35 protein-coding genes and 2 pseudogenes are annotated in these 40502 nt (G+C 66.9%); 14 read left to right on the top strand and 23 right to left on the bottom strand.

What is annotated here, in order from left to right:
- Positions 1-194: pseudogene (locus G3N97_RS12645) on the top strand (phosphoribosyltransferase); the annotation flags it as partial.
- Between the two features lie 63 nt (positions 195-257).
- Here G3N97_RS12645 and G3N97_RS12640 read toward each other — a convergent pair.
- Complete coding sequence (locus G3N97_RS12640; RefSeq protein WP_205993514.1) at positions 258-560, bottom strand: YciI-like protein; 303 nt, start codon at positions 558-560, stop codon at positions 258-260.
- Positions 561-814: 254 nt separating this feature from the next.
- Between G3N97_RS12640 and G3N97_RS12635 the strand changes: the two genes are divergently transcribed.
- From G3N97_RS12635 to G3N97_RS12625, 3 genes are all read left to right on the top strand, one after another.
- Positions 815-1126 (top strand): PsiF family protein, encoded by a 312-nt coding sequence (locus G3N97_RS12635; RefSeq protein ID WP_205993513.1) that lies wholly within the window; start codon positions 815-817, stop codon positions 1124-1126.
- 294 nt (positions 1127-1420) lie between these two features.
- The gene (locus G3N97_RS12630) at positions 1421-1870 is read left to right on the top strand and encodes a hypothetical protein (RefSeq protein ID WP_205993515.1); all 450 of its coding nucleotides are present in this window, start codon (positions 1421-1423) and stop codon (positions 1868-1870) included.
- Positions 1871-2021: 151 nt separating this feature from the next.
- Entirely contained in the window at positions 2022-2609 is a 588-nt protein-coding gene (locus G3N97_RS12625; protein ID WP_205993512.1) for a YSC84-related protein, read from the top strand.
- Positions 2610-2693: 84 nt separating this feature from the next.
- On the opposite strand, the gene G3N97_RS12620 is transcribed toward G3N97_RS12625, so the two are convergent.
- From G3N97_RS12620 to mltG, 10 genes are all read right to left on the bottom strand, one after another.
- Positions 2694-3761 (bottom strand): glycosyltransferase family 4 protein, encoded by a 1068-nt coding sequence (locus tag G3N97_RS12620; RefSeq protein WP_205993511.1) that lies wholly within the window; start codon positions 3759-3761, stop codon positions 2694-2696.
- 367 nt (positions 3762-4128) lie between these two features.
- Complete coding sequence (locus G3N97_RS12615; protein ID WP_205993510.1) at positions 4129-5313, bottom strand: AAA family ATPase; 1185 nt, start codon at positions 5311-5313, stop codon at positions 4129-4131.
- Between the two features lie 96 nt (positions 5314-5409).
- Positions 5410-6849, bottom strand: coding sequence for an alpha,alpha-trehalose-phosphate synthase (UDP-forming) (gene otsA, locus G3N97_RS12610; RefSeq protein ID WP_205993509.1), 1440 nt, complete (start codon positions 6847-6849; stop codon positions 5410-5412).
- A gap of 175 nt (positions 6850-7024) precedes the next feature.
- Positions 7025-8254 (bottom strand): mechanosensitive ion channel domain-containing protein, encoded by a 1230-nt coding sequence (locus tag G3N97_RS12605; RefSeq protein ID WP_205993508.1) that lies wholly within the window; start codon positions 8252-8254, stop codon positions 7025-7027.
- Positions 8255-8678: 424 nt separating this feature from the next.
- Complete coding sequence (locus G3N97_RS12600; RefSeq protein ID WP_065065521.1) at positions 8679-9035, bottom strand: Rap1a/Tai family immunity protein; 357 nt, start codon at positions 9033-9035, stop codon at positions 8679-8681.
- 229 nt (positions 9036-9264) lie between these two features.
- Entirely contained in the window at positions 9265-9978 is a 714-nt protein-coding gene (locus tag G3N97_RS12595) for an ankyrin repeat domain-containing protein (RefSeq protein WP_205993507.1), read from the bottom strand.
- Positions 9979-10054: 76 nt separating this feature from the next.
- A complete protein-coding gene (locus tag G3N97_RS12590) occupies positions 10055-10840 on the bottom strand; it encodes a TatD family hydrolase (protein WP_205993506.1) in 786 nt (261 codons plus the stop codon).
- A 90-nt stretch (positions 10841-10930) separates the two neighbouring features.
- Entirely contained in the window at positions 10931-11974 is a 1044-nt protein-coding gene (locus G3N97_RS12585) for a DNA polymerase III subunit delta' (protein WP_205993505.1), read from the bottom strand.
- 86 nt (positions 11975-12060) lie between these two features.
- Positions 12061-12681: a dTMP kinase gene (tmk, locus tag G3N97_RS12580; RefSeq protein ID WP_205993504.1), complete on the bottom strand. Its 621-nt coding sequence runs from the start codon at positions 12679-12681 to the stop codon at positions 12061-12063.
- The gene (gene mltG, locus G3N97_RS12575) at positions 12682-13692 is read right to left on the bottom strand and encodes an endolytic transglycosylase MltG (RefSeq protein WP_205993503.1); all 1011 of its coding nucleotides are present in this window, start codon (positions 13690-13692) and stop codon (positions 12682-12684) included.
- Between the two features lie 77 nt (positions 13693-13769).
- On the opposite strand from mltG, the gene G3N97_RS12570 reads away from it, so the two are divergent.
- Both G3N97_RS12570 and G3N97_RS12565 read left to right on the top strand, forming a co-directional pair.
- Positions 13770-14816, top strand: a complete 1047-nt coding sequence (locus tag G3N97_RS12570; RefSeq protein ID WP_205993502.1) for a folate-binding protein YgfZ — start codon at positions 13770-13772, stop codon at positions 14814-14816.
- A gap of 90 nt (positions 14817-14906) precedes the next feature.
- A complete protein-coding gene (locus tag G3N97_RS12565; RefSeq protein WP_205993501.1) occupies positions 14907-15776 on the top strand; it encodes an NRDE family protein in 870 nt (289 codons plus the stop codon).
- An 8-nt stretch (positions 15777-15784) separates the two neighbouring features.
- On the opposite strand, the gene G3N97_RS12560 is transcribed toward G3N97_RS12565, so the two are convergent.
- The 6 genes from G3N97_RS12560 to G3N97_RS12535 form a co-directional block, all read right to left on the bottom strand.
- Positions 15785-16774 (bottom strand): alpha/beta hydrolase, encoded by a 990-nt coding sequence (locus G3N97_RS12560; protein WP_205993500.1) that lies wholly within the window; start codon positions 16772-16774, stop codon positions 15785-15787.
- A 73-nt stretch (positions 16775-16847) separates the two neighbouring features.
- Positions 16848-17744, bottom strand: coding sequence for an SDR family oxidoreductase (locus G3N97_RS12555; RefSeq protein ID WP_205993499.1), 897 nt, complete (start codon positions 17742-17744; stop codon positions 16848-16850).
- Between the two features lie 61 nt (positions 17745-17805).
- Positions 17806-18804 (bottom strand): NADP-dependent oxidoreductase, encoded by a 999-nt coding sequence (locus tag G3N97_RS12550; RefSeq protein ID WP_205993498.1) that lies wholly within the window; start codon positions 18802-18804, stop codon positions 17806-17808.
- 135 nt (positions 18805-18939) lie between these two features.
- Positions 18940-19389: a PaaI family thioesterase gene (locus tag G3N97_RS12545; RefSeq protein WP_065065532.1), complete on the bottom strand. Its 450-nt coding sequence runs from the start codon at positions 19387-19389 to the stop codon at positions 18940-18942.
- A gap of 137 nt (positions 19390-19526) precedes the next feature.
- A complete protein-coding gene (locus G3N97_RS12540; protein WP_346778062.1) occupies positions 19527-19829 on the bottom strand; it encodes a Dabb family protein in 303 nt (100 codons plus the stop codon).
- A gap of 105 nt (positions 19830-19934) precedes the next feature.
- The gene (locus tag G3N97_RS12535; protein WP_205993496.1) at positions 19935-21425 is read right to left on the bottom strand and encodes a PLP-dependent aminotransferase family protein; all 1491 of its coding nucleotides are present in this window, start codon (positions 21423-21425) and stop codon (positions 19935-19937) included.
- Between the two features lie 183 nt (positions 21426-21608).
- Here G3N97_RS12535 and G3N97_RS12530 point away from each other — a divergent pair, with 183 nt between their 5' ends.
- Positions 21609-22034 (top strand): hypothetical protein, encoded by a 426-nt coding sequence (locus tag G3N97_RS12530; RefSeq protein WP_205993495.1) that lies wholly within the window; start codon positions 21609-21611, stop codon positions 22032-22034.
- Here G3N97_RS12530 and G3N97_RS12525 read toward each other — a convergent pair.
- The 4 genes from G3N97_RS12525 to G3N97_RS12510 form a co-directional block, all read right to left on the bottom strand.
- On the bottom strand, positions 21979-23157 hold the full coding sequence (locus G3N97_RS12525; RefSeq protein WP_205993494.1) for an acetyl-CoA C-acyltransferase: 1179 nt from the start codon (positions 23155-23157) through the stop codon (positions 21979-21981). The two genes, G3N97_RS12530 and G3N97_RS12525, sit on opposite strands and share 56 nt — an antisense overlap.
- A gap of 121 nt (positions 23158-23278) precedes the next feature.
- The gene (gene pncA, locus G3N97_RS12520; RefSeq protein ID WP_074984163.1) at positions 23279-23914 is read right to left on the bottom strand and encodes a bifunctional nicotinamidase/pyrazinamidase; all 636 of its coding nucleotides are present in this window, start codon (positions 23912-23914) and stop codon (positions 23279-23281) included.
- 58 nt (positions 23915-23972) lie between these two features.
- Positions 23973-26069 carry a 3-hydroxyacyl-CoA dehydrogenase NAD-binding domain-containing protein gene (locus G3N97_RS12515; RefSeq protein ID WP_205993493.1) on the bottom strand — a complete coding sequence of 699 codons (2097 nt, stop codon included), beginning with the start codon at positions 26067-26069 and terminating at the stop codon, positions 23973-23975.
- A 252-nt stretch (positions 26070-26321) separates the two neighbouring features.
- Complete coding sequence (locus tag G3N97_RS12510; RefSeq protein ID WP_205993492.1) at positions 26322-28052, bottom strand: 3-(methylthio)propionyl-CoA ligase; 1731 nt, start codon at positions 28050-28052, stop codon at positions 26322-26324.
- Between the two features lie 181 nt (positions 28053-28233).
- Here G3N97_RS12510 and G3N97_RS12505 point away from each other — a divergent pair, with 181 nt between their 5' ends.
- From G3N97_RS12505 to G3N97_RS12485, 5 genes are all read left to right on the top strand, one after another.
- Complete coding sequence (locus tag G3N97_RS12505) at positions 28234-29832, top strand: protein adenylyltransferase SelO (protein ID WP_241030550.1); 1599 nt, start codon at positions 28234-28236, stop codon at positions 29830-29832.
- A 53-nt stretch (positions 29833-29885) separates the two neighbouring features.
- Complete coding sequence (gene msrB / locus G3N97_RS12500) at positions 29886-30305, top strand: peptide-methionine (R)-S-oxide reductase MsrB (protein ID WP_065065539.1); 420 nt, start codon at positions 29886-29888, stop codon at positions 30303-30305.
- A 105-nt stretch (positions 30306-30410) separates the two neighbouring features.
- A complete protein-coding gene (locus G3N97_RS12495; RefSeq protein ID WP_065065540.1) occupies positions 30411-30944 on the top strand; it encodes a septation protein A in 534 nt (177 codons plus the stop codon).
- Positions 30941-31252, top strand: coding sequence for a BolA family protein (locus G3N97_RS12490; protein ID WP_205993490.1), 312 nt, complete (start codon positions 30941-30943; stop codon positions 31250-31252). Before G3N97_RS12495 ends, G3N97_RS12490 begins: the two co-directional genes overlap by 4 nt.
- Positions 31253-31303: 51 nt before the next feature.
- Positions 31304-32083, top strand: a complete 780-nt coding sequence (locus G3N97_RS12485) for a peptidylprolyl isomerase (RefSeq protein WP_065065542.1) — start codon at positions 31304-31306, stop codon at positions 32081-32083.
- Between the two features lie 61 nt (positions 32084-32144).
- Here the strand turns inward: G3N97_RS12485 and G3N97_RS12480 are convergent, their stop codons facing one another.
- A complete protein-coding gene (locus G3N97_RS12480; RefSeq protein WP_205993489.1) occupies positions 32145-33266 on the bottom strand; it encodes a Fic family protein in 1122 nt (373 codons plus the stop codon).
- A 188-nt stretch (positions 33267-33454) separates the two neighbouring features.
- Positions 33455-37540 (bottom strand): phosphoribosylformylglycinamidine synthase, encoded by a 4086-nt coding sequence (purL, locus tag G3N97_RS12475; protein ID WP_205993488.1) that lies wholly within the window; start codon positions 37538-37540, stop codon positions 33455-33457.
- A 559-nt stretch (positions 37541-38099) separates the two neighbouring features.
- On the opposite strand from purL, the gene G3N97_RS12470 reads away from it, so the two are divergent.
- Both G3N97_RS12470 and G3N97_RS12465 read left to right on the top strand, forming a co-directional pair.
- Entirely contained in the window at positions 38100-39395 is a 1296-nt protein-coding gene (locus G3N97_RS12470; protein ID WP_110329015.1) for an FAD-dependent oxidoreductase, read from the top strand.
- Positions 39396-39594: 199 nt separating this feature from the next.
- Positions 39595-40502, top strand: a pseudogene (locus G3N97_RS12465) (NAD(P)H-hydrate epimerase); the annotation flags it as partial.

Genomic DNA, 40502 nt, shown 5'->3' with positions numbered 1-40502 from the left:
CGCGCATCGTCGCCGCGCTGCCGGTGGCGCCGGCAGGCGCGCGCACCCGGCTCGCGGGCGCCATCGACGATCTGGTTTGCGTGCAGATGCCGACGTCGTTCATGAGCGTCGGCCAGTTCTATTTCGATTTCGATCAGGTCGACGACGAGACCGTGCGCGACCTGCTCGACCGCGCGGCGAACGCGGGCTCCTGACGCTGCTGGCCAATCCGCACACGTTGCCCGCGCAGCGTTTCCATCCCGATCACGCCGAACTTATCACGCCGGATGCACAGGCTTCGACGCCTGCTCGCCCACCACCGTTTGCCACGGCCGCACGCGCCACGACTTCACGAGCCCCGCGCGCACGTAGGGATCGGCTTGCGCGAAGGCCTCGGCGGCCGCCGGGCTGTCGCCCTGGAACAGCAGCAGCGCCGCATCGGTCGGCTCGGCGACCGCGCCCGCGAGCAGCAGTTCGCCGCGCTGCACCGCGTCCCATGCGAGACGCAGATGCTCGTCGCGATAGGCGCCGCGGCGTTCGAGGTAGTCGTCCACGAGGTCGTATTTCAGGAGGTAATGCATCGTCGCTCTCCGTTTGCGCCGGTCGTCAAAGGCGGAATGACGAACCGGCGGGATGGTGGATCAATCGTCAACAATGGTCAGGCGAAGGCGGTTTCGACGCCGTCTGCCGGTGATTGTGCCGCACGCGCGTCAACCGAAGGCATCATCAGCTCGTTTTCAGGTTGGCTTTGCCATAATGGTCGCGGCGATGGGCAATGACGATCCGGCCTGCTCGCACCACGAACCACAACGTCCAAATCCCATGGGAGTGAACGATGAAGATGCAATCCGTCATTGCTGCAATCGTGCTGGGCGGCGTGTTCGCCGCGCCGGCGTTCGCACAGACCGCCGCGCCCGCTGCGCCGAACAGCCAGCAGTCGAAAATGAAGACCTGCAACATGCAGGCCGGCGACAAGAAAGGCGACGACCGCAAGGCCTTCATGAAGGACTGTCTCTCGGCAGGCGGCGGCGCGCCGGTGAAGATGACGCAGCAAGAGCGCATGAAGGCGTGTAACCAGCAAGCCGGCGACAAGAAAGGCGACGATCGCAAGGCCTTCATGAAGCAGTGCCTCTCGAACAAGGGCTGATCGCACGCCCGATCGCGCAGGGGTCCTGAACGACTCGCTTTGCATCTGCGCTGCTCGTACTTTTCGTTCCCGCGACGCGCCGTAGCTCATGCTGCGGCGCGTCGTTTTTCATGGTGCGCCGCACAGTACGATGCACAGCGCGACACGCCCGCCCTCGCCCCTGCGCCGACGCCGCGTTTTTCTCCTATGATGGCTCCAGCGGCCGCCCTTCCGTTACACGAAAACGCACGCCCTCGGGCCGCCGCCTGGACGCGAAAGTCTGGATGATGCGCACGGCATCGCATGGAGGCGCGGATGGTCTGGAGATACAAGAATCGTTGGTTTCGCCGCTGGCTGGTGGTGATCGTCTTCTGGCTCGTGCCGGTGATGATCGTCGCGGTGCGCGAGATCCAGGACGAGATGGCCTATAACCGCGCCGATCTCCAGCGCGCACTCACCAGTTGGACGTTCACCGACGCCGAACGCGCTGGCGGCGCGCCACTGCATTGTCGCGGCACGCCGGAGGCCGCCCGCGCGCAGGGCTGCCCGGCCGACGTGCTGGCCGAAAATGCCGCGCGTCACGCCGACGCGCTCAGCGAATACGCCGTGCGCCGCGCCACGCTCGTGACCTACCTCTGGCATGCGTTCGTCGGCTACTGGGTCGTGCCTGCGGCCATTCTGCTCGCGATCGGCGTCGTGCTCGGCGGCGTCAAGCGCGCACTGCGCCGCCCGCCGGCCGCCGCCAAACCCCTGTCGGAACGCTGATTTCTCCCCTGCGGCGCGGCCCTCGCCTGCCCGGAACGCCTGTCCGGGCTCAAACGGCCGCATTCGGACCCTGTGATATAAATGTAAGGCTGATTCCGTCATCGGCACGGCCATGGCGGTAAGGCGTCCGGAAAACAGAACGGAGAAGAATATGCAAGCACGTCGCTTCATCCTGAAGACTTCCATCGCGGTCGCACTCGCGGCCTCGGCGCTCGCAGGCTGCACCACCACCGGCAACCATCCGCCCACCGAACAATCCAACGACTCGCGCCGCCAGTCGATCGACGCCAGCGTCGACGGCACCATGTCGCGTCTGTATCAGACCGTGCCGGGCTCGCGCGAACTGGTCGGCAAGGCGCGCGGCGTGCTGGTGTTTCCCTCGGTGGTTCAGGCGGGCATCGTGGTGGGCGGCGAGCACGGCGACGGCGCGCTGCGCGTAGGCGGCAGCACGGTGGGCTATTACAGCACCACGGGCGCGTCGGTGGGCGCCACGCTGGGCGTGCAGTCGAAAGCCGTCGTCTATCTCTTCATGACGCAGGACGCGCTCGACAAATTCCGCAATTCGGATGGCTGGTCGGTGGGCGGCGACGCCTCGGTCGCGCTCGTGAAGGTCGGCGCGAACGGTTCGATCGACACCACCACGGCCACCAAGCCGGTCGAGGTTTTCGTGCTGACGAACAAAGGTCTGCTTGGCGACCTCTCGCTCGGCGGCACCAAGATCTCGCGTCTGAAACTCTAAGGCGCGGCAAGTCGCGCCCGGCGCGCGCGCAATGCAAAACCGGCGGCCTGGGCCGCCGGTTTTTTTATGCTCGCCACGCCATGCTCAGGTCGCGGACGTGTCGATCACCTTGAAGCGCGAGCGCTTGTTCGCGCGGATCACCGCCTGATACGCCTCCACGTATTCCTGCGCCATGCGGCGCGACGTGAAGCGTTCCTCGAAGCGTTTGCGCACGCCCGCGCGCGGCACGCGCGCCAGCCGGTTCACGGCGGCCACCGCGCCAATCTCGTCCTCGACGATGAAGCCCGACACGCCGTCGTCCACGACTTCCGGCACCGCGCCGCGATTGAACGCGATCACCGGCGTGCCGCAGGCCATCGCCTCGATCATCACGAGCCCGAACGGCTCCGGCCAGTCGATCGGAAACAGCAGCGCATGCGCGCCCGAGAGGAATTCGGCCTTCTGGCTATCGTTGATTTCGCCGATGAACTCGACGAACGGCAGCACGAGCAGCGGCTTGATCTCACGCTCGAAATACTCGCGATCGGCTTCGTCGACCTTGGCGGCGATACGGATCGGCAGTCCGCAGCGCTCGGCGATGCGAATCGCCGTATCCACGCGTTTTTCCGGCGAAATACGGCCGAGGAACGCGAGATAACGCTGCTCGACCGGCTGCGGCGTGTAGAGATGCTCGGGCAGTCCGTGATAAACCGTGCGCAGCCATTTGGCCTGTGGAATGGGCTGGCGCTGCGCGTTCGAGATCGAAATCACGGGCGCGGTGTTGAAGGTGTCGAAGACCGGCTGATGCTCGGGCAGATCGAGACGGCCGTGCAGCGTGGTCACGAACGGCGTTTCCTGGCGCTTGAACACCGAAAACGAGTAGTAGTCCATATGGAAGTGCAGCACATCGAACTGGTCGGCCTGGCGGCGCACGAGTTCCATCAGCAGCATATGCGGCGCGACCCGGTCGCGGATGCTCGGATCGAGCCGCAGCGCGCGCGGCCAGACGGCTTCGAGCTTCGCGCTCGTGACCGAATCGCCGCTGGCGAACAGCGTGACGTCGTGGCCGAGTTCGACGAGCGCCTCGGTGATGTACGACACGGCGCGTTCCGTGCCGCCATAAAGCTTGGGCGGGACCGATTCGGTCAGCGGGGCGATCTGCGCAATTCTCATCGGGTTCTCCAGCGAGTGTCTCCGGCAACGGCTGTCGCGAGGGCGTTGGCGATGCAACCTTCCAGCGCATCGACCGATTATGGGGCCGCACGGCTGGCCCACGAACGCCCCGGTTGCGCGCGCACCACATACGCCAATCCGTCCTTGCCACAGGGGCAAAACCGGCAGGGACAGAACCGCGAGTCCGTTGTCAGCCGATGCAGCCGATGCGCGCGCGCCATCTTCATTATTCGGGAAGCGGCCCGGTCGGGCCGCAACACTTTCAATTGTTATACAGACTTACACGCGGATACATCCTCGCTTTCTCGCATGGTCCGCGCGCCAGAGTGCGATTACGCGACCAAGCGACTATGCGCGGCAGGTGCACTCAGCGAGACGGCCACTTCCAGGCGGGCACGTCGAGCGCATCCTCGTCGGCGAGCGCGGTGGCGCCGAGGCGCCGTTCCAGCACGATCGACTGGCTGCCCGCCTCGCGTTCGAGCGCGGCGACCAGCCGCGGCGCATGCGAGACGACCAGCACCTGCGACTGCGTCGACGCCCGCGCGATCAGCCGCGCGAGCGAGGGCAGCAAGTCCGGATGCAGGCTCGTCTCGGGTTCGTCGAGCACCAGCAGCGCGGGCGGGCGCGGACTCAGCAGCGCCGCCGCGAGCAGCAGATAGCGCAGCGTGCCGTCGGACAGCTCCGCGCCGCGCAACGGCCGCAGGAGCCCTTCCTGGCGCAGCGCGACCTCGAAGCGCCCTTCGTGGTTCACGATCTCCGCGCGCGCGCCCGGAAACGCATCGCTGATCGCCGCATCGAGCGCCGCGCCGTCGCCGATCTCGCGAATCGTCTGCAAGGCGGCGGCGAGATTCGCGCCGTCGTCGGAAAGCACCGGCGAATGCGTGCCGATCTGCACCTGGCGCGCGGCGGCCTGCACGTCGGTGCGGAAATGATCGTAGAAGCGCCACGAGCGGATCTGCTCGCGCACCGCGATCATCTCGGGCGCGCTGCGCGGGTCAGCGAACTCCGTCATCATGCTGTCGAAGCTCGCCACCGGCTGGGCGAGCGTGGTCCAGTCGTCGCTTCCCCCGCGTCCGCCGCCCTCGCCGCGGATGCGGATCATCGGCCCCTGACGATCGACCAGCAACGCCGACGGCCGCAAGATCGGCCCGCTCCAGATGCATTCGCGCTTGATCACCGGATCGAGCGCGAACTGCGAGGTGGACGCCGGCGGCGGCAAGCCCAGATCGATCGCATAGCCGAAGGTCTCGCCCGCGAAACCGAGCTTGAGGCTCACCGCGTCCTTGCGCACCGTGCCCTGCACCGCGTGCTCGCCCGCACTCACGGCGCGCGAGAAGCGCTCGGGTCCGGCCCAGAGCGTCGATTGCAGGCCGCCCTCGCGCGCCAGCGACGGAATCACGCCGCCGCGCGCGGTCAGCGCGAGCAGCCGCAAGGCGCGATAGAGATTCGATTTGCCGCTGCCGTTCGGTCCCGTGATGACGTTGAGCGAGCCGAGCGGCACGATGAGTTCGCGCAACGAGCGATAGTTGGCGATGGCGAGCGTAGTGAGCATGTGTCGATGAGCCGAGGCGCGTCGGGTGTGAAGATCCACGCAGGATCATACGCAATCGACGCACGACGGCATGCAACGATGCACCCAACCTTAGCGCTAATGCGGCACGCGCGCGAGATCGCTGAGGAAACGGTCGCGCCACACGCCGAGGTCGTTGCGGCGCAGCGCCTCCATGTTGGTGTGATAGCGCTGCTTGCGTTCTTCGAGCGGCATCGACAGCGCGTGCTCGAGCGCCTCCGACATGCCCGTCGCATCGTGCGGATTGACGAGCAAGGCGCCCGCGAGTTCGGCGGCCGCGCCCGCGAAAATCGACAGCACCAGCACGCCTGGGTCTTCGGGATTCTGCGCGGCCACGTATTCCTTGGCGACGAGATTCATGCCGTCGTGCAACGGCGTGACGTAACCCACCTGCGACTCGCGAAACAGCGACATCAGCTTCCAGCGGTCGTACTGCTGGCTCAGATAGCGGATCGGCGTGTAATCGAGGCCCGAGTAGCGGCCGTTGATGCGCCCCGCCTCGCGCTCCAGTTCCTCGCGAATCACCTTGTAGCTCGCCACGTCCGAACGCGTGGGCGGCGCGATCTGCACGAGCGTGACCTTGCCGCGCCATTCGGGCGAATGTTCGAGCAGTTGCTCGAAGGCTTGAAAGCGCTCGACGAGTCCCTTCGAATAATCGAGCCGGTCCACGCTCATGATGAGCTTGCGTCCTTCGAGGCTCTGCTTGAGATCGAGCACGTGCTGGCGGCTTTCGTAGCGCGCGGCCTGCTCGGCGATCTCATCGGGAAACACGCCGATGCGGTACACGCCCGTGTGCAGCGTGCGTCCGTACGCTTCGAGCACGCCCTCTTCCTCGACCTCCGTGGCTTTTTCGCCGCCCTTGCGCGGCTTGATGTGCTCACCGCGCTCGCGCACCTTGCCGTGCGCCTCGCGGGCAATGTAGTCGTGAAACGCCTGCTGGTCGTTGCGCGTCTGGAAGCCGAGCAGGTCGTAGCAGCAGAGCGATTTCACGAGTTCCTCGTGCGGCGGAATCGTCTGCAGCACTTGCGGCGACGGAAACGGAATATGCAGGAAAAAACCGATGCGATTGCGCACGCCCTCCGAGCGCAGCGCCTCGGCGAACGGAATCAGATGGTAGTCGTGGACCCAGATGATGTCGTCGGGCTCGATCAGCTTGACGAGCTTGTGCGCGAGCCAGGCGTTCACGCGGCGATAGCCCGCGTATTCGTCGCGCTCGTAGCGCGCGAGGTCGTTGCGGTAGTGGAACACCGGCCAGAGCGTGGCGTTCGAAAAACCGCGGTAGTACTGGTCGTAGTCTTTTTTCGTGAGACCGACGGTCGCGAACGTCACCGGTCCTTCCTGATCGAGCGTCGGGCCCGCGTTCGCCACCGTCTCGCTCACCACGTCGCCGCTCCAGCCGAACCACACGCCGCCCGCGTCCTTGAGCGCGCCAAACACGCCCACGGCGAGGCCGCCCGCCGAGCCTTTGGTTTCGGTGGGCGTCGCCACGCGGTTAGAGACGACTATCAGTCTTGCCATCGTGCTTTTCCTCCACGGATCGCCTGCTTCGCGATGTCTTCTCGTTGTTCAATTTCAGTTATAGGCCGCGCCGGGTTTGCGTTTGCGTTCACATCTGCGTCCACATTCGCCGTGGCGCGTTGCCTCTCTTTTGCCTCGTCTTGCAACCGACGTTTCAACCACGATCTAACATGCTTTAACGCGAATGCGTCGGCTCCTCCGCCGCGCGCGAGCCGCTGTCCGCGACCGGATCGGCTTCGGTGTTGGCCGCCGTGCTCGACGCCGCGCTAGCACCGGCTCGCGAGCCGCGCCGCGTGAACGCCGGCAGCTCGCCCGTCGGCACTTCCATGCCGCTCTCGACGTCCGCCGACACTTCCGCGCGCGCCCGCGGCAGATACTGCGGAAAGTGCGCGTTGATGAAGTCGAACAGCCCTTCACGCACACGGCATCGCAAATCCCAGTTCAGCCCCGAATCCTGCGAGCTCACGAGCACGCGCAACTGCATCGCGCGCTCGTTGGCATCGGTGACCTGCAACACCTGCACGCGCTTGTCCCATTCGGGCGCGCGCTCGACGATGCGCGCCAGTTCCTCGCGCAGCGGCGCGAGCGGCGTGCGGTAATCGAGCCACAGAAACACCGAGCCGATGATCTGCGAACTGCTGCGCGTCCAGTTCGTGAACGGATTCTCGATAAACCATTGCAGCGGCACGATCAGCCGCCGCTGATCCCAGATGCGCACCGACACATACGTGCCGGTAATTTCTTCGATGCGCCCCCACTCGCCCTGAATCACGACCACATCGTCGAGCCGGATGGGCTGGGAAATCGCGATTTGCAGACCGGCAATCAGATTCCCCAGCACGGGGCGTGCCGCGATACCGGCGACCAGACCCGCGACGCCCGCCGACGCCAGCAGACTCGCGCCGATCTGGCGCACGTTCGGGAAGGTCATGAGCGCCGCGCCGAGCCCGAAAATGATGATCACGACCATCACCGTGCGGGCGAGCACGCGCGCCTGCGTGTGGATGCGGCGCGCCTGCAGGTTGTCGGCGATATCGAGCGGATGCGCCGCGATGATCGCCTCGCCGATGGCCGCCGCGCAGCGCACGGACAGCCAGGTCATGGCGGCGATCAGCGCGAACGCGCAGAGCTCGCGCAAGGTGCCGATGAAGTGCAGCGTGTCGGGCGCCTGCCACCAGACGAACTCCAGCGCGAGCACGCCGAGCACCATGCGCGCGGGTTGGTGCACGTAGCGCACGAACACGCTCGCATACGGATAAGGCCGCGCGAGCCGGCGCACGACGCGCGCGCCGAGCCAGTGCAATGCGAAAGCGAAGGCCAGCGCGATGGCGCTGACGAGGAGCGTGCCGAGCCAGTTTTGCAACGGGGCGTCGGTCAGTCGGGAAAAGTCGTCGAGAGTGGGCATCGGTGGCCAGTTCCTCCTGCGCGTGGCGACCTGGTGGAAACGGCACGGGCGGCAGGCCCGCGGGCGAGACGGCGCGGCAGAGGCGGCGCTTTCGGCATGCGGCGGCGTCACGACGTCACGTCGGCAAAAGCCGGGCGCGCCAAACGTAACGCTACGCGAATGCGTGTAAAAACGCGCTAAAGATTGCGCCGCTGGTGCAGCTCATGCAGCTAGTGCGGATTTAGCGAGCGGCGTGCCGCGGCGATCGGGCGGCGCGCTGCGCGAGACGCGGCGGCGCTGAAAAGCCGCCGCGCAGGAGAATCGACTGACGATTGCGCCGTTGGTTCAACGGCGCTCGGGATGCGGGGTGATGCGAGGTTGTACGGCAGAGGTTGCGGCAAAGAGCGCGGCGGCACGACCGGACGCGGCCGTGCCGATGCGGCAATCAGCTACCCGTCTTGCAGGGAAACGCCTTGCCGAGTCCGAGCGAAATCGCCGTGCTGGCGTTGTAGCCCGCGATGTTCGGGTTGTCGGCGATGTACTTGCGCACGGCGTCGGTCAGCTGCGCGGAGCGCGCATCCGCCGGCAGGCAGAAGTATTGGCCGACGCGCGGACCGGTCGTGCCGCCGATCGCGTCAATGGTGTTGAAGATGCCGTCGGCGGCACCTTCGATATACGCCGCGCACGCACTGCGCGAGGCCACGTCGGTCTTCGAGCAAAGGCGGTTGAGGTCGCTTGCGGTGAATGCGAAAGCCGAGAGCGGCAAAACGAGCGCGCCGGCGCAGAACAGAGCCCGCAGCATGGTTCTCCTTGAATCGTCGTGTGGTACGGCGCCCCTGCGCCGCGAGCCGCCCGCCGGTGCGCGCCTGGAGCGCGGCTGTCGGCAAGGGGCAATTTCGCTATTGTGCACTGTTTTGCATAACTGCCGCTCGGGTCCGGTTCGCGTCGAACCCGGGCGGCCGTCACGCGCGAGGCCGCGCAAGCGGCGGCTCGGGGTGCGGTCGAGCGTTGATCAAGCGCTGATTCAACCCTTATTGCGCCGCCTGACCCATGCGCGCCGAGAGATCCTTGATCGCGTCCGGCGCCTTGTACTGCTTGGCGAAATCCAGCGCGTTCATGCCGATCTGGTTCTTGGCCTGCAGGTTCGCGCCGTGATCGAGCAGCAGCTTCGCGGTGCTCATGTGATCGCCGCGCGCGGCCATCATGAGCGGCGTGGTGCCGTTCGGCGACGGCGCGTTCACGTCGGCCGAATAGCCGATCAGCAGCTTCGCGACATCGTCGTTACCGTTCGCGGCCGCGTAGTGCAGCGGGGTCCAGCCCTGCTTGTTGACGTCGGCGCCCTTGGTGATGAGCATTTTCACGAGGTCGACGTCGCCGTTCAGCGAAGCCAGCATGAGCGCGTTTTCGCCCGCCTTGTCCTGCGCATTGATCTTGATGGCCGGGTTGTCGAGCAGCACCGCCGCGACCTTGTCCGACTTCTCGCGGGCGGCCAGCACGAGCAGCGGCATGCCCTGGTCGTCGGTGGCGTTCGGGTCCATGCCGTTGGCGATGTCCTTGGCGACGCCCTTGTCGTCGTCGAATTTCACGCCTTTCACGAGCGAATCGATCGGCGCGGCGTGGACCGGCGCGCTGACGAGCACGGCGGCGCCCATGCCGAAGGCAAGCGCGGCAGCGACGCGGCGCACGGCGGCGCCCCGGACGGTTTGCGCGGATTTCACGGTGGACAGTTGCGAATTCGAGTTCATGTCAGGCCTTAACGTTATTCGATATCTGATTGATAAAACGCCGTTTTTTCAGCGGCATTGCCCGTAGCGGCTGCGTTCAGGCCGAAGCCGGAATCTTGAAGAGCCGGAAAAAATTCTGCGTGGTGGCAGCGCCGAGTTCGGCGTCCGGCAATCCGCGTTGCTGGGCAATGAATCTTCCGACATGGCTGACGTACGCAGGTTCATTGGGTTTGCCACGAAATGGCACTGGCGCAAGATACGGCGAGTCCGTTTCGATCAAAAGACGCTCGATCGGCACGCGGCGCGCGACCTCCTGCACATCGGTCGCGCTCTTGAAAGTCACGATACCCGACAGCGAAATGAAAAAATTCTGCGCGATGGCGCGCTCGGCGATCGCCCACGGCTCCGTGAAGCAGTGCATCACGCCGCCCGGCTCGCCCGCGCGCTCTTCTCCCATGATGCGCAGCGTGTCCTCGGAAGCGGCGCGCGTGTGGACGATCAGCGGCTTGCCGGTGGCGTGCGCCGCGCGAATGTGTACGCGAAAGCGCTCGCGCTGCCATTCCATGTCGTCGATGGTGCGTTCGCCCAGACGGAAGTAATCGAGCCCCGTTTCGCCGATCGCCACCACCTTCGGGTGTTTCGCCAGCTCGACGAGATCGGCGACCGAGGGTTCCTGCACGTCTTCGTGGTCCGGATGCACGCCCACCGACGCGTAGACGTTCTCGTAGCGGCTCGCGATATCGAGCACCGAGGGCAGCGTCTCCAGATCGACCGAGACGCACAGCGCGTGCGTCACGGACTGCTCGCGCATGTTCTCGAGCACCTGCGGCAGCCGGTCGGCGAGGCCCTCGAAGTTGATGTGGCAATGCGAATCGACAAACATGGACAAGTCCTGCGGTGAAAATCGTTAAGGCCAAGCGAGGCTCAAGGCCGGCGCGGCGCGCTGTGTGATCAAACGCGCATCAAATACGCGTCAGGCGAACATTTCACGATAGCCGAGAAACAGTTCCTCGAACACGAGCCGCGCGTTGAGCGGATGGTTTTCGATCGCGCGCTGGCGCGTCACGGTCTTCATGTAGCGCGCGAGCGCCGGGCTGTCGAGCTTCGCGGCGCAGCGCCCGAGCGCGGCCGCCGACTGCGGGTAATAGCGCGGACGTCCCGCCGTGCGTTCGGCCAGCAGATCGTAGACCCAGCGCTGCAGCCAGCCGAGCACCAGCGGCACCGGCAGCTTTTGCAGCGTCTCGCCGCAAGCGAACGGATCGCAGGCCGGGCCGGCGGCGAGCTGGGCGAGCGTCCAGTCGCGCAGCGTGCGGTTTTCGTCGCTCGCGAGCGCGAGTGCCGCAAGCGGCGCGCCGCCCGCTTCGGCCAGCAGCCCGACCGGATCATCCACGCCCTGCTGCGCAAGCCAGGCCTGCGCCTCGTCGGGCGCGGGCGTGCTCATCGGCCACTGGCGGCAGCGGCTGATGATGGTCGGCAGCAAACGGTCGATGCGCGCCGACACCATCAGGAACACCACGCCCGAAGGCGGTTCCTCCAGCGTTTTCAGCAGCGCGTTCGCGGCGGCGACATTGAGCGCTTCGGCCGGATACAGCACGACCACGCGCATACCACCGCGATGCGAGCCGACGCTCGTGAAATCGAGCAGCGCGCGCACCTGCTCGATGCGAATTTCCTTACTGGGCGCGCGCCCTTTCTTGCCTTCGTCGTCGCCCTTGTCGGCTTTCTCGGGCTTGCCGTCGCTGTCGTCGCCCGTCGGGCCGACGAGGCTGGCGAGCGCCTCGGGCACCACCGCGCGGTAATCGGGATGATTGCCCTGCTCGAACCAGTGGCACGCCGGGCAGGCGCCGCACGGCTGACCGTCGGCGTGCGGCGACTCGCACAGCAGCCCCTTCGCCAGATGCTGGGCGAACTGGAGCTTGCCGATGCCGGCCTGGCCGTGCAGCAGCAGCGCATGCGGCCAGTGGCTGCGCAACTGCTGAAGGCGTTCCCAGTCGCCGCTCTGCCACGGATAGATCATATTTAGAATCAATCAGTTAGACGAGATTCGCGAGACTTCGCGCGAACCACGCCGTTCATATAATTTCGCCAAATAACGCTTTGCAATCAAAGCGTTGCGATGATCTGCTCAAGCTTGCTGCGAATTCCTTCGATGCTCTGCGAGGAATCGACGATCGCGAAGCGGTACGGCGCCTCTTCCGCGCGGCGCAGGTACTCGGCGCGCGTGCGCGTGAAGAACGCATCGGTCTCGCTTTCGAAGCGGTCCGGCTCGCGCGCCGCGCCGCGCCGCTCGCTGGCGGTGTCGGGCGCGATGTCGAACAGGATGGTCAGATCGGGCTGAAAACCGCCCTGCACCCAGCGTTCGAGCGTTTCCAGCTTGTCGCGCGGCAGGCCGCGGCCGCCGCCCTGATAGGCGAAGGTCGCGTCGGAAAAGCGATCCGACAGCACCCAGTCGCCGCGTGCGAGCGCCGGCTCGATCACGCGCGCGAGATGCTCGCGGCGCGCCGCGAACATCAGCAACGCCTCGGTTTCAAGGTCCATCTGCTCGTGCAGCAGGAGATCGCGCAGCGTTTCGCCGAGCGGCGTGCCGCCCGGTTCGCGCGTCATGACCACCGTGCGCCCGCCGGCAGCGAGCTTGTGCTCGAGCTGCTCGCGGAACCAGGCCAGATGCGTGGTCTTGCCCGCGCCGTCGATGCCCTCGAACGTGATGAATCGGCCACGCGCCATTTAGTTACCCCGGATGTATTTGTCGACGGCCTTGTTGTGGTCGACGAGATTGTCGGAAAACACGCTGCTGCCGTCGCCGCGCGCCACGAAATACAGCGCGCCGGTCGCCGCCGGATTGAGCGCTGCCTGCAATGCCGCGGCGCCGGGCAACGCGATTGGCGTCGGCGGCAGCCCAGGGCGCAGGTACGTATTGTAAAGAGTGTCGGTCTGCAGATCGCGCTTGTGCAAACGCCCCAGATAGCCCGTGCCCATCCCGTAGATCACCGCCGGATCGGTCTGCAGCGGCATGCCCACCTTGAGACGGTTCGTGAATACGGCGGCCACCAGCGGACGGTCGCCGGCCTTGCCGGTTTCCTTCTCGACCAGCGAAGCGAGCGTCAGCGCCTCGTACGGCGACTTCAGCGGCAGACCCGGCGCGCGCGCGGCCCATGCCTCGTTCAGATGCGTCTGCATGAGCTTGTAGGCGCGGCGGTAGACGTCCAGATCGCTCGAACCTTTGTCGAACAGATAGGTGTCGGGAAAGAACAGGCCCTCGCCGCTGCCCTCGGGCGAAGCCGGCGCGCCGATCGCCGTCAGAAGCTGGGCGTCGTTCATGCCCGCCGTGTCGTGACGCAGCGCCGGATTGGCGTCGAGCTCGTCGCGCATGCGCTTGAAGGTCCAGCCTTCGATGATGGTCGCGACATATTCGTTGACGTCGCCGAGCGCCATCTTCTGCAGCACTTCGTAGGGCGTGATGCCCGCCTTGAATTCGTAATTGCCCGATTTGAGATGGCTCTGCAGGCCGAGCGCGCGGGTCATCAGCACGAACAACTGGGGCTGGACCGGCACGCCGCCGCGGTTCAACTGGGCGGTAACGCTGCGCACGGTGCTGTGCGGCTTGATGGTGACGTCGAGCTGCTGGACCGCAAGTGCGACGGGCGTGGTGGCCCAGTACCAGACACCGCCTGCGGCGGCTGCGCCCAGCACGGCGCACGCAACGCCGGCGGCAAGGCATTTCTTCAGGAGGGACATGGAAACATGACTCAGGGGGACCTCATATAATAACTGCTTGCCCTCGCTAAAGTCAGGATTGACTGTTCCCCGAATCCATGAACTCCCCGCTCGCTCCCGCTACTACGCTTTCCTCCACGCCGGCCGTGCAGGCTGATCTGCCCGCCCCGACCGCCGCCGACTTCGACGCCGCGCTCAAGGGCGGCGCCTACGCGATCCTGCCGCAGTTCGGCGTGATCGACGCCAACGGCGAAGACGCCGCCACGTTCCTGCACAGCCAGCTCACCAACGACATCCAGCATCTGGACGTCGCGGGCGCGCGCCTCGCGGGCTACTGCTCCGCCAAGGGCCGTCTGCTCGCGTCGTTCCTCGTCTGGAAAAGCGGCGAGACGATCCGCCTGCTGATCTCGAAGGACGTGCAGGCCGCGGTGCAAAAACGCCTGTCGATGTTCGTGCTGCGCGCCAAGGCCAAGCTCGTCGACGACAGCGACAAGCTGCTCGTGGTCGGCTTCGCGGGCGATGTGCGCGGCGCGCTGTCGGGCGTGTTCGACGCGCTGCCCGACGGCGTGCACGTTAAGGTCGACGACACCGCCGGCTCGCTGATCCGCCTGCCCGACGCGGCCGGCCGTCTGCGCTATCTGCTGGTCGGTCCGAAGGAAGCGGTCGAAGCGAAACTCGCCGCGCTCGACGGCAAGATCGCGCGCGTCACGCCCGCGCTGTGGGACTGGTTCGACATCCACGCGGGCGAGCCGCGCGTCACGCAAGCCGTGAGCGAGCAGTTCGTGCCGCAGATGATCAACTACGACGTGCTCGGCGGCGTGAACTTCAAGAAGGGCTGCTATCCGGGCCAGGAAGTGGTCGCGCGCAGCCAGTATCGCGGCACGATCAAGCGGCGCACGGCGCTCGCGAGCGTCGCGGCCGGTCTCGACGCCGCGCGTCCGGGCGTCGAGCTGTTCCATTCCGACGATCCGGGCCAACCTTGCGGCATGATCGTGAACGCAGCCGCGTCGCCCGAAGGCGGCGTCGATCTGCTCACCGAGATCAAGCTCGCGGCGCTCGAAGCGGGCAGCGTGCATCTGGGCGCCGCTGACGGCCCCGCGCTGCGCTTCCTGCCGCTGCCCTACGCACTGCCCACCGAGGTCTGACGCGTTGTCGGCGCTGGAAGTGTTGGTGTTCGCGCCGGTCGAAACGCGGCTGCAATCTGCGTGCGGCCTGAGCAACGGAGGTGGCGCGCCATGTGTCTGATCGTGTTCGACTGGCGCCCGCAGGCGACCGAAGGCGCGCGCTTCACGCTCGCCGCGAACCGCGACGAGTTCCTGCGCCGCACCGCCGCGCCGCTGCAATGGTGGCCCGACGCGCCCGACGTGCTCGCGGGCCGCGATCTCGTTGGCGGCGGCACGTGGCTCGGCATGACGCGCGGCGGACGCTTCGCCGCGCTCACCAACTATCGCGCGCCGCACGACATGCGCCCCGACGCACCCACGCGCGGCACGCTGGTGTCTCGCTGGCTGATGGGTTCATCGGCGGGTTCGTCTTCGGAGACCGGGTCGGTGCCCGACAGCGCGCTCGCCTATCTCGACGAAGTCGCGCGCGACGGAGCGCTCTACAACGGCTTCAATCTGATCGTCGGCGACTGGACGCGCGGCGAGCTCGCCTGGTACTGCAATCGCGCCGACCGCGCGCCCGCGCTGCTGCCCGAAGGCACGCACGGCATCTCCAACGCGGTGCTCGATACGCCGTGGCCGAAGCTCGTGCACAAGCGCGCGGAACTCGCCCAGCTCACGCAAGTCCCGCAGCGCGCGAGCGAAGGCGCCGACGTACCGCTCGAACGTCTGATCGAGATGATGCGCGATCCGCGCGTCGCGCCCGACGCCGACCTGCCCTCGACCGGCATTCCGCTCGAACGCGAACGCGCGCTGTCGGCGGCTTTCATCGAAACGCCCGATTACGGCACGCGCGGCACCACGGCGCTACGCGTGCGCGTGGACGGCGCGCGTCTGGACGTCGAAGCGCTGGAACGCAGCGACGACGACGGTTCTCACCGCATCGTGCGCCCGGGCGCATTCGAGCGCCACGAACGCTACGTCATCGACACGGCGCGCTAAACCGCCCGTCACTCTTGCTCACCGAACGCCGCGCGCAACGCTTGCGCGGCTTCGGCGTGCGCGCGACGCGCGTCGTCGACGTAAGCGCCCATCTTGAAGAACTCGTGGATCATGCCGTCGTAGCGCACCAGCGTGACGGCATTACCCGCCGCGCGCAGTTTCTCCGCGTACGCCACGCCTTCGTCGACGAGCGGATCGAACTCCGCCACCGCAATCCACGCCGGTGCCAGCCCGCGAAAATCCGGCACGCCGCTCGCGCCGCTTGTGCCGTCAATGCCATGCTTGCCGTCGAGCGGCGCGAAGCGCCAATCGTCGCGATCCGAAACATCGCGCACGTAATGATTGAAGAACCACTGGATCGTGGCTTCGGTCAGCAGATAGCCGTCCGCGAGACGCCGGTGCGAGTCCGTGTCCTGATAGCCGCCCGTGCCCGGATAAATCAGCATTTGCAGCACGGGCGCGATGCCCGCGTCGCGCGCGAGCACGGCGCACACCGTCGCGAGCGTGCCGCCCGCGCTATCGCCGCCGACAGCGAGGCGCGCAGCGTCGATGCCGTATTCCGCGGCATGCGACTGCAGCCACGCGTAAGCGTCGAAGGTGTCGTGAACGGCGGTGGGAAACTTGTGCTCGGGCGCGAGCCGGTAGTCGACCGAGAGCACGGCGCAGCGCGCGTCCTGCGCGAACATGCGGCACAGCGCGTCGTGCGTATCGACGCTGCCGACGGTGAAGCCCCCGCCGTGGAAATACACCAGCGCGGGCAGCGGCTGCGCCCAATTCGGTTCGACCGGCGTATAGAGACGCGCGCGGATCGTCTCGCCGTCGCGCATGGGAAGGCGCAGATCGTCGACCGCATGCATCGGCGCGGCAGCGATCTCCAGCACCGAGGCGCTTTTTTCGTAGGACGCGCGCGCGTCCTGTGGCGTGAGTTCGTGATACGGCGTGCGGCCCGCGCGGGCCACCATTTCGAGGACGAGTGCGATCTTCGCGTTCAGCGGCATGGTCCCGGTTCGTGCAGGAGAAAAAGTTGCGGATAACGCCTTGCGCAACCGGGACCGTTCGCGAGGATACGCGTCAGGACGCGACGTCGGTTTTCGCTTCGGCTTTGACTTCGGGCTTGAGCGACAGCGGATCGGTCGGATTGCGCAGCGTTTCGATGTCTTCGTGACGCAGCTTCACCGAAGCGAGTATGCCCGGATGCGTGAGGATGTAAAAGCGCGCGTCGCGCACGGCGTCGAACGTGGCTTTCGCGACGTCGTCGGGCGTGAGGCGGCCCGAACGCACGGCGCGCTGCAATTGCAGATCGGCGGCCTGCTGCGAGCGCGTGGGCGGTGCGTCGTTGCGCAGATCGTCGGGACGGCTGCGCTCGGCGTTGGCGATGCCGGTCGGCACGAAGGCCGGACACAGCAGCGAGCAGCTCACCACGTCGCTCACGTTCTTGAGGTCGTGATAGAGCGTTTCGGTGAGCGAGACCACGGCGTGCTTCGACGCGTTGTAGACGCCCATCGCGGGCGGCGACAGCAGCCCCGCCACCGACGCCGTATTGACGATATGCGCGCGCTCACCCTGCTTGAGCATGATCGGCGCGAAGCTGCGCACGCCGTTCGCCACGCCCATCACGTTCACGCCGAACACCCACTCCCAGTCCTTCGCGCTGCTTTCCCAGATGAAGCCGCCCGTGCCCACGCCCGCGTTGTTGAACAGCAGATGGACCTTGCCGTAGGCCTCGATTGCGGCTTGCGCGAGCGCGTCGACCTGGTCGGGATCGCGTACGTCGGTGCGCACGCCGATCGCCTGCGCGCCCTGCTCGCGGATTGCCTGCACGGCGGCGTCGAGCGTGGCGGCATCGACGTCGGCCAGCACGAGCTTCATGCCGAGCGCGGCGGCCTGTTGCGCGAACGCGCGGCCAAAGCCGCTCGCCGCGCCGGTGATGGCGGCCACGCGGCCTTCGAACTGAAATGGATCGGACATCGCGTCTCCGGTTCTATTCGTTAGGGATGCAGAATTCATGGAAATGGGCCGGCGTGCTTCGTCAGATCAGCTTGACGAGCTGCTTGCCGAAATTCTGGCCCTTGAGCATGCCGAGGAACGCGGCAGGCGCGTTGTCGAGGCCGTCGGCGATCGTCTCGCGATACGCCAGCTGTTTCTTCGCGACCAGCGCGCCGAGTTCACCGAGCGCCTGCGGCCACACGTCCATGTGCTCGCTCACGATGAAGCCCTGCACCAGCAGGCGCTGCGTGAGCAGCAGTTGCGGATACTTGAGCGGCATCGGCTCGCCGTCGTAGCCCGCGATCATGCCGCACAGTGCGATGCGGCCGAACGCGTTCATGCGCGCGAGCGTGGCGTCGAGCACCGCGCCGCCCACGTTTTCGAAATAGCCGTCCACGCCGTCTGGCGTCGCGGCCTTGAGATCGGGATACAGATTGCCGGCCTTGTAGTCGACGCAGGCGTCGAAGCCCAGTTCCTCGACCACGTAACGGCACTTTTCCGCGCCGCCCGCGATGCCGACCGCACGGCAGCCCGCACGCTTCGCCAGCTGGCCAACCACGCTGCCGACCGCGCCGCTTGCCGCGCTCACGACCACGGTCTCGCCCGCCTTCGGCGCGATGATGCGGTTCAGGCCGTACCAGGCGGTGACGCCCGGCATGCCGACCGGACCGAGGTACGCGGAAAGCGGCACATGCGTCGTATCGACGACGTGCATGTCGTTGCCGTCCGAGGTCGCGAATTCCTGCCAGCCGGCCATGCCGACTACCTTGTCGCCCACCTTGAATTTCGGATTGAGCGACTCGACCACCTCGCCCACGGTGCCACCGATCATCACCGAATCGAGCGGTTGCGGCGCCGCATACGACTTGCTGTCGTTCATGCGGCCGCGCATGTACGGATCGAGCGACAGATAGTGATTGCGCACGCGCACCTGACCCTGGGCGAGCGGCACAAGCGGCGTTTCGACGAGACGGAAGTTATCGACGCTGGCAGCGCCTTCGGGACGCGAGGCGAGCAGGATCTGGCGATTGGTCTGGGTCATGAGCGTGGTCAGGCTTCGAAGAGGCGCGGCACGGGCCGCGCGGGGTGGAAACGGATGCGCGCCCGCCAGAAACAGTGATCGATTCATTGCGGAGCGGGCGCGCAAGCCAGGCGCGAAGCCGGGCGAAAGCGACGATCAGCCGTCGCTCGGGCCCGGCTTCGCGTTGGGATCGCTGCGCAGGCGCTGGCGCGTGACGTCGCGACCCACAGCAAGCTTGCGCATGTATTTGAAGGTGCCGAGCGCCTTGGCGACGAAGTGGCCTTCGCTGTCGCGGATCTCGCCTTCGCAATAAGCCATCGTGGTCGAGCGGTGCAGCACGCGGCCATAGGCGCGCAGTTCGCCGCGCCCCGGCTGCATGAAGTTCACTTTCATCTCGACGGTGACGACGCCCACGCCGTCAGCGGCGACGCTGCGCGCGGCCATCGCGAGCGCGATGTCGGCGAGCGTCATGGTCACGCCGCCATGCGCGACGTCCCACGTGTTCAGGTGACGCTCGGCAAGCGGCAGCATCACTTCGCTCGCGCCGTCGCGCGCGCTGACGAGCTGCGCGCCCAGATGGTCGACGAACGGGCTTTCGATCACCATGCCCGCGTTCTGGGCATCGTGCGGTTGCGCCGCCTGTGCCGACTGTGCCGTTTGGGCTGGCTGCGCTGGCTGTTGGCTCTCGCCGCCGCTCGGCGCGCTGCCCTGGGTGGTATCTGCGGTTCCGATCATGGCGAGTTTCAAACGACGTAATCGACAGCCTGACGCGACTCGACCACGCGCTTGGCGAAGTCCTTCACGACGAGGTGTTCGGGGTGAACCTGGTAAGCGTCGAGCGCGGCCTTGTCGGCGAAATCGGAGAGCAGCGCGAGATCGTAGGTCGAATCGAGACCCTCGCCCGCCACGCCGACTTCGAGATGCAGCGTGCCCGGCACGATATCGCGGCAGGCTTCGAGCAGCGTCTTGAACTTCGCGACATTCTCGGCGCGCGTCGCACCTTCGGCCGTTTCCTTGAGCTTCCACATCACGATATGACGAATCACGGTTTCACCTTTTCTCTGTTGCATGAACGGGGCTCGCGCGCCGTGCGAAGCACGGGCGCAAGGCAGCCGTCATGATACCCGTGCGAGCGCGCGTACATGGCGCGCTCATGCCTTCGCGCCCGCGCCCGGCAGCGCGTTTTCGCGGGCCAGCCGGTGCGCGATCGCGCCGATCCGCAGCAGCGCATCGTCGGCGCTATGAGGCAGCGGACCCGGACAGCTCACGCGGATGCAATGATCGAAACGCCCCGAGTTCGAAAACACCGTGCCGGGCATGATGCGGATACGCTCGGCGAGCGCCGCATCGAACAGCGCCATCGACGACACATGCCGCGGCAACTCGATCCAGAACGCCAGCCCGCCGGGCGGCGGCGTGAAGCGCGTGCCCTCGGGAAACGCCGCGCCGATGCCCTGCGCCATGCGCTCGCGCTGCGCGCGCAGCCGTTCGCGCAGGCGGCGCAAATGGCGTTCGTGCGCCTGGCTTTGCAGAAACTCGGCGAGCACGGCCTGCGAAAGCGGCTCGTTCAGGCGCGACTGCGAAAACTTCAGCATGGCGATGCGCGCGTGCCAGCGCCCGCCCGCCATCCAGCCCACGCGCATGCCCGGCGCGAGCGTCTTGTTAAACGACGTGCAGTGAATCACGGTGCCCGCGCTGTCCCACGCTTTCAGGGCGCGCGGCGCGGTCTCGCCCTCGACGAGTTCGCGATACGGATCGTCTTCGATCACGGCGACGCCCGCCTGCGTGCACAACTCGACGATGCGCTGCTTGTGCGCATCCGGCATCACGCAGCCGAGCGGATTCTGCAGATGCGGCACCACCACGACGGCCTTCAGTTCCGGATGCTGCTGCAAGGCGAATTCGAGCGCCTCGACCGACAGCCCGGTGGTCGGGCTCGCGGGAATTTCGAGCGCGCGCAGACCGAGGCTTTCGAGCACCTGCAGCAAGCCGTAAAAACACGGCGATTCGACGGCGACCGTGTCGCCTGGCTGCGTCACCGCGCGCAGGGCGAGATTCACCGCCTCGGTGCCGCCGTTGGTCATGACGATCTCGTCGGCGTGAACGGCGAAGCCCGCCGCAAGCGCACGTCGCGCGATCACGGCGCGCAGTTGCGGATCGCCACGTTCATGGCCCGGCGACGTGAGCAGATCGGGACGGCGGCGCAGGATGCGCACGGCGATCTTCTGCAATTCCTCGCCGGGAAACAGCGCGTCGGCGGCGGTTACGCCACCGAGATTGAGCGCGTCGGGCACCTGCTGAAAACGCGCCACGAGCGCGGAAATGGCCGCATGCATGCCGACGAACTGCGCGACGAGCGGTTCGCGATGCGTCGCGTCGTGCCAGTCGGGTTCGCGCGCGGCGGGCAGCGTGTTCGCACTCGCCGCGCGCACGAAATAGCCTTCGCGCGGACGCGCCTCGATCAGCGATTCGCGTTCGAGCACGCGATAGCTTTCGGTCGCGGTGGCGAGACTCACGTCGTGCTGGCGCATGAACGCGCGCATCGACGGCATGCGGTCGCCGGGACGCAGCACGCCGCTTTCGATGGAGCGCCGGTAGTGGCCGGCGAGTTGCCGGTAAAGAGGCTGATCGGGGACGTTCATCGGTCGATGATGCCAGAGCGGCGGCCGGGCGCGACAGATACACGTCTTGTCGCTTTGCACCGATACAGCGCGATGTTTGTTGCCGCTGTAGCGCAACGGATCGCGCCCCGTTGTGCCTGTTGCGCGCGCGTTCGCGCCCATAAAGTCGGGGCATGTCAGCATTTCAACGTCCAGGTCTCGATCATGCACGACTTGCCCACCCTCTCGTCTCTTGCCCCGGGCGCGCCCGACGCGGCTTTGGCGTCATCGCCGCCGCTGCTGCGCATCGCGCCCCATCAGGTTCACTGGATCGCCTTGCGTCGCGGCGCCGCGCTCGTGGCCGTGGAAGGCGCGCTGTGCGTGACGTATCGCGATGCCGCTCTCGCCCTGGCCGGCCACGTCGCGCCGTTGCAGACGCGGCGGCTCGACGAAGGCGAGCGTTATCCGATCAGCGACCGGGGCTGGTACGGCTTGAGCGGCGCGGGACGCGATTGCGCCGGCGTGCTGATCGTGCCGGCGGCCGCGTCGCCGCTCGTGGCGTTGGCGCGCCGCTGGATCGCGCGCCTTGCGGGCGTTACACGACTTCGAAAAGCCCCGCCGCGCCCTGACCGCCGCCGATACACATCGTGACGACGACGAGCTTCGCGCCGCGGCGCTTGCCTTCGATCAGCGCATGACCGGTGAGACGCGCACCCGAGACGCCATACGGGTGACCGACCGCAATCGCGCCGCCATTCACGTTCAGGCGATCGGCGGGAATGCCGAGCTTGTCGCGGCAATAGAGCACCTGCACCGCGAACGCTTCGTTCAGTTCCCACAGGTCGATGTCCTCGACCTTGAGGCCCGCCTGCTTGAGCAGCTTCGGCACCGCGAACACCGGGCCGATGCCCATTTCGTCGGGCTCGCAACCGGCCACGGCGAAGCCGCGGAAGATGCCGAGCGGTTGCAGGCCTTCGCGTTCCGCGACCTTGGCGTTCATCACCACGCAGGCGCTCGCGCCGTCCGAGAACTGGCTCGCGTTGCCCGCCGTGATCACGCCGCCGGGCATCGCCGTGCGGATCTTCGCCACGCCTTCGAGCGTGGTGTCGCCGCGAATGCCTTCGTCGGACGAGATCGTCACTTCCTTCGTGATCAGTTGGCCCGAAGCCTTGTCGGCGACGCCCGCGAGCACCGTAATCGGCACGATTTCGTCGTTGAAGAGACCCGCCGCCTGCGCCGCGGCCGCGCGCAGTTGCGACTGCACGCCGTATTCGTCCTGACGATCCTTCGAGATTTCGTAGCGCTTCGCGACGTTTTCCGCCGTCTGCAGCATGCTCCAGTAGATTTCCGGCTTGTGCTGGCTGAGCCAGCCTTCGGCCATCATGTGGCGATTCATTTCGTTCTGCACGCACGAAATGGATTCCACGCCGCCCGCCACGAACACGTCGCCTTCACCGGCGATCACGCGTTGCGCCGCGAGCGCAATCGTCTGGAGACCGGACGAACAGAAACGGTTCACCGTCATGCCCGGCACCGAGACCGGCAGGCCCGCACGCAGCGCGATCTGGCGCGCGATGTTGGCGCCCGTCGCGCCTTCGGGGTTGGCGCAGCCCATGATCACGTCCTCGACGCGCGCGGGGTCGATCTTCGCGCGCTCGACGGCGGCCTGCGTGACGTGGCCGCCGAGCGTGGCGCCGTGCGTCATGTTGAACGAGCCCTTCCAGGATTTGGCGAGGCCCGTGCGGGCGGTCGAAACGATTACGGCGTCAGTCATCTGTGTGTCTCCTTGTCGATCGGCGCTTGCGCCCGTGCGCGGTGCGCCGATCCCATCCCAATGGTTTGATCCGGTGAATCTCTGTCGCTTCGAACGAACGAATGCGGGGGAATCTGCGCCCTCAGGCCGCGCCGCGCAGCACGTCGGCCGACTGCGCGCGCTTCACGCCCGCCGCCTGCAACTGCTCCCACGCGGCGGCCAGCGAGCCGTTCAGGTCGATGGCGCGCGAGGCGTCTTCGATCAGCACGGTTTCGAAGCCCGCGGCGCGCGCATCGAGCGCGGACCACGCAACGCAATAGTCGGTCGCGAGGCCGCAGCAGTACACGCGTTTCGCGCCCGTATCGCGCAGATAGCCCGCGAGTCCGGTGGGCGTCGTGCGATCGGCTTCGAGAAACGCCGAGTAGCTGTCGACGTCCACGTGATGCCCCTTGCGGATAACCGCGCGCGCATGCGGCACGTCGAGATCGCGGTGCAGCGCCGCGCCTGGCGTGCCCTGCACGCAGTGCGTGGGCCACAGCACCTGCTCGCCGTACGGCAGCGCGACGGTCTCGAAGGGCTGGCGCCCCGCGTGATTCGCGGCAAACGACACGTGCGCTGCCGGGTGCCAGTCCTGCGTGAGCACCACATGCGCGAAGCCCTGCGCGAGCCGGTTGGCGACCGGGACGACTTCGTCGCCGTGCGCGACGGCCAGCGCCCCGCCCGGCATGAAATCGTATTGCAGGTCGATCAGCAGGAGCACGTCGTCTGCGCTTCTCATCGTGTTCGTCCGTTCTTGCTAGCGTTGATACGTCTGTTGAACCGTGTGCGGGCGTCGCTCAGTTGAACGCGCCGCCGTTCTCCGCGCGCTCGGCCAGCGACGACGCGATCTGCCAGGCGTCGCCGTTCGGCTGCTGCGCGTAGCGGCGAATCGAGCGCGCCACGTTGTAGAGACCGACGGTGTCGGCGTAGAGCATCGGGCCGCCGCGCCACAGCGGGAAGCCGTAGCCCGTGAGATAGACCATGTCGATGTCCGACGCCTTCGACGCAATGCCTTCTTCGAGAATCTTCGCGCCTTCGTTGACGAGCGCGTAGACCAGACGCTCGACGATTTCCTCGTCGCTGATCTTGCGGCGCTCGGCGCCCGCTTCCTTCGAGTACGCGACGATCATGTCGTCGACGAGCTTCGAGGGCAGCGCATTGCGTTCGCCCGCCTTGTAGTCGTACCAGCCCGCGCCGGTCTTCTGGCCGAAGCGCCCCGTTTCGCACAGACGGTCGGCGATCTTCGAGTACTTCATGTCCGGATGTTCCTGGTAACGACGCTTGCGGATCGCCCAGCCGATGTCGTTGCCCGCGAGGTCGCTCATGCGGAACGGACCCATCGCGAAGCCAAATTTCTCGATTGCGCGGTCGACCTGCGCGGGCAGCGCGCCTTCTTCGAGCATGTAGAGCGCCTGGCGCACGTACTGCTCGATCATGCGGTTGCCGATGAAGCCGTCGCACACGCCCGAGACCACGGCCGTCTTGCGGATCTTCTTCGCGACCTGCATGACGGTGGCCAGCACGTCCTTCGCGGTTTCCTTGCCGCGCACGACTTCGAGCAGCTTCATCACGTTGGCCGGGCTGAAGAAGTGCAGACCGACGACGTCCTGCGGACGCTTCGTGAAGGCCGCAATCTTGTCGACGTCCAGCGTCGAGGTGTTCGAGGCGAGAATGGCGCCCGGCTTCGCGACTTCGTCCAGACGCTTGAACACCTGCTCCTTCACGCCGAGTTCTTCGAACACCGCTTCGATGATGAGGTCGGCCTGCTTGAGGTCATCGTAGGACAGCGTCGGGCTGATCAGCGCCATGCGCGCGTCGAGCTTCTCCTGCGTGAGCTTGCCCTTCTTGACCTGCGCTTCGTAGTTCTTGCGGATCGTGGCGAGACCGCGATCGAGCGCTTCCTGCTTCGTTTCGAGCAGCGTGACCGGCACGCCCGCGTTCAGGAAGTTCATCGTGATGCCGCCGCCCATCGTGCCTGCGCCGATCACCGCGACTTTCTGGATGTCACGCGTGGGCGTGCTCGACGGCACATCGGGAATCTTGCTAGCGGCACGCTCGCCGAAGAACGCGTGACGCAGCGCGTGCGATTCCGGCGTCTGCACGAGTTCGACGAAACATTCGCGCTCGTAGGCGAGGCCCTTGTCGAAGCCCTCCTTCACGCCCGCGGCGATCGCATCGATGCACTTGACCGGCGCCGGATAATTCTTCGACATCGCGCCCACGGTGTTGCGCGAGAATTGCAGGAAGCCTTCAGCGTTCGGATGCTCGATCTTGCGATTGCGCACGAGCGGATGCGGACCTTGCTTGTCGGCGGCCTTGCGCGCGAACGCGACGGCTTCGTCGAGCAGATCGCCTTGCGCCATGGCGTCGAACAGGCCCGACTTCGCGAGCTTCTCGCTCGGCACCGGCGCACCGCTGACGATCATGTTCAGCGCGGCTTCGAGGCCGATCGCGCGCGGCAGACGCTGCGTGCCGCCCGCGCCGGGCAGAATGCCGAGCTTCACTTCGGGCAGCGCGATCTGCGCGCCGGGCGCCGCGATGCGATAGTGCGCGCCAAGCGCCAGTTCGAGGCCGCCGCCCATCGCCACGCTGTGGATCGCCGCGACCACCGGCTTCGCGCTCTTCTCCACTTCCTTGATGACGGTGTGGAGCGTGGGCTCCTGGGTGGCCTTCGGCGTGTTGAATTCGGTGATGTCGGCGCCGCCCGAAAACGCCTTGCCCGCGCCCGTGATGACGATGGCCGTGACCGCCGCGTCGGCGTTGGCGCGTGCGATGCCCTCGACGATGCCGGTGCGGGTCGCGTGACCCAGGCCGTTGACGGGCGGATTGTTGAGCGTGATGACGGCGACGCCGTCGCGAGTCGTGTAAATCACTGCCGCGTTGTCCACTACCATTTGCCTGCCTCCATGCTTGCGGGCCGCGTTGTGCGTCGCCGGCTTCATTGTCCGACATTCCCGGTCAGCAGGCAGAATACCGAAAAAAGAACGTTCGTTCCATTTTTTTCGATAACAAAGGCGTGAGGGTTTGTACCGACTGTCGTGCAGGTTTGGAAACAAGCGGCTCGGAGCGGACGAAAAGCGCACGGAAAGCGCATAAAAAAACGCGGCCCGCAGGCCGCGCCGAAGCAACGCTCGATACGTATCGAGCTAACCGTGAGGCGGGTCTAATCGGGCATCGCCGCCGCCCGCGTGCGCGTCAGTATTCACGTCGAGCGGCTCCATCGGACATTGCTCGCTCGCCGCCGCCACCGTGGGCAGCACGTGATCGCGAAACTGCTCGCGCAGCTTGAGCTTTTGCAGCTTGCCGGTGGCCGTGTGCGGCAGTTCGTCGACGAAAGCGACGTCGTCGGGCTGCCACCATTTCACGACCTTGCCGTCGAAATACGTGAGCAGTTCCTCGCGCGTGACCGCGGCGCCGGGCTTCTTCACCGCGACGATCAGCGGCCGTTCGGTCCAGCGCGGATGCGCGCAGGCAATGCACGCGGCCTCCGCAATCGCCGGATGCGAAACCGCGATGTTTTCCAGCTCGATCGAACTGATCCACTCGCCGCCCGACTTGATCACATCCTTGCTGCGGTCGGTGATGTGCAGGAAGCCGTCGGCGTCGATGGTCGCGACGTCGCCGGTCGGGAACCAGCCGTCGATCAGCGGCGTGCCGCCCTCCTGCCGGAAATAGCGGTCGATGACCCACGGCCCGCGCACGTGCAGGTCGCCGAACGCGACGCCATCCCACGGCAGCTCGCGGCCATCGTCGCCGACGATCTTCATATCGACGCCGAAAATCACGCGCCCCTGCTTTTCGAGCAGCGCGCGGCGCGCGTCCGGCGGACGCTGCGACTGCTCCCAATTGAGCTTCGCGAGCGTGCCGAGCGGCGACATCTCCGTCATGCCCCACGCGTGAATCACCTGCACGCCGTAGGTGTCTTCGTAAGTGCGCAGCATCGCGGGCGGACACGCCGAACCGCCGATCACCGTGCGCTGCAAGGTCGAGAACTTCACGCCCGCGTCGCGCATATACGTGAGCAGGCCGAGCCACACCGTCGGCACGCCCGCCGAACAGGTCACGCCCTCGGACTCCATCAACTCGTAGAGCGACTTGCCGTCGAGATCCTTGCCGGGCAGCACGAGCTTCGCGCCGTTCAGCGGCGCCGCGTGCGGAATGCCCCACGCGTTCACATGGAACATCGGCACGACGGGCAGGATCGCGTCGCGCGCCGAGAGCCCGATCGAATCGGGCAAGGACGCCGCGTACGCATGCAGCACCGACGAACGATGCGTATAAAGCGCGCCCTTAGGATTGCCGGTGGTGCCCGAGGTGTAGCAGAGATTCGACGCGCTGCGTTCGTCGAGCAAGGGCCAGTCGTACTGGCCGTCTTGCGCCGCGAGCAGCGTTTCATACGCGAGCACCGGCGTTTTCATCGCCGGAAGACAGGACGCGTCGCACAGCGCGATCCAGCCGCGCACGTTCGGACATTGCGGCGCGAGTGCGTCGACGAGCGGCGCGAACGTGAGGTCGAACATCACGTAGCGATCGTCGGCGTGATTGACGATCCAGGCGATCTGCTCGGGAAAGAGACGCGGATTGATCGTGTGGCACACGGCGCCGAAACCGGTCACGCCGAAATACGCTTCCATGTGCCGGTAGCCGTTCCAGGCCAGCGTGCCGACGCGCTCGCCGGGCTCGACGCCCAGCGCGATGAGCGCCTGCGCCAGCTGCTTCGCGCGCGTCTCGCAATCGCGGTAGGTATAGCGGTGCAGGTCGCCCTCGATGCGGCGCGAAACGATCTCGGTGCTGCCGTGATGACGCGCGGCATGCGCGATCAGCGACGACACGAGAAGCGGCACGTCCATCATGTGTCCCAGCAGCGGCGCGGTCATGCTCGTCGGTCTCCTCGGCTCGAATGCGATCATTCTCGTTATGGGATGGAGCGGGCTCGCCGGGTCCGGCGCGTGCGCGTGCAGGAGGCGTGCCGCACGACGGTGTCGACGGCATCGATGGCCTGTCCTGCACGCCGGCGGGCGCGGACTTACAATATCGGCTAATCCACAGGCGCTCAACATGTCGTTTTCACCAGGCCTTTCAGACTCGCAAGGCGGCACGTCCGCCCCCCAGGCGCCGCAAAGCGGCGCACTCGCCGACTTCGAACGCGCGCTCACCGCATCGCGCGACGACGCGTTCGCCGCGCTCGGCGCCACCTTCCACACGCGCCTGCCCGGCGCGCCGCTGCCCGCGCCCTACGTGGTCGGGTTCTCGGCGGAAACGGCCGCGCTGCTCGGGCTCGATCCGGGCGTCGTGAACGATCCGTCATTCGCGGCGTTTTTCTGCGGCAACTTCACGCGCGAACGCTCGCCCTCGGCGATGTCGTATGCGGCCGTGTATTCGGGGCATCAGTTCGGCGTATGGGCGGGCCAGCTCGGCGACGGCCGCGCACTGATGCTCGGCGAAGTCGAGCACGCGGGGCGGCGCTACGACGTCCAGCTCAAGGGCGCGGGCCGCACGCCCTACTCGCGCATGGGCGACGGCCGCGCGGTGCTGCGCTCGTCGATCCGCGAATATCTGTGTTCGGAAGCCATGCATCACCTCGGCATTCCGACCACGCGCGCGCTCGCCGTGATCGGCTCCGATCAAACCGTGCGCCGCGAGGAACTCGAAACGGCCGCGGTCGTCACGCGCGTCTCGCCGAGCTTCGTGCGCTTCGGCCACTTCGAGCACTTCTATTCGCAGGACAACGTCGAGGCGCTGCGCACGCTCGCCGATCACGTCATCGACCGTTTCTATCCGCAGCTGCGCGAAGCCGACGACCCGTATCTCGCGCTGCTCGATCAGGCCGTGCGCACCACGGCGGCGCTGATGGTCGAGTGGCAGGCCGTGGGCTTCTGCCACGGCGTGATGAATACCGACAACATGTCGATCCTCGGTCTCACGATCGACTACGGCCCGTTCGGTTTCATCGACGGCTTCGACGCGAATCACATCTGCAATCATTCGGATTCGCAGGGCCGTTACGCGTATCGCAATCAGCCGCAGATCGGCTACTGGAATCTCTTTTGCCTCGCGCAGGCGCTGTTGCCGCTGTTCGGCCCGCAGTACGACCAGAGCGACGAGAAAGCGCACACCGAGCGCTGCATCGCCGACGCACAACGCGTGCTCGAAGGCTTCAAGGGACATTTCGCGCCCGCGCTCGAAGCGCGCATGCGTGCGAAGCTCGGCCTCGAACACGCGCGCGAAGGCGACGATCAGCTCGCGAACCAGCTGTTCGAAATCATGCATGCGAATCGCGCCGACTTCACGCTGACGTTCCGCCATCTCTCGCGCGTTTCGAAGCACGACGCGAGCGGCGACACGAGCGTGCGCGACCTGTTCCTCGATCGCGCCGCGTTCGACGCGTGGGCCGTCACCTATCGCGCGCGTCTCGCGCACGAAACCCGCGACGACGCCGCGCGCGCCGCAGCGATGAACCGCGTCAATCCGAAGTTCGTGCTGCGCAATCACCTCGCGCAAACGGCGATCGAGCGCGCGGCGCAGAAGGATTTCAGCGAAGTCGAGCGGCTCGCGACGGTGCTCAGGCGTCCCTTCGACGAGCAGCCGGAATACGAAAGCTACGCGGCGCTGCCGCCCGACTGGGCGAGCTCGCTCGAAGTCAGTTGCTCTTCGTGAGCGCGCCCCCATCTAAGCGTCTCTTCCGCACTTCCCCTCGACAGGAACCCGACATGAGCCAGGACGACCACAACTCCGACGCCTACCCCGGCCACAAGTCCGACGCCGAATGGCGCGAGAAGCTCGACCCCACGCAATACCAGGTCACGCGCCACGCGGCCACCGAACGCGCCTTCACCGGCAAGTACTGGGACCACAACGAACGCGGCATCTACGACTGCGTCTGCTGTGGCACGCCGCTGTTCGAATCCGACACGAAATTCGACGCCGGCTGCGGCTGGCCGAGCTACTTCCGTCCGATCGACGGCGAGGTAATCGAGGAGCGCACGGACCGCACGCACGGCATGCTGCGCATCGAGGTGCGTTGCAAGAACTGCGGCGCGCATCTGGGCCACGTATTCGAAGATGGTCCGGCCCCGACCGGCCTGCGGTATTGCATCAATTCGGCTGCGTTACAATTCGAGCCCAAGTAAGCGAGGCGCCGCCTCGCGCGAGGGCGCAAACGCCCGCCGGCCCTGAGGCCGCGCGGGCGTCGCGCCCTCTTTTAGCGGCTCATAGAGCCAACTTCCAGGCCGATAATGAAATTTCTGTTTGATCTGTTCCCGATCATCCTGTTCTTCGTCGCCTTCAAGCTGTGGGGCATCTTCACGGCCACCGCCGTGGCCATCGCGGCGACGCTCGTGCAAATCGCCTGGGTCGCGTTTCGTCACCGCAAGGTCGACCCGATGCTGTGGCTGAGTCTGGGCATCGTCGTCGTGTTCGGCGGCGCCACGCTCATGCTGCACGACGAAACCTTCATCAAGTGGAAACCCACGGTGCTCTACTGGGCGTTCTCCATCGTGCTGCTGGTCTCGCAGGTCGCGTTCGGCAAGAACCTCATCGAAGCGATGATGGGCAAGCAGATCACGCTGCCCACGCGCATCTGGACGCAACTGAACTTCGTCTGGTCCGTCTTCTTCGCGCTGCTCGGCATCCTGAACCTGTTCGTCGCGTTCCACTTCTCGACCGACGCCTGGGTCGATTTCAAACTGTTCGGCGCGACCGGCATTCTGGTGGTGTTCATCGTCGGCCAGAGCCTGTGGCTGTCGCGTCACATGAAGGAAGAAGAATGAGCGACGAGTTCCTCAACGCCACGCCGGCAAAGCGCCTCGCGCTGATCGAAACGCGCGTCACCGCGGCGCTCGCGCCGGTCGATTCGATCGTCGTGCGCGACGACAGCGCACAGCACGCCGGTCACGCCGGTGCCTCGGCGGGCGGGCATTATCACGTCACGATCGTTGCGTCCGCATTCGCCGGGAAAGCCCGCGTGGCAAGGCACCGCATGGTGTATGATGCGCTGGCCGAAGCCATGCAGCGCGGCATCCATGCACTCGCGATCACGGCGCTCACGCCCGAAGAAGCCGCGGCGCTGCCCCGCTAAGCCCCACTTTATTTGGTTCGCCCTTTTGGTTCGCCCTGTTAGGACTTACAGATGACCTTGAAGAAAACCCGTCTCTGGGTGTTGCTGGCTGCGTTCGCTGCGGCTCCCGCTTTTGCGCAGAACATCGCCGTCGTGAACGGCACGCCGATTCCGAAGTCGCGCGCCGACGCGCTCGTCGCCCAGGTCGTGGCCCAAGGCCAGCAAGACACGCCGGATCTGCAAAAGGCCGTGCGCGAAGAGCTGATCAACCGCGAAGTGCTGATGCAGGAAGCGGCGCGTCTGGGCATTCCGAATCGTCCGGACGTGAAGGCGCAACTGGCGATGGCGCAGCAACAGGTCATCCTGCACGCCTGGATCGAGGACTTCCTCAAGACCAACCAGCCGACGGACGCCGACGTCAAGGCCATGTACGACAAGCTCACGCAAGGCGCGGGCGGCAAGGAATATCACCTGCATCACATCCTCGTCGACAACGAGCAGCAGGCCAAGGACCTGATCGCGAAGATCAAGGGCGGCGCGAGCTTCGAAGACCTCGCGAAGCAGTACTCGAAGGATCCGGGCTCGGCGAAGAATGGCGGCGACCTCGACTGGTCGGACCCGAAGGCCTACGTGCCTGAGTTCGCCGCGGCCGCCACGTCGCTGCAGAAAGGCCAGGTCACCGATACGCCGGTGCACACGCAGTTCGGCTGGCACATCATCCGCGTGGACGACATCCGCGCGATCGCCCCGCCGCCGCTCGAGCAGGTTCGCCCGCAGATCGTGCAACAGCTCCAGCAGGAAAAGCTGCTCGCATTCGAGAAGCAACTGCGCGCGCAAGCGAAGATCCAGTAAATCCGCACTGCGGTTTTGCTGTGGGAAAAACCCCGCGACCTTTCGAGGCGCGGGGTTTTTTTCATGCTGGCGGATTCAGTTCGTAGCTCGTGCTGCGCCCGCCGCTTTCGTTCTTGCGCAGCACGCCGCGCGCGACCAGATCGTTGATATCGCGCAGCGCGGTATCCGACGAGCACTTGGCCAGCGCGGCCCATTTGCTGCTGGTGAGCTTGCCGTCGAAACCGTCGAGCAGACGATTGACGACCTTGGCCTGGCGCTCGTTGAACGGCGCGTCCGCCCATTGACGCCAGAAGCGCGCCTTGACGAGCACCGAGTCGAGCGTGATCTGCGCGTGATCGACCGCGCGATGCAAGGTGTCGAGAAACCAGCGCAGCCACTCGGTCACATCCATGGAACGCCGCTGCGTGCGTTCGAGAATCTCGTAGTACGCCTTGCGCTCGCGCTGGATTTGCGCCGACAGACTGTAGAAGCGCTGCGGACTGCCATCCGCGCGCGCGAGCAGCAGATCGCCGATGGCGCGCGCGACGCGACCGTTGCCGTCGTCGAACGGATGCAGCGTGACGAACCAGAGATGGCCGAGTCCGGCCTTGATCAGCGGCGGCATCTGCGCGGGCGCGTTGACCCATGCGAGAAAACGCGCCAGCTCCGCTTCGAGACGCGGCGCGGGCGGCGCTTCGAAGTGCACATGCTGACGCCCGATCGGCCCCGACACGACCTGCATCGGACCGGTGGCATCGTCGCGCCAGGCGCCGACGCGAATCGGCGTGAGGCCCGCGTAACCGGTCGGAAACAACGCGGCGTGCCAGCCGAACAGGCGTTCGCGCGTGACCGGAAAACGGCTGGCGGCCGTCGCGTCGAGCACCATTTCCACGACGCCTTCCACATGCCAATCGACGGGCGCGAGCGCGCCGATGTCCACGCCCAGACGCCGCGCGATCGACGAGCGCACCGAGACCACGCTCAAACGCTCGCCCTCAATTTCGCTGGTCTTCAGCACGTCCTCAGTGAGCGCCGCGAGGCTCGCCTGGTCACGCAGACGTATGCCGACATCGGCGAGACGGCCCATCAGCACGCCCTGGGCGCGGCTCGCCTCGGCCATGGGCTCGGCGAGCGCCGCCATGTCGAAGCGCCACTCGGGCCAATCGCCGGCCTGCCAGATGTAGGTGTATTCGCCGCTATTCATGCGGCGATTATGGCGCGGAATCGCCGCACGCACAATTTATTCGCCGCACATTATGCGGTGAATAGACTCGCTATTCGCCGCACGCCCAAACAAAAACCCCGGTCACGCCCGCCGTGGCGGACCTGACCGGGGTTCCGGGATGCGAACGGGCTGGCGCTCAATCCCGCGTCAGCCAGCCCTCGTGCGCCTTAACCCACCCACTTGCGCGCGTTCTGGAACGCACGCTGCCACGGGCTCGCCTCGCCCCAGCTTTCCGGATGCCAGCTCATCGTCACGGTGCGCTGCACGCGTTCCGTGTGCGGCATCAGAACGGTGAAGCGGCCGTCGGCGGTCGTAACCGAGGTGATGCCTTGCGGCGAACCGTTCGGGTTGAACGGATAGCCCTCGGTCGCCTGACCGCGGTGATCGACGTAACGCATCGCCACCGCGACCTTCGAGATGTCGCCCTGCTGCGAGAAGTCCGCGAAACCTTCGCCGTGCGCGACCGCGACCGGAATGCGCGAGCCTTCCATGCCGTTGAAGAAGATCGACGGCGAGCTCTGCACTTCGACCAGCGAGAAACGCGCTTCGAACTGCTCCGACTTGTTGCGCGTGAACTTCGGCCAGGCTTCGGCGCCCGGAATCATCGAGGCGAGGCTCGACAGCATCTGGCAGCCGTTGCAGATACCGAGCGCAAACGTGTCCTGGCGCGCGAAGAAGGCCGCGAACATGTCCGCGAGCTGCGCGTTGAAACGGATCGTCTTGGCCCAGCCTTCGCCCGCGCCCAGCACGTCGCCGTACGAGAAGCCGCCGCAGGCCACCGCGCCCGCGAAATCGGCGAGCGTGGCGCGGCCTGCGAGCAGGTCGCTCATGTGGACGTCGTGCGCGTCGAAACCGGCGCGATCGAACGCGTAGGCGGTTTCAAGGTGCGAGTTCACGCCCTGCTCGCGCAGGATCGCGACGCGCGGACGCGCGCCCTTGCCGATGAACGGCGCGGCGACGTCTTCGGCCGGATCGAACGTGAGTTGCGGCTGCATGCCCGGATCGGCGGCGTCGAGCAGCGCGTCGTATTCGGCGTCGGCGCAGGCCGGGTTATCGCGCAGACGCGCGATGCGCCAGCTCACTTCGCTCCACACGCGCTGCAGCTCGGCGCGCGGCGCTTCGTAGATGCGCTTGGCGTCGCGATAGATCTCGATCGAGTCGCGGTTGTTGAGCGTGCCGATCACGTTCGAGCACACCGACAGGTTGTGCTCGCGCAGCACGGCCAGCACGGCGTCGCGCTGTGTCGCCGGCACCTGGATCACGGCGCCCAGTTCTTCCGAGAACAGCGCGCGCAGCGTGCGGTCGTCGCGGCGGCCGCTGGTCTGCTTCGCCCAGTCCTTGGCGTCGCCGAAGTCGGTGCCGTGCTCGCCGTCGAGCGTGAGCATGTCGACGTTCAGCGACACGCCCGTGTGACCCGCGAACGCCATTTCGCAGACCGTCGCCCACAGGCCGCCGTCCGAGCGGTCGTGGTACGCGAGCAGCTGGTCGTTCGCGTTGAGCTTCTGGATCGCGTTGAAGAACTGCTTGAGGTCTTCGGCGCTGTCGACGTCCGGCGCGGCGTCGCCGACCTGTTGCGTGACCTGCGCGAAAATCGAGCCGCCCATGCGGTTCTTGCCGCGGCCCAGATCGATCGCGATCAGGACCGACTCGCCCGCTTCGTCGACACGGCGCAGTTGCGGCGTGAGGTGACGGCGCACGTCCTCGACCGGCGCGAACGCCGAGATGATCAGCGAAACCGGCGCGACCACTTCCTTCGCCACGCCTTCGTCGTTCCACTTCGTGCGCATCGAGAGCGAATCCTTGCCCACCGGAATGCCGATGCCGAGCGCCGGGCACAGTTCCATGCCGATCGCCTTGACCGTGTCGTAGAGCGCGGCGTCTTCGCCCGGCGCGCCGCACGCGGCCATCCAGTTCGCCGACAGCTTGAGCTTGTCGAGCGACGCGATCGGCGCGCTGGCGATGTTCGTGACGGCCTCGCCGATGGCCATGCGGCCCGACGCGGGCGCGTCGATCACGGCGAGCGGCGTGCGCTCGCCCATCGTCATCGCTTCGCCCTTGTAGCCGGCGTAGTCGAGCGTGGTGATCGCGCAGTCGGCGACCGGCACCTGCCACGGGCCGACCATCTGGTCGCGCACGTTGGTGCCGCCCACCGAGCGGTCGCCGATGGTGATCAGGAACGACTTGCTGCCGACGGTCGGATGGCGCAGCACGCTCTTCGCGACTTCGTCGAGCGCAATGCCCGTGACGTCGACCGGCACGAGCGGCGTGCTCGCGTGCTCGACGTTGCGGTGCATGCGCGGCGGCTTGCCGAGCAGGATGTCCATCGGCATGTCGACGGGCTGATGGCCGCCGTTCGCGGCGAGCGCCTGCTCGTCGGCATCGATCAGCTTCAGTTCGCGCTCGGCCGTCGCCACGCCCACCACGGCGAACGGGCAGCGCTCGCGCGCGCAGATCGCTTCGAAGTTCGGCAGATCGGCGGGCGAAATCGCCAGAACGTAACGTTCCTGCGATTCGTTCGACCAGATTTCGCGCGGCGAGAGGCCCGATTCTTCGAGCTGAACCTTGCGCAGTTCGAAGCGCGCGCCTTTATCCGCGCCGTCGACGAGTTCCGGGAACGCGTTCGACAGACCGCCCGCGCCCACGTCGTGAATGCTCAGGATCGGATTGTGTTCGCCGAGCTGCCAGCAGGAGTTGATGACTTCCTGCGCGCGGCGCTCGATTTCCGGGTTGCCGCGCTGGACCGAGTCGAAGTCGAGTTCGGCGGTGTTCGTGCCGGTCGCCATCGAGCTGGCCGCGCCGCCGCCCATGCCGATGCGCATGCCGGGGCCGCCGATCTGGATCAGCAGCGAGCCCGCGGGCAGATCGTGCTTGTGCGTGTGCTGGTCGCTGATGTTGCCGATGCCGCCCGCGATCATGATCGGCTTGTGATAGCCGCGCACGGTGCCCGCGACGTTCTGCTCGTAGACGCGGAAGTAGCCGCCGAGGTTCGGACGGCCGAATTCGTTGTTGAACGCGGCGCCGCCGAGCGGGCCGTCGATCATGATCTGCAGCGGCGAGGCGATGCGGTCCGGGCGGCCGTAAACCGCATCGGCGCCCTGCGCGTCGGCCGGATTGCGGTGCGTGAGCGGCGTGGCGGCGTCGCGGGCGTTTTCCCACGTTTCGCGCGCTTCGGGCAGATCGAGGTTCGACACCGTGAAGCCCGTGAGGCCGGCCTTCGGACGCGCGCCGCGGCCCGTTGCGCCTTCATCGCGGATTTCGCCGCCCGAACCCGTGGCCGCGCCGGCGAAGGGCGAGATCGCGGTCGGGTGGTTGTGCGTCTCCACCTTCATCAGCGTGTGCGTGAGTTCGGTGTGGCGGCCGTACTGCTCGCCCGGCGCGCCGTCCGCGCCGGTCTTGCGCGGGAACCAGCGCTCGGCCACCGCGCCTTCCATGATCGACGAGTTGTCCGAGTACGCGACGATCGTGCCCTGCGGGCTGATCTTCTCGGTGTTGCGGATCATCGCGAACAGCGACAGATCCTGCTCCTGGCCGTCGATCGTCCAGCTCGCGTTGAAGATCTTGTGGCGGCAGTGCTCGCTGTTGGCTTGCGCGAACATCATCAGTTCGACGTCGGTCGGGTTGCGGCACAGCTTCGTGAAGTTCTCGACGAGGTAGTCGATTTCGTCGTCGGCGAGCGCGAGGCCCAGTTCGCCGTTCGCCGTTTCCAGCGCCTTGCGGCCGTGGCCGAGCACGTCGACGGTCTGCATCGGGCGCGCCGGCAGTTCGTCGAACAGATGCAGCGCCTGGTCGCGCGAGGCCGCGACGTTCTCGGTCATGCGGTCGTGCAGCGCCGCAGCGACGGCCGCGTGCGCTTCGTCCGACAGCGTTTTCTTGCCGCCGAGCAGGCCGCTCTTGAGAATCACCGTGTACTCGACGGCGCGCTCGATGCGGCGCACGTGTTCGAGGCCGCAGTGATGCGCGATGTCGGTGGCCTTGCTCGCCCACGGCGACACCGTGCCGAACCGCGGCACGACGAGGAACGTCACCGTGCTGCCGCGCTCCTGCGGGGCCGCGAACGGCTCGCCGTAGTGCATCAGCGCTTCGATCTTCGCGCTGTCGTCAGCGGAAAGCGGCGTGGCCGAGTTGACGAAATGCAGGAACTGGCCGCGCACGCCGACGATGTTGGCATCGATACGCTGAAGCGTCTCGAGCAGGCGGGTCTGACGGAAGTCGGAGAGGGCCGAAGCACCGGGGAAACACGAGAAGTGGGCCATGGACTGGGGCGTTGCGTCGAGGTTACGTCGCGCCTGGCCTCGCACGGGTGCGTCGCGGGGGGGCGATGCGTCGCGCGCAGGCGACGACGTCGGGCCGACGTCGGGCGATGAAAGGAGACCGCGATTATAACCCGGAAGACCCCGTCCGACCGCCCCCGAGGCCGATCCGCACGCATCCCGAGGCGCACGCCCGTGCGTGTTTTCACGATGCCGCCGCGGCAGACGGCGGCGCGGCGTCCGGTGCGGCCGCTTTTTTCGCGATACGGGATGACGCAGCGGCAGCCAGCGTGCGGGCGCGGACGACGGCGAACGGGCAACAAACTGGCCCGCCGGACCAGCCGCGCCGCCCGCGCCCGCACGCCTTGCGGCCCGCAATCGATGCGCGCGCCACCTTGCGCCGGGCGGATCAAGCGGCGCACGCGCATGGCGAGCCGGGCGATTTCGCTGCTATGATTGCGCGTTTCACCGATCGGCGCGCAGCTTGCGCGCCGCATGCCACACCCCTTCGGCAAGGCGCCCTCGCCCGACGGCACGCCGCCTGCCAGCAGATCGAATCGTCATGGATGTCATCGTCATTGGCGGCGGAATCGCCGGCGTCGCCACCGCCTACCAGCTGCGCGCGGCGGGCCATCGCGTCTGCGTGGTCGAGCGCCACGCCACTGTTGCGCAAGGCGCGACCTACGGTCATAGCGGCATCGTGCTGCCGACCCCGCTCGACGTCTGGTTCGGCCCCACCTTCCTGCGCAACGGCCGGCAGTCCTCGGGCGGCGTGATCTGCAAGACCGGATTCACCGGTCAGGCGCGCGCCTTCGTCAAACGCCTCGCCACGCTGCACGGCTCGGAAGCCTTCGAGGCGCGCTACGCGCTGCTGCGTCCGCTGATCGAATCGGCGCAAAGCGTGCTGGAAGACGCCGAAGGCCGCTTCCAGCTCGAGTACGAACAGCGCGAAGGCCTGCTCTATCTCGTGCGCGGCAGCGATGAATGGTCGCTCACGCAGCCCGCGCTCGAACTGCTGCGCCGTTTCGAGACGCCGCATCACGTGCTCACGCCGCACGAGTGCGTGGCCGCCGAACACACCATTCCCGCCGATCCGCCGTTCGCGGGCGCCGTGCGCTTCGATCAGGGCCGGGTGGCGAACTGCCCGCTCTTCGTCAAGCAGCTCAAGCAGGTGCTCGATACGCTCGGCGGCGTGCAGTTCCAGACCGGACGCGAAGTGAGCGCGGTGCGCATCGAGAGCCAGCGTGCGGCCGTCGAACTCGCGCCGCGTCCCGACGACGCCTCGCGCACGCGCGAAGTCGAAGTGATTTCCGCCGATGCCGTGGTCGTCGCAGCCGGCGCGCAGACCGTGAATCTGCTCGCGCCGCTGGGCATCAAGCTGCCGGTTTATCCGCTGCGCATGCACACGCTGAATTCGCCGGTTGCGCACGAGGAATGCGTGCCGCATTCGACGCTGATCGACGCCGCGCGCCGCATCGCCATCACGCGCATGAACCACCGCCTGCGCATTTCGGGCGGCGCGGTGCTCCAGCACGCCAAGCAGCTCGACGAGCCGCTGCCCGAATCGCTCACCGAGGAAGCGCTCGCGCTGCTCGGCGAGGCTTCGCGCGACTGGGCGCCGGGCGCCGCGCGCATTTCCGCCGCGCTCGCGTGGGAAGGCATGAAGCTGCTGTCGGCCGACGGCTTGCCGCTGGTCGGCAGCGTGGGCAACCCGCGCCTATACGTCAACGCGGCGCACGGCCCGGCGGGCTGGGCGCTCGCACTCGGCTCCGCGCGCCTGATCGCTCAGCAGATCTCCAACACGCGCCCCGACCTGCCCGCCGAGACGATCGAGGCGCTCTGGCCTGGGCGTAGCTAGGCGTCGGCTGGGCGATCCGGTCGGCGCTTTGCCGTGATTCCGGGCGCGTCCGATTCAGGGCGCACCTGACTTCCCTCCTGCTTGATCTCCCGCGCGACAAAGGCGAGCGCGCACGCCAAGCGCTGACGGCTCGGGTATCGTTGCGATATCGATGCCTACACCGCACGCGCCGCCGGGCCATCCGGCGACGCTCGCCACCATGACCGCCGCTTCTCTAGCCGCTTCTTCAGCCGCTTCCACCGCCACGCTCCTCAATCCGCACGACCGCGCCGTGCCGCTCCTCACCGTCGCGCAACTGCGCGTGAGCGAGACCGCCGCGCAGTCCGCCGTGCCCGCGCACACGCTGATGGCGCGCGCGGGGGCCGCAGCGGCCCACTTCCTGCTCGAACAGATCGCCCACGCGCCCGCGCCGCTCGGTGCGCAGCCCGTGTGGATCGTCGCGGGCCCGGGCAACAACGGCGGCGATGCGCCCGTCGTCGCGCGCAGCTCAAGCGCGCCGGTATCGTGGTCGAAGTCTGCATGCCCGTGGAAGTGAAGCCCGCCGACGCACGCTGGGCGCTGGGCGTCGCGCGCGACGCCGGCGTGAAGATCGTCGATGCGCCCCCCGCGTCGTTCGACGCCTGGGGCTGGCTCGTCGACGGCATGTTCGGCATTGGGCTCGCGCGCGCGCTCGACGGCGTCTTCGCCGATCTCGCCGCACGGCTCACGGCGCGCGCCCGGCAACGCGGGCACGTTCTTGCGCTCGATGTGCCGAGCGGTCTCGACAGCGACACCGGCAACGTGGTCGGCGGCGGCCCAGCCGTGCGCGCGACCCACACCGTGACATTCATCGCCGCGAAACCCGGGCTCTTTACCGGCGCGGGCCGCGATTACGCGGGCACCGTCAGCGTGGCGCCGATCGGGCTGACCGACGGCATCGACCTCAGCATCGACACGACGCCTCAAGCGCCTACGCCCGCCGACGCGCCTGCGCGCCTCAACGCCCCCGCGCTTTTCGCCGATGCCCTGCCCGCGCGCGACAACGCTACGCACAAAGGCACCTTCGGCACGCTCGCGGTGATCGGCGGCGACACCGGCATGTGCGGCGCGCCGATCCTCGCCGCGCGC

It is taken from the genome of Paraburkholderia sp. Ac-20347 (genome assembly GCF_017104805.1).
Classification (GTDB): Bacteria; Pseudomonadota; Gammaproteobacteria; order Burkholderiales; family Burkholderiaceae; genus Paraburkholderia; species Paraburkholderia tropica.
The sequence above is the reverse complement of the archived record's forward strand: the minus strand, read 5'-3'. Positions and strand labels throughout refer to the sequence as shown.

Bases quoted from the DNA above. Each gene is read 5' to 3' on its own strand.
- G3N97_RS12640 (WP_205993514.1), bottom strand. From the start codon at position 560: ATGCATTACCTCCTGAAATACGACCTCGTGGACGACTACCTCGAACGC.
- G3N97_RS12635 (WP_205993513.1), top strand. From the start codon at position 815: ATGAAGATGCAATCCGTCATTGCTGCAATCGTGCTGGGCGGCGTGTTC.
- G3N97_RS12630 (WP_205993515.1), top strand. From the start codon at position 1,421: ATGGTCTGGAGATACAAGAATCGTTGGTTTCGCCGCTGGCTGGTGGTG.
- G3N97_RS12625 (WP_205993512.1), top strand. From the start codon at position 2,022: ATGCAAGCACGTCGCTTCATCCTGAAGACTTCCATCGCGGTCGCACTC.
- G3N97_RS12620 (WP_205993511.1), bottom strand. From the start codon at position 3,761: ATGAGAATTGCGCAGATCGCCCCGCTGACCGAATCGGTCCCGCCCAAG.
- G3N97_RS12615 (WP_205993510.1), bottom strand. From the start codon at position 5,313: ATGCTCACTACGCTCGCCATCGCCAACTATCGCTCGTTGCGCGAACTC.
- otsA (WP_205993509.1), bottom strand. From the start codon at position 6,849: ATGGCAAGACTGATAGTCGTCTCTAACCGCGTGGCGACGCCCACCGAA.
- G3N97_RS12605 (WP_205993508.1), bottom strand. From the start codon at position 8,254: ATGCCCACTCTCGACGACTTTTCCCGACTGACCGACGCCCCGTTGCAA.
- G3N97_RS12600 (WP_065065521.1), bottom strand. From the start codon at position 9,035: ATGCTGCGGGCTCTGTTCTGCGCCGGCGCGCTCGTTTTGCCGCTCTCG.
- G3N97_RS12595 (WP_205993507.1), bottom strand. From the start codon at position 9,978: ATGAACTCGAATTCGCAACTGTCCACCGTGAAATCCGCGCAAACCGTC.
- G3N97_RS12590 (WP_205993506.1), bottom strand. From the start codon at position 10,840: ATGTTTGTCGATTCGCATTGCCACATCAACTTCGAGGGCCTCGCCGAC.
- G3N97_RS12585 (WP_205993505.1), bottom strand. From the start codon at position 11,974: ATGATCTATCCGTGGCAGAGCGGCGACTGGGAACGCCTTCAGCAGTTG.
- tmk (WP_205993504.1), bottom strand. From the start codon at position 12,681: ATGGCGCGTGGCCGATTCATCACGTTCGAGGGCATCGACGGCGCGGGC.
- mltG (WP_205993503.1), bottom strand. From the start codon at position 13,692: ATGTCCCTCCTGAAGAAATGCCTTGCCGCCGGCGTTGCGTGCGCCGTG.
- G3N97_RS12570 (WP_205993502.1), top strand. From the start codon at position 13,770: ATGAACTCCCCGCTCGCTCCCGCTACTACGCTTTCCTCCACGCCGGCC.
- G3N97_RS12565 (WP_205993501.1), top strand. From the start codon at position 14,907: ATGTGTCTGATCGTGTTCGACTGGCGCCCGCAGGCGACCGAAGGCGCG.
- G3N97_RS12560 (WP_205993500.1), bottom strand. From the start codon at position 16,774: ATGCCGCTGAACGCGAAGATCGCACTCGTCCTCGAAATGGTGGCCCGC.
- G3N97_RS12555 (WP_205993499.1), bottom strand. From the start codon at position 17,744: ATGTCCGATCCATTTCAGTTCGAAGGCCGCGTGGCCGCCATCACCGGC.
- G3N97_RS12550 (WP_205993498.1), bottom strand. From the start codon at position 18,804: ATGACCCAGACCAATCGCCAGATCCTGCTCGCCTCGCGTCCCGAAGGC.
- G3N97_RS12545 (WP_065065532.1), bottom strand. From the start codon at position 19,389: ATGGTGATCGAAAGCCCGTTCGTCGACCATCTGGGCGCGCAGCTCGTC.
- G3N97_RS12535 (WP_205993496.1), bottom strand. From the start codon at position 21,425: ATGAACGTCCCCGATCAGCCTCTTTACCGGCAACTCGCCGGCCACTAC.
- G3N97_RS12530 (WP_205993495.1), top strand. From the start codon at position 21,609: ATGCACGACTTGCCCACCCTCTCGTCTCTTGCCCCGGGCGCGCCCGAC.
- G3N97_RS12525 (WP_205993494.1), bottom strand. From the start codon at position 23,157: ATGACTGACGCCGTAATCGTTTCGACCGCCCGCACGGGCCTCGCCAAA.
- pncA (WP_074984163.1), bottom strand. From the start codon at position 23,914: ATGAGAAGCGCAGACGACGTGCTCCTGCTGATCGACCTGCAATACGAT.
- G3N97_RS12515 (WP_205993493.1), bottom strand. From the start codon at position 26,069: ATGGTAGTGGACAACGCGGCAGTGATTTACACGACTCGCGACGGCGTC.
- G3N97_RS12510 (WP_205993492.1), bottom strand. From the start codon at position 28,052: ATGACCGCGCCGCTGCTGGGACACATGATGGACGTGCCGCTTCTCGTG.
- G3N97_RS12505 (WP_241030550.1), top strand. From the start codon at position 28,234: ATGTCGTTTTCACCAGGCCTTTCAGACTCGCAAGGCGGCACGTCCGCC.
- msrB (WP_065065539.1), top strand. From the start codon at position 29,886: ATGAGCCAGGACGACCACAACTCCGACGCCTACCCCGGCCACAAGTCC.
- G3N97_RS12495 (WP_065065540.1), top strand. From the start codon at position 30,411: ATGAAATTTCTGTTTGATCTGTTCCCGATCATCCTGTTCTTCGTCGCC.
- G3N97_RS12490 (WP_205993490.1), top strand. From the start codon at position 30,941: ATGAGCGACGAGTTCCTCAACGCCACGCCGGCAAAGCGCCTCGCGCTG.
- G3N97_RS12485 (WP_065065542.1), top strand. From the start codon at position 31,304: ATGACCTTGAAGAAAACCCGTCTCTGGGTGTTGCTGGCTGCGTTCGCT.
- G3N97_RS12480 (WP_205993489.1), bottom strand. From the start codon at position 33,266: ATGAATAGCGGCGAATACACCTACATCTGGCAGGCCGGCGATTGGCCC.
- purL (WP_205993488.1), bottom strand. From the start codon at position 37,540: ATGGCCCACTTCTCGTGTTTCCCCGGTGCTTCGGCCCTCTCCGACTTC.
- G3N97_RS12470 (WP_110329015.1), top strand. From the start codon at position 38,100: ATGGATGTCATCGTCATTGGCGGCGGAATCGCCGGCGTCGCCACCGCC.